The sequence below is a fragment of the Clostridium sp. Marseille-QA1073 genome (assembly GCF_054863625.1).
Map to the genome: position 1 here is coordinate 1 of NZ_JBSVQM010000001.1, position 57,671 is coordinate 57,671.

The window sequence follows — 57,671 nt, forward strand, 5'->3', positions numbered from 1 at the left end:
GAAAGTAATAGCAATTAACGGTAGTCCAAGAAAAAATGCTAATACAGCTACTCTTTTAAAAAAGGCACTTGAAGGAGCATCATCACAAGGCGCAGAAACAGAACTTATTAATCTTTATGATTTTAACTACAAAGGTTGCATCAGCTGCTTTGCCTGTAAAAGGATAGGTGGTAAAAGTTACGGAAAATGTGCAATAAATGATGATTTGACAGCAATTTTAAAAAAAATTGAGGAAGCTGATGCTCTTATTTTTGGATCTCCTATTTATTTTGGTGATACAACTGGAGCCATTAGGTCTTTTATGGAACGTTTAATGTTCCCTTATACTGTGTATGAAGAGAATTATCCCTCTCTTTTTAAGAAAAAAATATCAACCGGTTTTATATATACAATGAATATTAGTGATGATTATGTAGATAAAGCTGGATATAAACATAACTTTAAAATTACAGAAAATTTTATGAGAAACATTTTTGGCTCATCAGAATCATTACTTGTTACTGATACCTATCAATTTGATGATTACTCCAAATACGTTTCAACAGTGTGGAGTGAAGAAAAGAAAGCAAAAAGACGAGAGAAAGAATTCCCAAATGACTGCAAAAAAGCTTTTGAAATGGGGGTAAGATTTGCTCAATAAATTGTTTAAATAGATAAAATTCTAATGTTAAATATTTATATTATTATTTTTAGATATAATAAAGGACCTACTTTAATGCAGTAAGTCCTTTATTAATTGAATATTGACAATGGACAATTGACAATTAATGATGAAATTAATTTTAGACAGATTAATTTCTTAAAAATCTAATTAAAAACATAGGTTTTTAATTATCTTCTAATAGAAATCTCCTAAAATTTATTATATAAAAACAAAATAATAAATTTTAGAAAATACATCATTTAAGAAATTCTCATGCTTTGCTGAGAATTCACCGCAATTGTCCATTGTCAATTATCAATTTTATAAACTATCATATCCAAAGCATACAGGAGATCCATTTTCTTCATCAATCATAATTCTTGCTTCAATGTTAAAAACTTCTTTGAGCACAGGTTTTGTAATTATTTCTTCTGGCTTTCCTACTGCAATTATTTTTCCGCCTTTCATTGCTACAATATTATGAGAAAATCTTGATGCATGATTAATATCATGCAGAACCATAACTACAGTGCACCTTCTTTCTTTATTTAGCTCTTCTACAATTTTAAGTACTTCTAGTTGATGGGACATATCAAGATAAGTAGTAGGTTCATCAAGAAGTAATATATCTGTTTCTTGAGCTAATGCCATGGCTAACCATACTTTTTGTCTCTGCCCGCCAGATAAACAACCTATTTCACGATCTTTAAAATCAGTAACTTTTGTGATATTTATAGCCCAATCTATAATTTCTTTATCTTTAGCTGTCAATTTATTCATCTTCTTACAATGAGGAAATCTTCCATAAGAAATTAATTCTTCAACCTTTAACTCTGGAGGAGCTACAGGATTTTGTGGAAGAAGAGCTAAATCCTTTGCAATATCTTTTGTATGAATTTTAGTAATGTTCTCTCCTCTTAAATAGACAGCTCCACTGCTTGACTTTATAATACGCCCCATAGTTTTTAATAAAGTAGACTTTCCACATCCATTAGGTCCAATAATAGTAGTTACTTTTCCTTCTTCTATTTCTAAATCTATATCTTTGAACACTTTAAAGTTTTCATAGCATGTTTCTAATTTATTAACTTCTAATATACTCACTTTAATCACCTTCTATACTTTTGCTTTTAATAGTAGATACACAAAATAAGGTATGCCAACTATAGAAATAACAATTCCAACAGACAATTCTGCAGGAGCAAATACTGTTCTTCCAATAAAATCGGAAACTATAACCAATAACATCCCTATTAATCCAGCTACTGGAATGGCTCTCTTATGTTGTATTCCAACTAAACTTTTTGAAATATGAGGTGCAAGTAATCCTACAAATCCAATATTACCTGATACAGAAACACATGCACTAACAATACCTATGGCTGACAATAATAATATAGCTTTTTCTCTTTCAGTAGATATTCCTAGACTTTTAACTGTATTTTCTTCTAATTGAAAGAGATCTAAAATGAATGCTTTTTTTAAAATAACAGGAAATAAAACAACTACCCAAGGTATTATAGATAAAATATATTTCCAATTAGCATTCCATATACTTCCGTTAATCCAAACTGTAGCCATTTCAAAATCTGAAGGGTTCATTTTTAAGGATATAAATAGTGAAACTGCTCCTAAGCCTGAACTTATTGCTATCCCTACTAAAATGAGCCTTTGGGTATCTAACCTGCCATTTTTCCAAGCAAAAAGATAAATTAATATAGCTGATGTAAGTCCACCTATTAAACCAAATAAAGGCATGGTAAAAATAGAAAACCATCCTGTATTATTAATATTTCCTTGAAATAGGAACATGAATAAAACAATTGCCATTCCAGCTCCTGCATTTATACCTAAAATTCCTGGATCAGCTAAACCATTTTTCGTTATTCCTTGAATTACTGTTCCCGCAATTCCAAATCCAAATCCTACTAAAGCTCCAATTACAACTCTAGGAAGACGAAATTCAAATATAACCAGATCATTATTTGGATCAGGATTTATTCTAAATATTGTGTCTATCAAATCCTTAATAGAAATATCATAAGTACCATTACTTATACTTATATACATTACTACTAAAATTAAAATAATACTTACTACAATTACAGTACTATATCTTTTTAAGGAATCTCTACGCATTTTTCTGCCCTCCTTTAGTCCTTGCTAAATATAAAAAGAAAGGCACTCCTATAAGAGAAGTTACAACTCCTATTGGTGTTTCAAAAGGATAATTCAAAAATCTACTTACTATATCACAAACTGCTAAAAATATAGCTCCAGTAACCGCAGAACATGGAATAATCCACCTATAATCACTTCCAATTAAGAATCTAATTATATGAGGTATTATAAGTCCAATGAAAGCTATTTTCCCTGCCAAAGCTACCGATATTCCTGTTAGTATAACAACCGTAGTCATAGCAATAATTTTTATAAGTCCGGTTCTTTGTCCAAGACTAATTGAAATTTCATCTCCCAAGGATAATATTGTTATAGATTTAGATATTGCCATTGCAGCTATCATCCCCACTATAGCAAAAGGTATTATAAACTTTATTTTATCTGGGGTAATTTGATGAAGCCTAGCATTGTACCAAAAACTTATGTTTTGTGAAACTTGAAAATATGTAGACAAAGCCAAAGAAATACTACTTAAAAAAGCACCTGTAATTGTTCCAATAATGGCAAGCTTTACTGGTGACATCCCATTTGGCAAAAGGGATGCTAGTCCAAAAATTATTAATGCTCCAATGGCAGAACCTATAAAAGACCAGATAATTAAACTCAATGAAGATGCTTCTGGGAAAAATATCATACAAATTGTAACTGCAAAAACTGAGCCATCGGAAACTCCCATAATAGAAGGGGATGCAAGGTAGTTCCTTGTCACCCCCTGCATTAATGCTCCAGATACTGCTAAAAATGCTCCAATTAAAAGTGCACTTATAACTCTCGGTAAACGAGAATACATTATAATTTGATGATTTACGTTGGTTGAATCAAAATTTAAGAAAGCATCTCTTATTATGTTTATATCAATGTCCTTTGCTCCATAGAGGATTGATAAAACCACTGTTAACACTATAATTATTGGCGATATTGATAAAATTAACATTGGTTTTGAAATCTTTTTTGACATAACACTATGTTCACTCCTAATTATTTAGATAACTCTGATACAGCCGCCTTTAAGAAATTTGATTTACTCCAAGCAGTTCCCCCTTGAGCTAATGGATCAACAGTATTTACAAAAACTTTTCCTTCTTTTACTGCATTAATACTTTTCCAAATTGGATTATTGTTTAGTTCTTCTAATGCTTTAGGCTTGTCTGCATTTTCATTCTCTGAAAATTGAACAAAAATATAATCTGGATTTAATTCTGAAAACTTTTCTAGTGAAATCTCTTCTTGAGCTTTTGCAGCCTTTACTGGTTCTGGAGCTGTTAATCCTAAGTCATTATAAAGAACTGGATTAAAGAATACAGTTTCAGGATAAATAAATATATTTCCATTTCTTATTCTTATAGTAACTACTTTTTTATCTTTCATTTTATCACCAAGTTTTTCCTTAGCTTCTTTTGCATCTTCTTTATATTTCTCTATAATTTCTTTTGCTTTATCCTCTTTACCACTTAATTGACCCATAAGCATAAGGTTATCTTCCCAATCTGTAGATATGTGTGAAACTGGTATAGTATCCTTTACTTTATTTAACTTTTCTAAAGTTTCAGCTGGAAATTTAGTTGATCCTAATATTATATCTGGTTTTAATGATAAAATAGTTTCAATATTAGGTTGAATTTTCTCTCCTATAGGTTTTGTTTCAGCTGTTATTTCTTTAAACATTGCAGGAAATTCTCCACCTACAGTAATTGCACCTAAAGGTTTTACATCAAGCATTAGTGCATCTTCCATTGACTCCATAGTTCCTGTTATAACAATCTTCGCATCCTTGCTTGGCACTGTATATTCCTTTCCTAAATAGGTTATCTTCTTTTCTTTATTTTCTTGTTGTGATTCATTAGTACTTTGTTGTACCTCCTTATTAGCATTTGTGCTACCCTCTTCACTATTATTTTTACTACCACATCCAGTTACACCAGCAGCTACTAATGCTGATAAAGTTAACACTAATAATCTTTTTTTCATTAACATCTACTCCCCTTTAATACGTTATGTATTTTTATATGCATACAGTACTTAACCTACTAAAATTAAGATTTAAGTACTTATGTGCCATATATAATTAAATTTAATATTTGATATAAGATTTTATTTATATAAACTTTTAACTGATAATGAATATCATTATTGATTATACTTATTAATAGTTATATTTGTCAATAAATTATTTATTTTCCTTGTAAAAATTATTCTATTTATATTTCTTTTACGCAGAAAAATCTTTAATTAGCTTGCTTTTACAGCATCTAAACCACTTATTATAAATATCTAAAATAAGATTATTAGTAAAGAAAATATATATAAGATTTTATTTATAAACCAATTAAGCGGCACTGTACAATCATGATATTTTTTAATCTAAACTTAAAATTATTCCAAGATTTAGATGTTTGTTTACTTGCCCATTTTTTAGTTAGATGATATAATTCAGTTTGTTTATATTTTTGATAATGATTATCATTATCTTATATAAATAATATATAACAATAAATAGTCAAACTTAAAATAGGGGGATTATAAATGAAAAGAATTGCAATATATGGGAAAGGTGGAATAGGTAAATCTACAACAGTATCTAACATTTCTGCTGCACTTTCTGCTATGGGAAAAAGAGTATTACAAATTGGCTGTGATCCTAAAGCAGATTCAACTAGAAATTTAACTTACGGTAAGCCTATTCCAACTGTACTTGAAACTTTAAGAAATATCGATGATAGTGATTTAACTTTAAAAGATTTAGTATTTGAAAGTGACAGTGGAGTTCTTTGTGTAGAAGCTGGTGGTCCTATGCCAGGAGTAGGATGTGCAGGAAGAGGTATAATAACTGCCTTTGAAAAATTAGAGGAACTTGATGCTTATGAATACTATAAGCCTGATGTAGTTCTTTATGATGTTCTAGGAGATGTAGTTTGCGGCGGTTTTTCTATGCCAATAAGAGGAGGCTATGCTGATGAAGTATGCATTGTCACCTCTGGAGAAATGATGTCTCTTTACGCAGCAAGCAATATTTCCTATGCCGTAAAAAACTTTGGAAAAATGGGCTATGCTTCTCTAAAAGGTCTCATTTTTAACGCTAAAAACTTTGAAGGTGAAAAAGAATTAGTAGAAAAGACCGCAGAAGAAATTGAAACGGAAATAATTTATAGCATAGCTAGAGATCCATTAGTTCAGAAAGCAGAAGCTATGGGTATGACTGTTGTACAAGCATTTCCAGATAGTGAAATGGCAAAAAAATATCATAATCTTGCGAATATAATTTACGGAAATAAAATTAATGAATAAATTTTGTAAGATTATTTACAAGAGGTGAATTATGGAAATCAATTCTATTTTAAAAGAAAATACTGCTATTGATAATTTAAGAAAACTTTCAGATATAAAAAAAGATAAGGATATTAAGCAAGGTGCACATGCCATTTATCCTGGTCCTAGATGTCCTCTTGCATTAGTAACTAATGTTTTTTCAGGAATAAAGGGAGCTTCCACATTAATAGTTGGTACAGCTGAGTGCACTTATTATAATAAAAATATCTCCATATCTTCTAAAGATGAATTTGATGAAAATACTACTTGGTCTTATTCTTTAGATCCAAAGGAAGTTATTTTTGGCTGTAGAGATGGTATTATTGAGGCATTGCAAGAAATAGATAAAACAGGTACAGAGGTAATAATCTTAGTATCTGCTTGCGTTCCTGAAATGATTGGTGAGGATTTTCAAGGAATAACCCGTAAAGCAAATTCTATTTTAAATTCAAAGGTAATTCATATAAATGCTGCTCATTTTAAATGTTATAGTTCTGTACCATCAAAAGAGGCTTCTTTAAGTTCTCTTTGCGATATTATGGAAAAACAAAATGTTGAAAAAAATACTATTAATATTTTAGGTGAAGGGTCTAATAAGATTCATAAAAGTGAAGTTATAACTTTGTTAAAAAAGTATGATATAAAGGTCAATTGTACAATTCCACATAATCTAACAATTGATTCTTTACGTAAAGCTCCTTCTGCTGGGCTTTCTATTGTTACAGATATAGCAGCATTGCCATTAGCTGAAAAAATTTATGAGAAGTTTGGAACCCCATATGTTCTTTTTCCTCACCTTTTAGATATTGATGAAATAAAAAATGCTTACGAGGAAATAGCTAGTCATTTAGATATATCTATAGAAAGTGAAGTAGAAGAACTTTATATAAAAACTAAAGAACAAATAGAAACCTATAAACCTGTTCTTAAAGGAAAAATATTTGCCAGTGGATATATGACATTAGATCCATTTATTCATTCAGCATTTCTTTCATCTTTAGGGATGAAACCAGTATACATAGAAGCAGATTATTTTTTTGATAAAAATAAATTATGGAGTAACAAAATACTTTCATTAGATTGTAATCCTTATATAGGACATACATTTAATTTTAGTACTATAAATAGAGCTTTAAGTTCATTTCCTATAGATTATTTCTTTGGTTATACACCAATAGAAAAAAGTGAAACATCATCTATGCAATGTATAAGATATAAATCTGGTGATTTTGAACTTGGATTTGAACAACCTTTAAGCCTCCTTAAAAATATCTGCTCCGTAGATAAATCTTATAACCATGAAACTAATAAGGAGGTGAATGAATAGTGGCTCTTTATAAATACTATCCTATACCTTCTGATAGAATGGGATCACTTTGGACACTATTACCTATAAAAGATGCTTATATACTAGAATTTGGTACATCAGGAACTACCAGATTTGAATTAAACAGTTTTGCCAGAATGCAAGGTGAGCAAAATAGTAAAATCTTTACTACTCACTTAGATGAAACTGATATAGCGCTAGGAGAAATGACTCGTCTTGATAAGGCAATCGATGAAATTATTAAAGCTCATAATCCACCTGTACTTTTTGTTATGCCATCTACCCTTTCAGCAACTATGGGATCAGATATTGCTATGAATTGTAGAAAATATCAAAAGAAGCATAGTAATACACAAATAATACCTATAAAAAATGATGGCTTTCAAGGAAATTGGACTATGGGAATTCGAGATACACTCGATACCTTAGTAAAAACTCTTCCTGTAGATGTGAAGAAAACAGAAAACTTAACTTTTAATATAATAGGGTCTTGTGCAGATGATTTTAACTATCTTTCAGACATATATGAAATTAAGAGAATATTAAAGGAATGTTTTAATGCTAAACCAATTTGTATAATGACTTCTGATACTAATATTTCTGACATAAAATCTATGGGAGCATCTCATGTAAATATTGTACTGAGAAATGAAGGTATTAATGCTGCTAAAACTTTAAAAAATCGTTTTGGAACGCCTTATGTTTTGGGAAAACCTTACGGTCTTAAGGGAACTTTACAATGGATTGAAAAAATTTCAGAAATCTTAAAAGTGAAATGTAATGATGAATTTATAAAATCTGAAGTAAATGAGTTAGAAACTTCGCTAAAAGTTGCATCATCTTATACTGCTCAATTTAACAAACCTTCAATTGTTATGGGAGGTCATTTTGATGTAGTGAGTGGATTAAAAGATTTTTTAAAGGATGAAGCTGGATTTAACATATCTCATGCATGGTGTACTTCTCCTAATATGAAAACAGATATCATTCCATTTTATAAAGAAAATCAATGGGAAGAAATAATTAAAAAAGAAAATTATCAAATTCTTATGGGTAATGCTGTTACACTTAGTTTATGTAAAAATAAATGTAAAAAAATACAAATAGATATTCCAAATTATGAATTTTACTTTTTAAAATATCCTTATACACCTTATGTAGGTTTTAGAGGAGCATTGCATTTACTAAATAAATGCTTAAATCCTTAAAATAACACACAGTTTACAATGTAGAATTATAAATAAGCTAATTTTTTCTACTAATGTATTGCTACTTTCCACTTCTGGAAACAATACCTATAAACTTAACTATAATAAATATACGTATTACAATTAAAGTATTAGTTAATATATTAAATACTACAATTGTAAACTGTGCTTTATGAATTTAATAATTATAATTGCAACATTAAAAAACATCAGCTTTTTCCCATGAAGACAGCTTTGAAATATATAAGCCATCTTTTATTTTATCCAATAATATCTTTTTGCATTTTCTTACTCAAAGAATTTAATACTAATTCATATGACATATCTATCATTTGTTTTAAAATATCATCTGGAACCTCACGATCTAAATATACAGAGTTCCAGTGTTGTTTATTCATATAATATCCTGCAACAATGTCTTTATATTCTTCTCGTAAATGTTGTCCAAATAGTGGTTCACACTTTAATGTAATAATTGGTTTTTTATCTTTGTCTCCCCCCTGCATAGCAAACATTTTACCTCCTATGAGATATCTTGTTGCATCCCATTCTATCTTAAAGTCTTTTACTGCTCCACTTTTAGAAAGACAATACTCATCAAGCCATTCATATTTCATATAAAACACCTTCAATTCTAATTAATAAATTACATCTTAATATAAAACAATTATGTAACTTATTTATGCGCTAATTTTAACATTATTTTCCGTTATAATTTGCTTAGTATTTTATCTATAATTTCCTTTCCTTGCACTACATTATGTCCTGAAATGCAAGTATCAAAATCTATATTTGTATATTTTAAAAGTGTATTAGTATATACCTTTGGTTCGCAACAAAGACTTGGAATAATTTCATCCATATTATCTCCAATATTATCTCCTACATTAATTACATTTTCTTCCTCATCGATAATACTTATTGAGTCAATTGTATGTCCAGGGGTATATATAATCCTTATTTTATCTTCTGGAAAATACAATTCCTCCTCAAATACTAAATTAGGCAAATACATTTCTACTTCACCACAAACATAATCCCTATTTTTTTGCATCATTACTTCCCAGTTTGATTCTATCATTTCTCTACATAATTTATGAGATATAATTATATTATCTTTCATGGAACTGTTACCCCATATATGGTCCCAATGATAATGTGTATTAATTACCACTACTGGCTTAGGATCATTTTTTATATATTCCTTTATAGGAGCAATCCCTAAAGAACCTAGTCCGGTGTCGATAATATAATTATTTTTTTCTCCCATAATTAAATGCATATTTAAATCCCATGAAGCTGATGGATAACTAGTAAATATAACATTTCTATTTTTTATTTTTTGAATTTCCATTAATTTATCCCTCTCTCCTTATCAAATTTTATAAAATATAACAGTATATTCCCTTCGCTGTTCATAAACTCCTGCTACATTCATTATAATAAACAATGACTGACCCCATGGTGTCAGTCATTGTTTTATTCTAATATTTTATTTGCATTTAGGCATATGAAAATAAATAACAAGTCAAAGATGCGACGGATATTTTGTGAAATACGATGACTTGGAATCTACTAATAGTGGTGCTATTAGTAGATTCCAAGGAAGAAGTAGTTCGCAAAATAAACTAGTATACTGACTAGTTATTTATTTGAATGTACCTTATCTTAAATATTTAAGTTCTACTACTTCACAATTTATAATTTTATATAAAACATCCTGATTTTTTCATTATTATATCACTGTCTATTAATGTTGCTTCCTCTACTGAAATGCCTGTATTTTTTATAAATCCTTGCACTGCATGATATCCTACTGCATATCCTGCACTAACTGGTATACCTGTAGATTCACATCCCTCAACATTTACAAGTTGATCTCCAAATACATATTTACGAACTTCATTAAATCCAGTAATATCAAGTGCATCTCCTATAATTTCAAAGGATTTTTCTAAATCCTTACCTTGGACTGATGTTACCCATGGTCCTATAAATTCATCTCCATATAAGCTTGCTGCAAAACTTTCTGCTAACCCCTCTAAGGCTATATATTGACTAACAGATACATTCATAAAATTCCACTTTACATTTTTCATAAGTACATTATGATGAAATTCATGTGCTATAATTGACTTTAAACGTGGTAAATTATATTCATTAGGTGCAATTACTATTTGAATATATCCTGGGATTGATCCCATACCAGTATAGCCTTTCATATTTACAAGGAATTCAGGATTTCCTATGAAAATTCCCAGGGTAATACTTTCTGGTAAATTTATATTAATATTTTTAAACCTTTCAACGGATTCCTCAAGTGCTTCCTTAGCCATAATCCAAGCATTTCCCTCCTGAAGCATACCTAGCATATCATTTATTTCATCATCATGACCATTAGGCGGTAAATATCCCATCATTTCAGGTTCCATTTTCATATTCATTATATTATACATAAACTCAAATGGCTTAGCTAAATTGCTTTCATAAAATTCTAAACGATTTTCCTTAGGTAAATTAATCAATTCTTTATATAAATTATAAGTATCTAAAATTTTAATCTCCATACTATTTTCCCTCTATCTAAGTAGTTAGCATTAGAATACTAACTACGTTTATTTTTTATTTGAAAATATTTTCTATATTTAGTGGTGTTAACCCCATCTACAATCTTATAATAATCCTTTACGGACCGTTAAGGTCAACAGTTATTTTAAAAAATTATAATAAAAACCTTAATTACCAATATAATGGTGATTAAGGCTTGTTAGTCTACAATATAAGCTTTTAAATTTTATGGTGTTAATTCTAGTGGAATTATTAGTTATATAACATAATCAATATAGGCGTTATTCTTAATTTGCTTAAAGTTTTCTTTCTTCTCTAAAATTACTACATAACCTATATCATCTTCGCACTTTAGCCTTTTCGCTCCGTATTCCTTATCCAAAATCTGTGGTATCTCTTGAGTATTCTCTTGAATTTCTGCGGAAGAGATTTAAAACCTTTCTTTTTCATTCAAATGTCCTAACTTCTATACATCCTATTACCTCTCTTAAGGATTAAAATAACTTTACTATATTTTGAGGTAAGGGCTTTCATCATAACAATATATATTTCAAAATAGTATGTTATAATAAGTTTATTGCGTCAATTTAGAATTATAGTATATAAAAAGAAAGAGGTGAATACTTCTGAATAGTATAAAATGTGAACGTAGAATATATGATTATAAACTTAATACACATGCTCATTTATATGCTCAATTGATTTTACCCATTCATGGAATACTTTATATAGAAACTAATTATAAAAAACTAGCACTAGACAATGAGCACTTGTTCTTTCTTCCTCCAGATTGTAAACATACCTTTAGAGCTAATAAAAGTAATGAATTCTTAGTTTTAGATATATCTAATAATATGCTTAATAAATATGATATGGAAAAAATGATAGGTGGAAGGGAATTTTTATTTGATGATAAATGGAAAGCTATAAGATATTTATTGTTAAATGAAGCTGACAATAAAAAAAGTTCTAGCTCCATTAATGACTTATTCCTCTACTGTTATCATTTTATTGCAGATGGAAGTATACCTGATTCTATAAAATATATTAACGAACATTTTACAGAAGATATAGATTTAAAAAAATTAGCAGATATTGAGCATTATAATATAAGTTATTATAGTGAATGGTTTAAAAATAAAATGAATGTCTCTCCTGTTGAATATATACAAAATCTAAGAGTGAAAAAAGCAAAAGAACTTCTTTTAAATACAAACTTAACAATTTTACAAATTTCTCAAATTGTGGGTTATGAACATAATTCATCATTTACTAGAGTATTTAAGTATTTAGAAAAAATATCACCTACAGAGTTTAGAAGAAAAATCAAAAAATAAGCTAAATACTAACTAGATTTTAGAAAAGACTTATCTAGTCAAAAAGTTATAATAATATGCAGGTAACATTTTAAAGGACTATTTTAAAATAGTTCTTTATTTTTTTAAATAGTTTAGGAGGTAAAAATGAATAATAAAATAGAAATAATTATAAAGCAATTTGTAGAACACTATTCAGAAATGAGAGATGTTGAAACTAAATGGAAAGAACCTTTGGTAGCATATGCAGATGCAATGGATGAAATGTTTTATAATCTTAAAGATGCAGTAAGTCCTTCTCATGCAATACCTCAAGATTTTTTACCAGAAGCTAAAACCGTAGTAGCATATTTTATACCTTTTGATGAAGTTGTAGTTGAAAGTAATATAGAAGGAAAAGAAAGTTCGAAAGTTTGGGCAAAAGCATATGTAGAAACTAATCAACTAATATTAGATTTAAATACTTTTATTAAAAATGAATTACAAAAATTAGGGTACAAATCGAACATTATGCCAGCAACACATAATTTTGATAATGAAAAATTGATTAGTGATTGGTCTCATAGACATGTTGCCTTTATTGCTGGGTTAGGAAAATTTGGACTGAACAATATGCTAATTACTGACAAAGGATGTTGTGGAAGGGTTGGTAGTTTTATAACTGATTTAAAGATAGAGCCTACTAAAAGAAAAAATGAAGAGAATTGTTTATATAAGCATATGAATGTATGCAAAAAATGTGTGGATAGATGTGTAAATAATGCTTTAAAAGTTGATTATTTTGACATACATAAATGTTATGAAATGTGTTTGCATAACGATAAAATTCATTCAGATATTGGGCTGTCAGATGTTTGTGGCAAATGTTTAGTTAACGTTCCTTGTTCTAAAACTAATCCAGTAAAAATAAATAAATAGTTCTGTTAATATATATTATTCTTATATTGTGTAATAAAGGATCCTTTATAATAGAAATGACGGATCCTTTATTTAGGAAATTTTTTATTTCAAATTACCTTATCAAATCAAATGAAAAATTACTCTTTTACACTAAAACTATTTATTCATCTAATTTATTTTTTAATATAAACAAATTCATTAAATGATAAATAGTTATTACAACTAATACTGATAAAAGTAAATTACCAGAGCTTATTATTGTTAAGTCTTATTCTTATGTCTTTCTCAAGTATAGGAAAATCTATACTTTTTATAAATATTAAATACAGAAATTCCAAATTCTAATAAACTAGCTATAACTAAAGGAAAAATATCTTAATATTTTTATTTTTTTATAAATAGTTTTAAATTAATATAATTTGATAAAATAATAAAAATAATGAGTCTATTAAATATTCTATAAAGTTACATTATATTTTTAAATGAAATCATCATATATAATTTATATCATTAAAATTAACGAACTTAAAACTGATATTAAAGTAAGTATAATATTAACTGTTCTTAATTTATAATTTATTTTTGTGAGTTTCTTTTTTAATATCCTCACTATATCATACAATAAGAAAATAAATTAGCTATTATTATTCCTAACATAATAGGTATAGTTAACTAAGGATAACTACAATATACAATTACTGTTTTATTATGTTTTTATAAAATATGAAACTTCTATAAAACTATTAGTAAACCTTCTGATTTATTCTTCTTTTGTTCAACCACAATAATATATTGCTATGTTTAATTTGGTTTTTGATTCTGTATTTTTGATTATCTATATCAAAGTAATAACCAAACCGTTAACTCAATTTTATAATATTAAATTGAAAAATAATAAAATGCTATTCCTAACAACCCAAGAATTCATTGAAATAATTTGAGATACATTATATACATCTCCATGTAAGTAAATTAATGCTCCTATAGCTAAAATTAAATAAGTTATAATAGTACTTCGATGAAACTTATTACCTGCATCTTCCAATAAACAAGAATAAGCTCTTTTTCTTTCTTCCTTATTTATATCTTCTACATCATATTTATCACTTTTTAAATACTTATTTTCTATACTTCCTCTTAAAAGTTCATCTACACTTATTTCTAGTAATTCAGCTAATTTAGGCAATGTAGTAATTTCAGGATAACTTTCTCCTCTTTCCCATTTTGAAACCGCTCTATCTGAAACATTAAGATAATTAGCAACGTCCTTTTGAGTCATATTTTTCTTTTTACGTATTTCTGTAATTAGCCTCCCAGTCTCTAAAGTAGCCATTTTAAATCATCCCCTTTTCATACTTATGGTATTATAAAAGCTCTATAAATATCAAGGAATCTGTAATTGAATCAACTCAACCACTGATAGAATTTCTTGCAATCCTAACGATATCAATGCTTTTCATGTTGTTAATATTTACTATGATAAAGTTAAGCTGACTATGAATACAAATATTCCTTCTACCAAAATATTCAATACTATTATCAAATTTAAAATTTTTATATTGGTTATTTTGAAAAGCAAAATCAAAGAACATAAACTTAATATTTTAACCACAAAATCTTAAAGTAATTTTATCTTAACTTTTTTATTAATGAAAAAGGTATTTACAACTAGATGAATTTAGTTTACAATAAATGTATAAAATATATTAAAAGTTCTGAAAGGAGGCTGTAAAATGTTAATTTACAAAGATAGAATTAAAATCCCTAAACAATACTATATACAGTCTGCTGTCAGTAAATTATTTATGTTAAGATTTAATAATATCTTGCATTATTTATGTGTATAAAATTTTGACCGCAGACTTCATATCTGCGGTTTTATTATATTCTATAGATATTAATGTGAATTACTTTTTCAGTTTTATTCGATTGCAAACTACTGATATACTATCCTATATAAGTAAAATAATCAGTAACACTACTCTAAATAAACTTTTCTAAGTTCAATGAAAGTAATTCAAACTACAGTGAAAGTAAAGATCACCTTATATCTATTTAAATTTGTATATAATTACCGCAGAGAAAATCTGCGGTTTTTTTAATTTGTGATTTTATCCTATGTCTATTGCTGTTAATGCTGCTTCTTTTACAACAAGTAGGTAACCAGTTATATCATCATGGATAACTTCTTCTAATCTTCTATTAGAGTACAGTATTACTCTTAAGTTAACTCTATATGAAGATAAGAATCACTTTATCAATATTTTAGCCGCAGTGCAATGGAATACTCTTAGAGTTTCCATTGTTTCTGCGGCTTTTATATATTTATTCTATATCTATTATTGCTAACACTTTCTATTATCAAATTTAAGTTAAGTAATAATAGGATTATTAATAAGCTCTTTTTAGCCTTAGATGTAATAAATTATTATCGCTAAGAACGCTTATGACTTAAAAAATAGCTAACACAAATTTATCTTAGGAGGGTTTAAAAATGAGCCTAAAATAAAAACGCTGCGGTCAGTAGTACATTTAAATTTTTAAAAAGATATACTTTTATTCTAGATTTAAGGTATAGCTCAATATAACTGCATCCTTGAGTATTTCAATTCACAATTCTCAATGCACAATTCACAGTTATGGACATTTCTTAGCTGAAGCTGAGAAATTTAGAATTGACGATTGAGAATGGATAATTATTGATACTTCTCTTTTATGTGAAAAACTTGAATTAATTTATTTCTAAAGTGATGCAGTCACTTTTATTAAAATATCTATTTAAAGAAATTAATTTACAAAATTAATTTCAACCTTAATTGTGAATTGTGAACTGTGAATTGTGCATTATTTTAAGTTGCGAATTTTAATATTTAAGGACGTAACTATATTTGAATATACATTAACTTTTCAAATAGTATGTCTATAATAGGAGGCAAAAAATGAGGTTAAGATTTTTATAGATAGAAAGAAATTTTAAAATATTATTATGATAGATATTTAATTGGAGGAAATTATATGATAACAGGAAATATTAATGGAATAAAAAAAATAATACTTGAAAAGCTAGAGGGTTTATATGAACTTACAATAGATAGTCACAGGATTTTTTCTTATGAATTAGTAGAAAAAATCAATGAAATTAGTAGAACTATAAAGAAAGAAATATGCGTAGTTATTAATAGACGTGGAAAAATTACTGCAATTTCAGTTGGTAAAATTAATAATGTTGAAATACCACATATAAATGTTACAGATAAAAAGCTAAGTGGATTTAGGGTAATTCATACTCATCCTACTGGTGAAAGTAAGCTATCTTCAATGGACATTTCAGCCTTAGTAGATTTAAAATTAGATGCTATTGTTGCCATTGGAGTTAAAGAAAATATAAAAGATACCAATATAAATATAGGCTTCTGCGATGTTTATAATAATAGCCTGACCTTTAGAGAACTTGAAAATCTAAGTCTAGAAGATTCTTTACAATTAAACTTTAAAGATAATATAGATTATATTGATAAAATAATTGGTGATGTAGTGCAATGTGAAAATGATGTTGAAAGAGCTATTTTAGTGGGAACTGATAGTGAAGAAAGTCTTGAAGAACTTAGTAATCTTGCCAAAGCTTGCAATGTTGTTCCTATATACAAAATATTTCAAAAGAAGAACAAAGTGCATTCTGCTTATTATGCAGGACAAGGTAAAGTTCAAGAAATAGCGCATTTAAGACAGCTTAAAAATGCTAATGTAGTAATATTTGATGATGAGTTATCAGGTTCTCAAATTAGAAATTTAGAAGAAGCTATTAAATGTAAAGTAATAGATAGAACAACCTTAATTCTAGATATCTTTGCAAGGCGCGCTAAGAGTAAAGAAAGTATATTGCAAGTTGAGCTGACTATGCTTACTCATAAACTTTCTAGATTAAGAAATGCAAATGCAAATCTTGCAAGAATTAAAGGTGGTGTTGGAGTAAAAGGTGGTGTTGGCTCAAAAGGACCTGGAGAGAGAAAACTCGAAACTGACAAAAGACACATTGAAAGCAGAATAGAAGAAATAAAAAATGAGCTATCTAAAATAATAAATCAAAGAGCTATTCAGAAAGTAAAAAGATCTAAAAATAATATTAGTAAAGTCGCTATTGTAGGATATACTAATGCAGGTAAATCAACTTTAAGAAATAAAATATGTAAAATTGCTGCTTCTAATATTATAAATAAAGAAGGTGTTCTAGAAGCTGATATGCTTTTTGCAACATTAGATACTACTGTTAGAGCTATAACACTAAGTGATAACAGAAAAATTACTCTTTCTGATACTGTTGGTTTTATCAGTAAACTTCCTCACGAACTTGTTGAGTCATTTAAATCAACCTTAGAAGAAGTAATTGAAGCGGATTTACTCTTGCATGTGGTAGATGGATCAAATAAAGAAGCAATAAAACAAATAAAATCAGTAAATATGGTTCTTAATGAGCTTAATGCTAAAGATAAAAACACTATAGTTATTTTAAATAAAATTGATAAAGCTTCTAATAAAAATTTAGAGGAAATAAAAGACTTCTTAAAAAATGAAAAAATAGTAGAAATTAGTGCTATAAATGAAATAAACTTAAATGAATTGCTTCACATGATAGGTAAAGAGATTCCAATTAAATTGGTAGAAAAAGATTTTATTATACCTTATAGTGAACAAGAACTGGTTTCAATGCTTCATGAAAATTCCAATATCATTAATGAAGATTACATTGAAGAAGGAACTCGCATTAAAGCCTTAGTTCATGAAGAAATTTATAAAAAGTGTATGGACTTTGAAGTAAAAACCTTCATCAATTGAAAATTGACAATGGACAATTGAGAATTAAAGTGGAAATTAGTTTTAGTCAAACTAATTTCTTTAATAGATTTTAAACTAGCAATTCTATTGCTAGTTTTTTGTAGCGGCGAACATTGTTAGCCAGTTTTTTGCATATATAGTATCATCAAATGTTATTACCATAATTATATGAATATGATTTTGTGATTTCTGAAGAACACTGTTCTCCCCTACAGTTTAATGAATTGAGAATTGACGATAAATAATTAACAACTTATGAATATGATTTGATTTTCTGAAGAATACTGTTAGGCCTTACAATCAGTCAATTGAGAATAGAAATTTGACAACAATAATAAAAGTATAGTTACATATTAAATTAACTATACTTTCATTTATGTACTATAAAATTTATTTTACTATTGTTGTTCCTGTTAATCCATTAATTGCTTCTTTTGCTTTTTCAAGAGAAGTTATAATTGCTTTTCTACCTTCTTTTGATTCCACAAAATTCATAGCTGCTTTTACTTTAGGAAGCATTGAACCTGGTGCAAAATGTCCTTCTTGTATATATTTTTCTGCATCACTTAATGTTAAATTTGAAAGATTCTTTTGATCTGGCTTTCCAAAATTAATAGCTACTTGCTCTACAGCTGTTAATACAATAAATGTATCAGCATTTAATAGCTGTGCTATTTTACAAGATGCAAAGTCCTTATCAATTACTGCTGGTACCCCTTCAAGAATTCCATTTCCTTTATCTATTACTGGTATACCACCACCACCAACAGTTATAACAACATGCCCTGCATCAACTAAAGTTCTGATAATAGGTTCTTCAACTACAGATACTGGCATAGGTGAAGGAACTACTCTTCTCCATCCTCTATTAGAATCTTCTTTCATTGCATATCCTTTTTCTTGTATTAATTTTTGCGCTTGCTCTTCTGTAAAAAATGAACCTACTGGTTTGGTAGGATTTTTAAATCCTTCATCATTCTTATCGACTACAACTTGAGTTATAACTGTCGCAACTTCTTTATTTATACTTCTCTTTTTAAGTTCTTCTCTTATAGCCTGTTGAAGATGATATCCAATATATCCTTGGCTCATGGCTCCACATTCTGGGAAAGGCATTATTGGATTATTTTCATTTACATATGCTGCAATTTCATAAGTAGCTACAATTTGACCTACTTGAGGTCCATTACCATGTGCTATAATTACTTCATGCCCTTCTTGAATTAAATCTACAATAGCCTGTGAGGTTTCTTTTGCTGTTGTTAATTGAGTCTCTGCTGTAGTATCTTTTGGATTAGCTTGAAGTGCATTTCCTCCAAGTGCTATTACTATTCTTGACATTTATACTTCTCCTTTCTTTATAAATACTTTATTGTAACTGTATTCTTCCAGTTCCAATCATTACTATCATAAATATTGCTAGTAATATTATTATTGCCATTGCTCCTTTTTCTTTTGAAGTAATTTCTTTATTTTTTTCTTTTTTAGCTTTTACATAAATACCTGTTCCTAATGCATACATTATTAGCGTGGCGCCTAAATATTGTAATCCTACTGCAAAAATTACATATAAGGAATAAATTGATGCAAGTATTGATATAGTCATGTCTTTAGCCCCTAATTTATCTTCTCTTGAAACTTTAATAGCATATAAACTTGAAAATAAATAGGGAATTAATATACATGTAGTGGCAATTAAAAATATATTACTGTATGCCGATTGAAGTACTGGTAAAAGTAATGATAGTAAAAAAATCTGAGTTAATATATCTGTTAATAATAGTGAATTTGAAGGAGCTCCATTTTTATTTTGTTTTGCAAACCATTTTGGCATTGTTCCGCCTTTTGCAGCAACATAAGGAATTTCTGCTGCAAGCATTACCCAACTAATTAAACAACCTAGCAGAGAAACAATTAGTCCTAATTTAACTATTAGTGGCCCTGATCTACCTATCATAGTTCTTGCTAATACATCAGCAAGTGGAGTTTGCGAATTTAAAAGTATTTCTCCTGGAACTACCCCCATTGATACTACGGAAACAAGCATATATAAAGCTAATGTTATAACTAAGCTTAAAATTGTTGCAGCTCCAACAATTTTAGATGATTTAGCTTTTTCTGATAATACAGTAGCAGCCTCTACTCCAATAAAGCACCATAAGATAATTCCCATTGCACTATTAACTTGTTTAAATAGGCTAGTTGGCTCACCGGTAGCAACAAGTATTGATTTCCAATTTTCTACATTAAATATTTTTAAATCAAATACAGTAAATCCTAAGATAATCACTAATAATAATGGAATTACTTTTGCAATTGTTGCTATTGCATTTATTATACCTGCACTTTTAGTTCCTCTTAGCTGAATCCAATGTACTGTCCAAAGTACTAAAGATGCTATTAAAAATGATACTATAGGCCTCATTTCACCAACTAAACTATTAAAAGTTTTAAACATAAGAATAAAAAAAGCAACATTTCCAAGCCATGCACTTAGCCAATATCCCCAAGCTGAATTGAAACCTGTAAAGTCACCAAACCCTTCCTTAGCATAAGTAAAAATTCCTCCTATAAGTTTTGGCCTTTTATTTGCAAGTAATTGAAATACTAAAGCTAAAAATATAACTCCAATACCACCAATAGTCCAGGATAATAACACTGCTTGTGGATTTGTATTACTAATAAGATCAGTAGGACTGTTAAATATTCCTCCACCAATCATTGAGCCTACTCCAAGAGCAACTAATAACGATAATCCTAACTTTTTATCACCATCCATTTGTTTTGCTCCTTTTCTTTAGTCTTATTATTTTTAAAAAGCTCCAAAAGTTTTGACTATGGAGTTTTAACAATAATTCGTATTTTTCATTGTCAATTTTTGATTCTTAGAAAAAATTTTGTGTGATTAAAACTAATTCTTTATGAGCTAATTTATTTAACTGATTTTTACTACCAATTATATTGCTAGCTTTTCACCTCTGGGGAACAGCTTAATCAATTGAGAATTGAGAATGGAAAATTGATAATTATGGTTGAAATTAATTTTGTAAATTAATTTTTTTAGATAGATTTTTAATAAAACAATTTCAGGCTTCTCCATAAAGGAGAAGTATCAATAATTGTCCATTGTCGATCGTCAATTCTCAATTGTATAAGGGTTCCCCTGAGGTGCAGTATAGTTTGGAATAATACTAATAAATTTAATCAATATTATTAAGAGACTACAATTGCTAGTTTTCTGTAGGGTCGAACATTGTTCACCAGTTCTTTAAATATAGCACAATCAAATACTACCACCATAATTATATGAATATGATTTGGCTTTTCTGGAGAACACTGTTCTTCGCTACAGCTTAATCAATGGAGAATCGAGAATGGAAAATTGACGATTGTAGTTGAAATTAATTTTGCAAATTAATTTCTTAAAATAGATTTTTTAAGAAAAGTGACCGTGTCACTTCAAAAAGAATGCATGAATTCACTTGTGACAGCATTAAAAAATATTGAGAGCAGTGCGTAAATTAAAATAAGATCTCTACAAAGTAATGTAGGGGTCTTATTTTGTTTTTAAAAGAAATTTATTATTTTGATAGAATTGGTCTTAATTGAAGCGAAGTATATAGTGTAAGGTAAAAACAAGCTTGTTTAATAGAAGGAGTAAAAAATGAGAATTTCTGATAAAAATTTTATAAATCAGCTAAAAATGAAAAATGAAGAAGCCATAGAATATGTTCTAGACAACTATGGGTGGATTATTAAGGCTACAGTAAGAAAACATTTGTATAACTTAGTTGATCATCAAGAAGAGTGTATAAATGATATACTTTTAGCCATTTGGAATAACATAGATAGTTTTGATGAAAGTAGAAGTGAATTTAAGAACTGGTTAGCTGGAGTTGCAAAGTATAAAGCTATTGACTATAAGAGAAAATATTTAAAAAATTTGGAATATGACAATATAGAAGATTTAAATATCAGTGTAGAAGATTCTGCTCATAAGGAGCTTACCTCGAAGGAATTAAATGAGGATTTAGAAGAATTATTAAATTGTTTAAAGGAAGAAGATAGACAACTTTTCATTAAATTATATGTGGAAGAAAAAGATATGAATGAGGTAAGTAAGGAAACAGGACTTAAAAAAGACGTAATCTATAACAGACTGTCTAGAGGAAAAATGAAAATAAAAAATTATTCAAAATTGTAGAAAGTAGAGGATAGTATTATGGCAAAGAATATATATGATATGTTGAATGATAACTCAATAAATTTAGAGGAATTAGAAAAAGAAGGCTTTAATGATATTGAAAAGAGAAGAATAAAAAACAGATTTAAGAAAACTATTCATAAAGGTAGAAATAGGAAAAACAAAGGGGTTGCAGTAGCAGTAGCTGCAGGAGTACTAGCGGTTACATTGTTTGGAACTAATATTGGAAATGAGGCAGTAGCAAAGATAAGATTAATGGCCTTTGATATAGGCAATTACTTAGGGACTAATAAAGATTTATCAGATTATAAAACTATAGTGGGTAAGACTATAACTAAAGATGGAGTAACAATTCAATTAAATGAAGTTATCCTAAATAAGGATGAATTAATTGTTTCCACAACTTTAAAGTTAGACACTAAACTAGAAGAACCTGGCCATATAGGAACAGAAGAAACTGTTTATATAAATGGTAAGAATATATTTGGTGGCGTAGGTGGTTCATCTAAACAAATAGATGATTATACCATGGAGAGCGTAATGTCCTATAAATTAAATGAAGAGATTCCAAACGGGGATTTAAATGTAAAGATAGAATATGAAAATGCATATATTAATGAAGTAGAGAAAAGAAAAGGACCTTGGTTATTTGAATTTAAAACTAATGGAGATCAGTTAACTATAGAGACAACAGAGAGTAATATAGATTATGATTTTAAATTAGAAAATGGCAATAAAGTAATATTAGAAAAATACACTAGTAATGCAGTAGGACAAAGAATTTATTATTCAGCAGAGGGTAAAGGAGTCACATATGATATTGAATTAAGAGGAAAAGATGATTTAGGAAATGAAATTATGTTTAAGCTTACAAGCCAATCTCATGGAAAAGGAATAATGAAGGGATTTAATATTTCAGATGATGCAAAGACATTAACACTTACGCCTTATGCAGTAGCTTTCCCTAAAGAGAGTGGAAAAATGAGCAATGATTTCAAACAGGTAGGAGAGGAATTTACTATTGAAATAAATAAGTAAAATTAATTTTAGATTGATTGGGTGCTGATTAGTACCCAATTTTTTTATAGGCTTTAGTCTATGGAACTTGTAATTTTGGGAAATATAAAACCATCTTTTTATTTAATATAAGTACTTAGTTAATAAGAAATTAATTTTAGGAAAAATGCTAATATCCTTACAGTGAATTGCTTTTTATAAATTTGTAAATATTGACAATAGAATATGAGTAGATTACAATTTATTTAGATAGTATTTTAAAATGATTTTTAAAATACATCTAAATAAGTTAAGTTTGATGATAAATAATAGGGGGTTATGAAAATGCTGTGGTCAATTTTTGAGTATGAAAATAGTTTTATTACCACTACAAAGGAAGAAATTAATGGGATTTCATGTTTAAAATTTAAGCCGAAGGGATATAAAGGGTTAATGCCAACAGTGATTTTTTATCATGGATGGCACTCAAGTAAAGATTTTATAAGATTTAAAGCATTAATACTTGCTACTAATGGATATCAAGTAATTGTACCAGATGCACTACATCATGGAGATAGAGATCCAATTGATCATGATGATTCACAAAATCTTGAAAGATATTTGTGGAAAATAATACTTCAAAGTGTTGTGGAATCTAAAAAATTTATAGAGTCAATTATAAAGGATCATGAAGCTGATCCTGAAAGGATTGGAATTACTGGTAGTTCTATGGGGGCAATTACTGCTGGTGGAATTTTTATTGATAATCCTAATATAAAATGTCTTGTTGGATTTAATGGAAACTTTGCATGGCAGGACTCTATTAAAAAGGATTATTTGCCTCAAGTCAGTGAAGATAATAAGAAACTAATAGAATACTACGATCCTATGAATAATGGAGATAAATTAAAAGAAAGAGCTATCTTAATACTACATGGTACAGAGGATACTTCAGTACCAATTGAAAGCCAAAGGATATTTTTTAATAAAATCCTACCATTATATGTTGAAAATCCAGAGGAGTTTCAGTTTATAGAAGAAGATAAGGTAGATCATAAAATAACTACAGGTATGATGGAGCAGGCAGTAATGTGGTTTAAAAAATATCTTTAATTAATATAAACTTAAAAATTTATAACTTTGATAGTGAGAAATTGCCAAGGAAATAGTCAAATACGTATAGTGACTCAGCATTAATGGAGGAAAAAAGATGGAGATAATTTTTAGCCCAAAGGCAGGGGAGATTTATAGTTTATTTACTAGTCTTTATCTTGGGTGGAATGTACACATACTTGAAAAGCATATAAGCATCTTTGGAATAACATTAAAAAAAGAACTCAAAGAGGAGTATTACTATATAAATGAAATACACAATGATAAGAAAGAGCAAATGGATTTCTTTTTTGATAATGAATCAAAAATCTTTAGAGCTTTTATGATTTTTGAAAAAATATGGGAAAGCAAATCTATTGAAGAATATATTAATTTTATTGAGGATATAAGCGAACATTCATTAAAAACAATCTTGGTAAAGACGTTGATAGATGACAAACTTAAAAATGATGATTATTGTATAGAAAAGATTGCAAACAATAAAGAGAATACTTTAAATTTTATCAAAGAACTTGATATTAATAAGTCATCAAAATGGGATATTTACTGCTTTATAGATAATATTGAGAAATATAAACAGGAATTTATCATTTTAATCAAAGATTATATTCCTACATTTAATAAGTTATACAAGAAGCAAAGTAAGTTTATTGATGAAATTAATAACTATATAACGAAAGGAATTAATTCTACAGGAGTTGAATTTATCAAGGAATATACAAATAATTTTATCAGTTTAAAAGACTTCAAAAAAATATATATAGCTAATTCCTACTTTGATAGTTATTTAATCTACTTTACCTTAAGAAGCAATACAGAAAATTGCTATCTAGTAGTAGGACCTTATCATAAGGAAATTATTAATCAAAATGATTATATGGAAACATATCTTAAAATTCTTAAAAACCTCTGTGACAAAACAAGGTTTGGCATTATGAAGTATATATTAGATGATAAGAGATATGGACAAGAGATAGCTGAGAAATTTAATATTTCAAATGCCAGTGTTTCTTATCACATGAATAATTTACTTTTATTAAATTTAGTTGAAATATCTAAACAAGATAATAAGGTATTCTACAAGCTAAACAAGAAGAGAATATCAGAAACTATTAAGTTTTTAGAGGATGAATTTTGTTTATAATATTTTAAGGAAGATTACTAATTAGTAAGTTTTTATTGATCTATTAATCCTACAGTGCTTAATATAAAATTATATTATATTTATGTTAAAGTATATTAGTAAAGTGTTTTTTATTAAGGGGGGACAATATATGTATAGTACAGATCATTTAGTAATTGCATCAAGCTCCGAGCAAAAACTGTAGAGTACAGAACATATTTTGTTAGGAGCTATTTTAGAAATTAACAGTTTATCAAAATAGTTTTGTGCAGTTTTTGCATCAGTATTTACATTAATAATAGTGAATAGGAGCAAAAATATGAAATATGAAAATGCACAAAATATATTACCAAATGATATTATAGAAAAACTTCAACAGTATGCTGATGGAATATATTTATATATACCGACAAAAGATGATAATAAAAAATCTTGGGGGGAAGATAGTGGTTTTAAAGATGAGTTAGTTAAAAGAAATATAGAAATATATGATAAATTTCTTTTAGGAGTCTCAGTTAAAGAGCTGGCTAATAGCTACTATCTTTCTGAAAGTAGTATAAGAAGAATAATAAGAAAATATAGATTATTAAAAAGATAAACAATAAAAGAGATATTTGTATAAAAGCAAATATCTCTTTTATTTAGGCATCTTCAAAAAATAAATAAGTCAGAATACTCGTCTATTTTGTGTTATAATGAGTCAACAGAATTCTTAGATAGTTCTACTATCTGTGGAACCTGTTTCCTTGTCTAACTCAAAATATACTTCCCATCTTTGACTTATTATTTATTTTCAGATGCCTTATACAAGATTATAAATGAGACAGAATTGTTTATGTACTAACTTTATTAACTTGTGTTGTAGTATTATTTTTATAACATAGTTATTCATACAGAATTTAATAGGATTATTAGAAAACTATATGATATAAGTAAAGAATTGGGAGGATAAATTATGAAAGAGAATAAATATGATAATATAGATTTTTTTAATCAATACAAACAAATGCCACGTTCAGTTGGGGGATTGAAAGCAGCAGGAGAATGGCATGTATTTAAAAAGATGTTACCGAGCTTAGATAATAAACGTGTCTTAGATTTAGGTTGTGGTTTTGGTTGGCATTGTAGATATGCAGTTGAACAAGGTGCAAAGTCTGTAGTAGGTATCGATATTTCAGAAAGAATGCTCAGTGAGGCTAAAAAGAATACAAAATACACATCAATAGAATATATTAAAATGCCAATTGAAAATATTAATTATCCAGAAGATACATTTGATGTAGTCATTAGCTCATTAGCATTTCATTATATAGAATCAATTAAAGATATTTTTAATAAAGTTAATACTTGTCTTACAAGCGGTGGAAATTTTGTTTTTTCAGTTGAACATCCTATCTTTACATCTAATGAAAAACAAAATTGGTATAATGATGAGCAGGGGAATATATTGCACTGGCCAGTTGATAACTATTTCTATGAAGGAATACGTGAGACTAATTTTTTAGGCGAGGGTGTTTTAAAATATCATAGAACTATTACAACTTATGTAAATAGCCTTATTCAATCAGGCTTTGAAATAGTAGAGATTATTGAACCAAAGCCAGATCCGGAATTATTAAAAACAAACACAGAAATGAAACATGAATTACGAAGACCAATATTTCTTATAATATCTGCTAGGAAAAAATAAAGTATTATTAATTTAGGGTAGGAACTTATTTCAAATAAAAATCTGTCATTTGTCTATAGTAAATTGATTAATTAATAAAACAATTGCCCTACTACCTGTAAAAGTTAGTAGGACAGTTTTTTTGAGATTATAAAATTATGTTACTAGAGTGAGTTAAATCTAATGTCACTGCAGCTTCTTTAAAATGAATTTCATAAAGAACCAACTGATCTCCAACTTGTTCTATTGTCATTTCATAATCAGGAATTTTTTTAACAAATCCATCTTTTAAATCATATATTGTTAAATTACTTTTTTGAATTATTGCCTCAGTAACTCGAATGTGTTCATTCCCCTTAGGTGGAACAGTGGTAAATGCTATTATATTGTTTTTCGAAAATTCCTCTACCTTTTTATTATCTTTAAAAGTTGAAAAATACACGATCCCTTTCTTCTTAGTATCATAATAGAAATTTACAATCCTAACATTTGGGATATTGTCTACACAAGTTGCTAAAGCTATCTCACCTTGCTCTGTCATAATTCTATTAAATTCTTGTAAAAAATCCATTTATATTCCTCCTCTTATAAGTATATTAAAACTATAGAATACCTTCTATAGTTTTAATATAGCACGCAAAACTTGACACCATTATGTCAAGTTTTTAAAATTAGTGTATATATGATTTTAAGGAGCGATACAATTGAAAATAGATAGATTAATGTCCATAGTCGTGATATTACTAAATTGTGAAAGAATCAGTGCAACAAAACTTGCTGAAATGTTTGAGGTTACACCTAGAACCATATATAGGGATATAGAAGCAATATCTTTAGCAGGTATACCAATTGTTACTCACAGCGGTGTTAATGGTGGTATTAGCATAATACCTGAATATAAAGTAGATAAAAAATTTTTTACTACTTCGGATATTTCAACACTGTTAATGGGACTTGGAAGCATTTCGACAACGCTATCTCATAAAGAAATTATAGATACGCTAGAAAAAGTAAAAAGCTTACTTCCAAAAGAACAATTTAAGGATATTGAATTAAAAGCAAATCAAATAATCATAGATCTCACCACATGGATGGGAAATAAAAATTTTCAACCAAACCTTGAAAAAATAAAAGAAGCTCTAAATGACAGTAAATATCTATTATTTGAATATTATAGTGGGAAAAGAGAAAAAAATAATCGCTGCATTGAACCTTATAAATTGATATTAAAAGAAGGAAATTGGTATTTACAAGGTTACTGCACTTTGAGGAATGATTTTCGTGTTTTTAAACTATCTCGAATTTCAAATCTTTAAGTTTCAGATTCTACATTTGTACCACGAGAATTTCAAGAAAAACCATTGGATGGAAGTGGTTGGATAGATAAAAGACTTATCACAATTAAACTTTTGGTTGATTGGTCTCTTAGAGAGCAAATGGTTGAACGCTGTGGGGAAGAAAATATTAAGCCTTATGGCAATGATCAATTTATAGTTAATTTTCCATTTGTAGAAGATGACTTAGGATACAATATTTTGCTAGGATTTGGAGATAAATGTGAATGCTTAGGCCCTGAAAATGTACGTAGAGAGCTTATTCATCGTATTAAAAAATTATCGAAGATTTATAATAAATAATATTTATAAAAGAATATAATAGAAATTTGAATTTGAATTTGAAATATATTAATTATATAACTGACCAGTTAAAACATAATAATATTCTAATAGTTAAAAGTAATAAATTAAAGATAATTTAGAGAACATGAATTCTTTGGAGTAAATTGTCCTTATAAAGAGATGAAATACAAATTTATAGATTAAGTTATTAAAGAGTTATGAGCTAAAGAGAAATATAGCTGGAATAATAAAATTTTATAAGTATAAACTAAAAGGAGTTAAGGTATTATAGAAGTTTATATCTAAAAAATCATAGAAGCTATGATTTTTGTTTCATGTAAAAAGATTGTATAAAAATAAAAGAAGAAAAGGAGATAGCATGAAAGAAAGGGAAGTAGTAATAGAAACAGAAACAGAAACAGGTTTGAACTTGGACAATAGTTATGCTCACCTTCCAGAAATATTTTTTACTAGACAGAGCCCAAGCCAAGTACCTTCACCAAAATTAGTTGCACTGAATTATTCGTTAATAACTTCTTTAGGACTAAATGCTAAGGGACTACAAAGTACTGATGGAGTAGATATACTTGCAGGAAACAAGATTCCAGAAGGTGCTATACCTCTTGCTCAAGCATATGCAGGACATCAATTCGGGCATTTTACCATGTTAGGTGATGGAAGAGCTTTACTGATAGGAGAACACATCACTCCATTAGGTGAGCGATTTGATATTCAACTTAAGGGTTCAGGTGAAACTCCATATTCACGAAGAGGCGATGGTAAAGCAGCACTAGGTCCAATGCTAAGAGAATACATTATAAGTGAGGCAATGAATGCACTGGGTATTGCTACCACCCGTAGTCTAGCTGTAGTTACAACAGGGGAGTCAATAATAAGGGAAACGGAGTTACCTGGTGCAATACTGACTCGGGTAGCTGCCAGCCATATACGTGTTGGTACATTTCAATATGCTTCAAAATGGGGTACAATTGAAGAACTTAGAGCCTTAGCTGACTATACTTTACAAAGGCATTTTAAAGAAGCAGATGATAAAGAAAACCGTTATCTTTTCTTGCTTCAAGAGGTAATCAAAAATCAAGCTGAGCTTATTGCAAAATGGCAACTGGTTGGTTTTATTCATGGGGTAATGAACACTGATAACATGACAATTAGTGGAGAAACAATTGATTATGGTCCTTGTGCCTTTATGGATGCCTATGACCCTGCAACTGTATTTAGTTCCATTGATATTTATGGTAGATATGCTTATGGTAATCAACCTAATATTGGGGCATGGAATCTTGCAAGGTTTGCTGAAACACTGTTACCATTGTTGCATATTAATCAGGAGGAAGCTCTCAAGTTAGCACAGAATGCAATTTCAGATTTTACTACATTGTATAAGCGTAATTGGCTTTCTGGAATGAGAGCAAAACTTGGCATATTTAACGAAGAGCCTGGGGATGAGTCTCTAATTGAAGGACTTCTAGGTATAATGCAGAAGTATAGTGCAGACTATACTAATACCTTCCGTGCATTAACTTTTGATAACATAGAGGATACAGTGCTGTTTGGAAAAGCGGAATTTGATGAGTGGTATAAGTTATGGCAGGAGCGATTAACAAGACAAGAGGAATCAAAAGTCTCCTCAAAGGAGCTTATGAAAAGTAGTAATCCAGCAGTAATTCCACGTAATCACAGGGTAGAAGAAGCACTAAAAGCTGCGGTAGAGCAAGAAGATTATAGTGTGATGGAACAACTTTTAGATGCACTTTCAAAACCTTATGCTCACTCTAAAGAACAGGATTATTATTCTAAATTACCTGAACCATCAAGTTGTCCATACCGAACCTATTGTGGAACCTAATACAAAAGTAGCTAGTAAAATATATTAAGTTTTACTAGCTACTTTTATATAGAAATATAAAAAATGAGCATATATTTGCAGATAATTTTATAAACAATGCTTCGGTATTTTCCTCATATAATAACACTAAAATTAGTGAAATTGTGGATAATTTAAATTTAAATATGCTAGAAGATATAAAATATAAGGAGAATTGTCAACAGTTAAGTGGAGGAGAAAAGCAAATAGTAAATATTGTCCGTATACTTAGTGCAGATACTCCAATATGTATTATGGACGAGCCTTTTTCAGCAATGGATATGAACACAACAGAAGTTTTACAGAATACTTTAATGAGTATAAAAGATAAGACTATAGTTATGGTAACCCATAAATTATCTCAACAACAACTTGAACAATTTGATGAGATCATTCTTATGAAGTCTGGTAAAGTGGTGCAAAGGGGAGCATATAGTGATATCTTAAAAACACTAGAATTTAGAAGGTTACAAGCAATTTCTTAATAGAATGAAATTCTTATAGAACTAGTAGAGTTTTGAAATAATCTTGAGTTTTGGCTTTGTTTTAAACCATTATTGATAATTAAATATAAATCAAAGGACAAGTTCAGACTTGTCCTTCTTGGGATTTAATTCATCTGTTATGAATAATACTCTTTATTGTTGTGTACTTTACTATTTAAATCTTTATTATTTAAATAAAAAATTATCAAGAAAATTATTAAAGCAAAGGCTGTTGCTATTATATCATTTATATCAAATGGGCTATTTAGAAATAAATCGTGGATAATTTCTGAGCCTAAACTCAATAACCAAATAGTCATCGATATTGTAAGAGCGTCTTTAATTTTAAACTTTCTTTTTAATAGTGTAGAATAAGTAATTTCCATTGAAAAAGCAAAAAGCCATGCTGCCGCAATATTTGGAGCAATACCTAATATAAAATTCAATACTTGAATACTATTTAGTGTTGTCTCTCTTAAAATAATTGTTCCAGTCCATGAAATTGCACCAATAACACCTAAAGTTTTAGTTGTTAAAAAATTTTTCATATGAATTCTATCTCCTTTCGTTCAATTCTTAGCATACAATTAGGTTTAATTCCTTTATAAGAATAAGCAAAGAACACTTAGTTTGCTTCAATAACCTCATCAACATGTCCTTCACATAAAAATGTACTTATATAATCAGAAATTTTATATCTCCAAAAGAAACTTGTTGCTATATTTATTTCCACTATTTCAGCAGATTTACTTACAAAGTAGCCATTAAGCATACACTTAACATATTTAAGCCACTTATCTAATGTTTTCTTGCTTTTAAGTTAGTAAAGTCACTAAAACTCTTCCAGTAGGTTCTACAAATGTATATTTGTTTACCATTATATTTATGCCTTAATATATATTCACCATTACAATGAGGACACCTCTTACCTATAGCAAATTTAAACTCTTTAACTTCCTTTATTGTTTTAATTTTCTGTAAACATTATAATTAAAGGAAGTATATGTAATAAATGCTGTTGCAACTTAAAGTTAAAGAATTGGGGAGGACTATGGAATTTATATTTATAAATAATTGGAGGAGAATTAAATAGATAGTTTTTTAAATTTAGATACAATTATAATTTTTTTAGTTTTTATTGCATTAATATTAGTAAATTTATTTCTCATACGTTTTTCAACTAAAAGCTGCAAAATGGATAGGAACAAAAACATATTATTAACTTTGAATACATTTTTTCTAATAATAAACTTATTTATTTTAACTGGTCTAATTATATTAGCATTAATATCTGATTATTGTTTTGGGGCATAAATCTTGTGAAATGTGGCAATTAAATAAACGTGCCATAAAGCTCTATGAATCCTTTGGATATGATGAAGTAGAGAAAAATTTAATGTTCCCAGGTATAACTTTATAATTAAAGAATAGATGAAATAAAGCTTGTATAAAAAGTTTTATTTCATCTATTTTCATTTATAATATTTATTATGAAATTACTTTAAAATTAACAAATTGATTATATTTCAAAAAATGCTTTAGAATATATGGCAGTACCACTAACTCTAGATAATCCGTTAGCTATAAGCTCTAGTGCCATAAATGCATTATCTGGTACTTCGAATGGTGCCTTAATATTATAATTACTAGCTTTTTTAAAACCAAACTTAGGATAATATTTTTCATGACCTAGTACAATTACAGCTTTAAAACCAAGTTCTTTTGCTATCTTATTACCTTCATTTATTAGTTTACTTCCAATTCCTTTATTTTGATAGTCAGGAAGTACTGATAATGGAGCTAATGCTAAAGCTTCATATTCACAATCATGATTTTTAATTAACATTTTAGTAAAAAGAATGTGTCCAACAATAAGGTTTTTATCTTTAGCAACAAGAGAAAGTTCTGGAATAAACTCAGGGCTTCTTCTTAATTTTGATACTAAATTATGTTCACAATGGTCTGTGTGTTCAGCATTTTCAAAAGCTTTTTTAATCACTTCTTCTACAATAGTATAATCTTGTTGTTCTTCTTTATATATTTTAATATCCATGATATATCACCTCTCATTATTTACACTTTTAAAAATATTTTATATGAAAACTAAATTATATGCCACTTATCTTCTATAAGTAAGTTAGCATAAATATGATATGAAAGTTACAAAAAAGTATATAATTTACATTTGATTTGATATAATAGTTGTAAAATTTATACTGTATTTATAGTATAACAAACACAAGAAAAATTTTTAGAGGTTAAATGAAGTTCATTTTATTATTAATATTGATATCAATAGTATTTAATATAATAAATACAGTAGAGTAATGGAGAGGCATAAAAATGGATAAAGTGAATATTTGTGAAAAATTGAGTTTATTTAATGAATATTGGAATCCTAAAATCTTAGGAGAGGTCAATGAATCTTATGTGAAAGTTGCTAAATTTAAAGGAGAATTCCTATGGCATATTCATGAAAATGAAGATGAAATGTTTTATGTATTAAAAGGAAAACTGATTATTAAATTTAGGGATAAAGATATTACTTTAAACCAAGGAGAATTTCTCATTATTCCAAAAGGAATTGAGCATATGCCTGTGGCTGAAGAGGAAGTACATGTAATGCTAATTGAAGCAAAAACAACGTTGAATACTGGGAATGTAATAAATGAAAGAACTGTAGAAAAGCTTGAAGAGGTTTAGTAGATAAATTTATTAACTATCTAAGACTACTATAGATTAGTTGATAATTCAGATGACAATAACATTGAAATAACTAGCAACTATAAAGAAGCTTAGAATGAAATAGTACTAATTATTTTTATTAAAGGTCAATGGCTTATAAATTCAACAGAAAAACTTAAATCATTAAAAGTAATTGTTATTTTAGGAAGGAAAATATGAAGTTTAGAGTAAGAAAAACAATATTACACGGAAATAATAAATTATATATTTATGTACCTTTAGAAATACCGAAGCAGCTTACAGCTATAGACCCAATAGTTTGGGACAAGGCAATACTTGGCAATTCAACTGCCTATGAGTTCCTTAAAAAAATATTTATTCTAGCTTCAAGTTTAGAGTTTCAAAAACTTATATATATTCCAACAAATCCTATAAAATTAAATGAATATAGAGATATATGGGAATATGGAATATTTGATATGGATATTGTACTTATAAATTATCATGGAGCTCAGCTTAAGGCTAAAGAAATATTTAAAGCTATTAAAGAAGCAAATACAATTTCTGAAGAGCTTAAAGATATAACCATCGAAGAAACACATATTCAGTATCCTAATCACTGGTTAACTGATAGAAAATTAACTACAAAGCGGTTTAAAAATCTTTTAATAATTTCAACCAATAGAGATGTATTTTTAAAACTTGCTTGTGATGCTAGTGGTATGACGGGGATGGAGGATGACAAGGAATATAACTTTGATTATCACATTCATGAAGATTTTATTGGCACCTCAAAGGACAATGGATTTAACTTTTTATACTATCATAAAAAAGAAAATATGTGACATTAGCTAAAATATGTTGTTACTCAAGATTAATAGCTATATGTATGTATAAGAAAAAATATATCTATATATAGTGTGACCATTAGTAAAAAATTATATATTTATTTAACTAGAAAGAAGGTAATTTTATTGATATTGTTTAAAGAGATTACGAGGGAAAACTTCTGGGAATGCATTGAACTTAGTGTTACAGAAAATCAGAAAAGTTTTGTAACATCTAATGCAGTTTCAATTGCTCAAGCAAAAGTCCAACCAGAATGTATACCACTTGCAGTGTATGATGATGGTACCATGGTAGGATTTATAATGTATTGTATTGATGAAGATGATGGCGAATATTGGATTTATAGAATAATGATTGACAAAAACTATCAATCAAATGGATACGGTAAAAAAACTTTAGAGAAGCTTTTAGATATTATAAAGGAAGATACGTCACATAATAAGATTTTTCTCGGAGTTCATAAAGAAAGTATTCAAGCTGTAAATTTGTATAAGAGTTTAGGTTTTAATTTTAATGGACAAGTATTTGATGGTGAACACATTATGAGGTTAGACTATTAATTTTAACCATATTGTTTAATCTTAATTATTAATCCTTAATTTCTAAAGATTTAAGCTATTTCTTAATTTTTTATATAGCTTAAAACGTTAAAAATGAAAAGAAGATTTCCTTTGATTTATTTGACATAGAATACTTTATTTGGTAATATGAAACCAGAATATAATTAAGAATGAATATCAATGTCAATGCAATACCAAGGGAGGTATAATAAGATGCAACAAAAATTAAGTGGGGTTCCTGAAACATTACTTATTCCACTTTGGGCTAGAGCAATTGAAACTAAAAACTCAAATCCAATAATAAAAGATTATAAAGCAATAGAAATGATGGAAAATATTGATTATGATTTCTCAAAATTTGATAATGCTTGGATGTCTCAAACTGGAGTTGCTGTACGAACTGAAATTCTTGATAATGCTACTAAATCTTTTATTGATAAAAATCCTAATGCTATAATTATAAATATTGGTTGTGGGTTGGATACTCGCTTTTTAAGATTAGATAATAATAGAATTGTATGGTATGAATTAGATCTACCTGAGCCAATTAGAATAAAAAAACAATTTATTGAGGAAACGGAAAGATACAGAATGATAGCTAAATCTGTCTTTGATTATTCTTGGATTAATGAAATAAAGGTATCTAATGAACCAATCTTGATTATAATTGAAGGGCTATTAATGTATTTTACAGACCAAGAAGTGAAAAATTTAATAAATAAATTAGTGTTATCATTTCCAAATGCAGAAATGCTTTTTGAAACAATGACGCCTAGTATAGTGAAGAGAAGTAATAAACATGACACTGTAAATAAGGTTGGGGTTAGTTTTAAATGGGGAATAAACAGTGGAAAAGAAATGTTAAAATTCAACGAAAGAATTGATTTTATTGAGGAGTGGAATTATTTTGACTACCATAAGGATAGATGGCGTTGGTTTGGCTGGTTGGCATTAATTCCATCATTTAGAAAGCGTTTCAATAATAAAATTGTTCATTTAAGATTCTCTTAATAAGCATCAATACTTTTAAATTTATAAAATAAGGACAATTAAATATTGAATTAACTTAATATATTTAATTAATAACTATAAATGATTTTTATAATACCGTATTATTCAGAAAAGAGTTTTACGGTATTTTTGTTTTACAATTAATTTATAATATGAAGATTATAGTTTTACATCAAATTATTATAAAATAAAGTTAATTCCAGATATTATAAAAAATTTAAATTTAAGTGAAAATTAAATGAACCTTTTAGAAGATATATGCGTCTAACTAATGTAAAGCAAAAAAAGTAGAGCTGCAATTTGCAAGGAAGGGTAGGAGGTCAATTGAATAAAGATACATTTATAGATAAAGTTCTTGAGGCTAAATCTACTTTATATCACGTGTCTAAATCAATTTTGATTCATGATCAAGATTGTGAGGATGCAGTTCAAGGAGCAATTTTAAAAGCTTATAACAGATTAGATACATTAAAGGAAGAACAATATTTTAAAACATGGTTAGTTAGGATACTCATAAATGAATGTTATAGTTTAAAACGTAGTGAATGTCCAACGGTATCTTATGAAGAGTACTTTGAGTTTACTAAGGCCGATGGTAAAAAGGATTATAGCGAATTATATTTTGCAATTCAAAAATTACCAGAGCGCATTCGTATTACAATTGTACTTTATTATGTAGAGGGATACTCAATAGAAGAAATTAAAAAAATTTTAAAAATACCTGCAGGAACTGTAAAAAGTAGATTATCAAAAGGACGAAAGTTATTAAAAATAGAACTAGAAGATATGGAGGTATCGTATGAATAATCATAATTGGGATAATGCCTTTCCAGATACACCAGAAAGTTTTAAAAATAAGGTAAGGTCTACATTAAATAGCTTACCAGATCAAAAGGAGAATTGTGAAATGGAAAATAAAAAATCATATAAAAAAGCATCATTTAGAAAGAGAACTATGGTTGCATTAGTAGCTGCTATGGTAGTAGGAACAACTGTATTTGCTGCAGGAAAAATTGTATCTATAGAGTCACATGGAAGTAATATACCAAATTATACTACCATACCTACAGAAGAAAAAGTGAAGAAAGATGTAGGATTTAATCCTAAATTAGTTAAGGAATTTGATAATGGATATACCTTTAAAGGTGGACATATTTTTGAAGAGACAGGAAGGGATTCAGAAAGAAATCCTGTGTCAAAAGCAAAATCATTGAATTTTGATTATACAAAAGGAAATGATAGAGTAGCTCTTTTTATGGATGATGGAAGATTTGGAGGGGAGCTAGAAAAAGAAAAGATTGTTAATAATTATAATGGTATAGATTTATATTATAATTCATATGACAACAAATTAGTCCCAGGAAATTATGAAATGACAGAACAAGATAAGAAGGATGAATTATCTGGAAAATATGTATTTAGCTTTGGATCTGATAAAATAGAAATTTCTCATAATCAACATTTAAGTTGGGTGCAAGATGGAGTTCATTATTCTTTCTTAGCAGTAGATTCTGATCTATCACAAGATGAATTAATTAAAATGGTTCATCAAGTTATTGATGCTAAATAGGAGTAAGAATACAGATATATTTGAAATTTTGAAAATAGAATAGAAGTATTTGTTTATCACTGTTAAGGGCACAGTATTTATTAAAAATCTATCCTATATTTTTAAGAGTAGCTAGGTTTTATGTATAAATCAGCAGCCATAATGAATTTTGATGTCATTATGGCTTTTTTGTGTGCCTAGTACAGGTATCAACTTGACGGAGAAAATCCATTGTGGACTTGATGGTGGGAAGTACTATAGGGTTCCACAATGAAAATTTAACTAATGTAAGAAGAATCATGTATGATTATACGAAGATGATATAATTGCTATTTGGCAAGAGTAAATGGTGATTATAGTAAAATAGGGCGGAGCAAGTACATAAGAAAGAAATATTTGAAAATGAAGAAATCTATAAGTGTAATAATAATTACTACTTTAGTATTTATTATAGCAATTTATTCATAAAAATATATAAATATTAAATATGAAAATGTTAAGTTTAGTTGACAAATTTCCATCTTCACTTGATAGAAAACATTTTTAGTTTTTAGTATACTATATCTACAAGTTAACTTGAAATAAAAGAGAAGATGGTGATCATTATGTCATTAGGTGAAAGATTGTTGTATTTACGTAAAAAAGCAGGGTTATCACAGGAAGATGTGGCTGAAAAACTAAATGTATCTCGGCAAACAGTAAGTAAATGGGAAACTAATCAAACGGTCCCTGAATTGATTAAAGCAAAATTACTAAGCCAGCTGTACAATGTAAGCTATGACTATCTTATTAGTGAAAGCCATATTGGGGGTGATATTACTAGTATTGAAATGATAGTTGATGAAATTGATTGGACCAGTGCGTGGAGTAAAAAGTATCCTATTTTAGCTTCATATCAAGGTATAGAAGGAATAAATACCTATTGTGAGAAGGTATACGAGTTGTATGATACTTTAAAAAACGAATTCAATTTTAACGATGTGGATACTGTTTTGATTTTAAAAGATATCCTTTACCAAAAATATAAAATAGAAAAAAAGAAAAATAAGTAAAATGAATATTATTTGTGGTAAATTTATTTTACAATCTTATTGAAGTATAAATTAGTAAAAGCAAATAGATTAAAGTATCCAGTATCGCATTATTCAGAAATGAGTTTGCGATATTTTTTTGTCAAAATTCAAATATTTTATGGCTTAATGCTAGCTTTAATAAGTAATTTATGGCACTATATTTATGCACTTTTTTGCTAGAATATATTAGAAATAAATAGAGGTTTAAATTTTCATATTATTTAAAACAATTATAAACATTATACTTAATATGTTATTTAATTTATGTAGTGGTGAACAGTGTTCGTCATTATTATATATCATATACTGAAGACATTATAAATTTATATGATAATGTAATTTGATTTGATTATTATGCGAATCATAACTATTGAAATTGAGAGTACGAACAATGTTCTTTGAGAATTGAATAATACGGTGTAAAAAAGTAGAATTACTTCACATTTATTTGGAAAGGTAATTATCTTCACTAATGAAAATTATGATATAATTACCTTTAGTAAAGTCAAAATAGTAATTCAAATAAAATATATCCAAGAAGTAATAATTACCAAACTATATATTTTGAACAAAATTATGTAAGCAGTAGTAGAAAAAACACTTAGTAAGGAAGTTGTTCAAGTAAGTGAAAATAAGAATGTGGCAGAAAAGAGAGGTACTAACAATGAATACACCATCATTAATAACAGAATTTGTAGGAACAGCAATTGGAGATACCATTGGCTTAGTCATAGCTAATGTTGATTGTTTTCTTCATGAAAAAATGGGATTAGATAAGAAATATCGGTCTATAGGAATAATTAGTGCAAGAACAGGTGCAGGACCACATATTATGGCAGCAGATGAGGCTGTAAAAGCTACTAATACAGAAGTAGTAAAGATTGAAATGCCAAGAGATACAAAGGGTGGAGCAGGACATGGTTGCTTAATCATTCTGGCAGCAGAAGACGTAACAGATGCAAGAAGAGCAGTAGAAGTTGTTCTTAAAGAATTAGATAGAACTTTTGGAGATGTTTATGCATGTGATTCAGGACACTTGGAACTTTCATATACTGCAAGAGCAAGCTTGGCATCAGAAAAAGCATTCGGTGCTCCACTTGGAAAAGCTTTTGGGATAATTGCTGGTGCTCCAGCTGGTATCGGTTTAGTAATGGCAGATACAGCAATGAAAACTGCAAATATTGAGATGGTAACATATGCAAGTCCAGATGCAGGAACAGCACATACAAACGAAGTAATTATAACAGTTACTGGAGATTCAGATGCTGTTAGACAATCAGTAATAGCTGCAAGAGAAATTGGTTTGTCTTTATTGAAAGCAATGGGGCAAGAGTCTCAATCTGCTACTAAACCATATATTTAGCAGATGATTTATTAATCTATTTTTTTTCTTATTAAATAATCTAACTATAAAAAACGAATAATTTACTTGAGCACCGTATTATTCAAATCTGAATTTTACGGTGCTTTTACGTCGTAATACAAATATTTTATGAGGTTGTATTAACTTCAATAAGTGATTTTTATAACATAATATTATTTTATGCAGGGTCGAATAGTGTTCGCCTGAAAATTTAAATCGAATCATATTATTGATATTGGATATGTGGTTAATATTTCAAAACATTAACTTGGCATCAATATTTAAAAATATATTGTTATAACAAATTACATTCATATAATCATAATGTTATAATCTAAATAGATTAGATATGTGAATAAAAACTGGTGAACAATGTTCACCCCTGCGGTATCATTAATTTATATAATGGCTCAATGTATTTTCATTGTTGCTAAGGCAAAAGAGATCTTTTAGTAAGATTTTTTGACGGAAAGCATTTTTTCAAGATAAACCTATTATTCATATAATTTCTATTGAAAGGAAGTAAAGAAAGCCATGAGTATCATCAATCCACAAATTCCAGCAGATCTGATAAAGATAGACGATTTTTCATCATATGCACAGCGATATTTATATGAGGAAATACCAATCATTCAGATAAAGATTTATGAAGAGCATATTGAACATTTTGATTTTTCCAAAGGCGAAATCAATAAAAGTATTTTCGAAAATTGTACCTTCCTTGATTGCAGTTTTGAAGGTGCAAGCTTTGTTGACGTCGTATTCAAAAGCTGTAACCTATCAAACAGCAATTTTACAGATGCATATTTCGAAAGGTGTCAATTTGTTGCCTGTAAATGTGTAGGAGTGAATATGAGCGACACTATTTTCAAGCAGACATCTATACAAGGATCAAATTTTCAGTATTCCTATTTCGATAAAACTAAAATGACAGACATTGCTTTTGAGGACACGGATCTCACCGAGGTATCTATAACTGAAGCCAAATTGAAAAGATTTAAAGCAAAAAATTCGCGCTTTATTAAAAACAACTTCTTCAAGACAATGTTGGCAGGTATTGATTTTACGAAAAATGAGCTTATTGCTCCAACGGTATCTGCTCCACCAAGTGAACTCAAAGGAGCTAAAATCAGCATGGTTCAGGCGTCTGACTTAATTGGCCTTTGGGGAATCATTGTTGAGCAATAATGGGAGATAATTTTTATTGTGAAACTATACAGCATATGAGCAAACCCTTTAATCCATCTAATTGAATATACTAAATAAAATTTGCTTTATGTAGAAGCAGGGTAGATTTGTCTTGATTGGCTCAGTTATCCTGCTTTTACTTTCACCGTCTTTATGTGAGTATATGTCATATAATTTTGATCACTTAATTTGATGATAGCAGATATGAGAAGAAAAACTAGCCAATGATGTTCGCTCCTACAATATTTTAAATAATAAAACATATAGAGTTTCATATAATGGCAGAAATTAATTAAAGAATATTATATTGTACACAAAAATAATATAATAATATACCAAATATATTACAACATTACTGAAACTTAAATTTGTTGATAAGATAAACAAAAACAATGTTTCTATATGAGGGGGAAATATGGTAAATACAGAATTAACAGTAAAACAAAAGAAAGCGGATATGGATCTATATATAATTATTATTGCAACAGTTATAGTTCTAGGAAGTTTTATGATATTTGGAAATCAAATTATGAGCTTTGTAGAAAATAAAAGCATCAATATTATATTACGTACAATGGTTATAGCACTTATTCAATTTGGCATTGCAGGTCTTGGGATAACAATAGTTTCTATTTTGAGAAAGGAAAGTTTTTTAAGATATGGGTTGAAGAAGAAGGGGGCATTAAAGTCAATCATTCTTTCTACAGTTGTGTTCATACCAAATATTATATTTGGATTTGTAACGGGGCAAGCAACTAGGTATTTACCATTTCAAGGTGTGGGTATGACAGAAGAGGTATTAGCAAGTTCATTTCCTGCAAATATAATTGGTATGGTATTAATTTTAATCTCATGGGGATTTTTTGAAGGATTTAATTATGTAGTAATCAGTGAAAAGATTAATATTAGGTACCCAAGTGAAAAAAAGTGGCTGAATTGGGGTGCAATTATTTGTGCTATAATATGCCTTTTAATTCATGGAATGATAGGAGTTACGGCAGAAAATATAATTGAAGGAATTACAGTGTTTATTATTATATATGGTATGCTTATGATAAAAGAACTTACCGATAATGCATGGGGTTGTGTGTTTATTTTTGTGTTCTTATGGAATGCATTTTGATATACAACACTATAGTGCAATCATATGTTAGGAGCTTTCACCCTATTAAACGTCATAATTATTAAAAGAATAATTTCTTAAAATACCGTATTATTCAAAAATGAATTTTACGGTATTTTTATGTTGTAATTTGAAATTTTTTTAACTCAACTACTAAAATTAGAAATATGAATAATATCCTTTGAAAATTAAGCAATGAGGCATTAAAAAGATTATATTACATTATTATGAAATAATTGATATATTTGGACGGAGGTGATATGATTTTAGAAATATAATATACAATTGTTTAATAATATGAAGTAATGATAAGTGATATTATTTAAGTTATTACGCTAAGTCGTTTAATAAATAGAGTTTTGAAAGGAAGTGGCTTATATGGTGAATAAAAATAGTTATAAATCTAAAGGTGTTAGGGGGAGACACATAAAATAGTCCTCCAATAAATTTTAGGAGGAAGTAGATGAATTCAGAGTTGAGTTTATATCAGGTTAAATTGAAGGAAAAAGTTGATTTTTTTTGGGAAAAAAGAGATCAATATATGAAGGAAGATATAATTCCAAATTGCACATTAGGAAATCCACTGAATGAAGAGACTCAAAAATGGTTTTTCTCAAAAGAATATAGAGATCATATAATGAATCTTTTTAGTAGAAATCAGGATCAATTGAATATCTTATTTTTTAGAAAAAATAATGAATATGTTGGATTTTGTGTTTATGTAACTTATATTTCCGAGGACCGAAAGTGTTTCATAGTTGATTACTGTATAGACTCCAATTATAGAAATCAAGGCCTTGGTAAGCAGTTTTTTTATCTTTTAAAAGATCAGGTCATTGCAGAGGGAGCTAAATATTTTGCACTTAATTTATCCAACGAGAATAATCGAAGATTTTGGAAATTTTTAGGGTTTGAAAAAGCATATACTGATGAATATGGAGAAGATGTTTATCTTAACAGAATAAATATGAATTTTATGGAAAATTAAATAACTATTCAGAAATTCAATAGGTTTAAAATTCTTATTAGATGAAATTGGCTATTGAGATAAAGCTAACTAATTTATCAGTTAACAATATAATAGGAGAAAAAATGATGTTATGATACTAAATGAAGTTTTAGAAAATATACAACTATTACAATGTGAATTACAAAAAATAAGTTCATCAATACAGAATGAAATTGCTAGTGTAATTATTGATGGAAGTGTTGTAAGAGGCGACTTTATTGAGGATTCCAGTGATATTGATATTACAATTACAACCTTTTATAAAAATGTAGATTTACAAGTTAAAAAGTCTGTAGAAGAAGTGATAAAAAATATTCAAAGTAAATTGCCTAAAAGAGAATATCCAAGAAAACTACTAGTTTATGATATTCAATGGCAAGACATTAATACTGTAAAAGAATGTGGACAAAGAGAATTAAATGAATGGAGTGTAAATAACATTCCAAAAGGATATCCAAAGTTGTGGTTATATGCTTTTGATAGTATTAAGCATCATGTTGTAATATATGGGGAAGATATAACTCAATTCTATACTAAAATTGAACCTCAATATTTTGTTCCTATTCGCATGGAAAGAATACAAAAATCTATTATGGATTTAAGAGACAGAATTTCTGATTATGATATGAAAAATGGTTCCATAACTCAAATAAAAAATGTTTGGGAAACAATTAGATGTATATGTATTAGTAAAGGATTGTTGAGCATAAAGAAAAATGATGTTTTTCTTTTTTGTAATAAATTATTTTCAGATGAGTCGGATTTAAAAATAATTAAAGATTTATATAATCTTTATTTAAATAAAGAAAATACAAAACTTTTAGAAGGGAATTTTAGAAAGAAATTATTTGATTTTACTATTAGCATAATCGATAGATATTATTTAGAAGATAAGCAAGTGCATTAATTAGCTAAAATAATAAGCTTTTATGAACCAAAATAAAAAGGAGACTACAATGAATAATGATTATATATTAAGATTAGCAGAAGACCTTGGAAAATTTGCTGCAAAGGTACTTTTAGACAAAGATCAAGAAGAATATGGAAATATTAATTTATCTTCATTATCTTCAGAAGAAATACTTCAAATTTTGTTAAAAAAGCTTGTTCTTGAAGGTAAATATAATGAAGCAGAAAATGTATTATTTGAGGAATTGAATAAAAATCCTTCAGATGATTTGGTTAACATAGGAAAAGATTTTTATAATGATTTACTTTCAAAGAGTGATGAAGAACTTATTAAAGGAGATTTCTCAAGGGAAGAAGTACTTCAAGGATTAAAGGATATAGAAAAATTTATTGAGAATTAATATTAAAATCAATTCTTAAATAGATAGCAATTATTAAGATACCGTATTATTCAGCAATGAATTTTACAGTATTTTTATTTCATAATTTAAAGATTCCATATTAAATTTAGTAAGTATTTTATAAAAAATAAATATATTTTGTGTAGGGGCAAACAGTGTTCGTCTAAAAATTGAAGCCAGGTTTTATTATTAAACATTGGGCAGACAGGTAATGTTTAAAAATATTATCTTAATGCCAAGATTGATAAATATGTTATTATGACAAGTTACATCCATATAATCATGTTTTACAATTCAATGAAATTAGATGTGTAAATGGAAACTAGTGAATAGTGTTTACTCTTACGATATGATAAACAATGAAATATATGAAAAAATGTGGTATAAAACAAATTGTTTTTCAAGTTTGGAAGGATTATATCATAACCATGTTATCCACAAAGCTAAAATGATATCATCTATTAAAAATTAATGAGTTATATAATGATGCAATTTGATTATATTGCGAACTAAATAATGTTCTTTGAAAATTGAATAATACGGTACAAAAAATGAAAAATTTGTTATAACAATATAGAGAATGTGGTATAATTCCCTTGTCAGAAAAATCAGATTAGTAATTATTTTCATAGAAATGAGGGGTTTAGTTGAATATACATAAAGATATAACAAGTAAGTTTTGTACACTTGTTGAATACACACAGAAAATCAATGATTTAAACGGTGGTTCTGGAACATCATTGGTTGTTATTCATAAAGATAGAATTGTTACGGAATATTATAGTGGATTTCACTCTCATGATAGAAATGCAAGACCTATTCAGAAAGATTCTCAATTTAATATTGCTTCTGCACGAAAAAGTTATATTGGATTTGCAGTTGCTCTTGCGATCTATCAAGGGAAAATTTCTTCTGTTGATGATTTAGTTTAAATTATATGCCTGAAGTTGACTCAAAAGTAATTGGAAAAACTACTATACGCCACTTGCTCACTCATACTCATGGAATAGATAGGAATGAGAAGGGATATCTTTTTAGAGAATTTCCATGTGGAACAAATTGGGCATATCGTGGAGAAAATATATTAATGCTTTGTGAAATTGTAAGGAGAACAACTAAGAAAACTGTTTCACAGATTATTAATGAGTATATATGCTGTCCTTTAGGATTAAAAGAGACTGGATGGAAAACTGATTGGAATGAACAGTTAGTTTATTCAATTGAAGATAAGGACAAGCTACCTGAGCAGTATCTTGAATCGACGGCAAATGGTGACTTACCTAATATGTTTGTTTCAGCAAGAGAGTTTGCTTATTGGGGATATCTGCACTTGAAGCAGGGGATGATTGATGGAAAGCAAATAACCCCAGAGAAAGTTTTTAAAATGTCAACTTCAGTACAAAGTCCAAAAATGAGAAATAAGGACCTTCCTCAAAACGGATTTCTTTGGTTTACAAAGGATTTACCCGCAAAGTATACCGAAATAGGCGGTTCAGTGCCTATTGGGTCCTATCAAATTGTTGGGGTGAGAGGTGCTTTATTGCTTGTAATACCATCTCACGAACTCGTTATAGCACGTATGTATAACAAACAATATAATTATAGCGGAACTGAAGGATATTTGTATTATTTGAGAGAGTTTGGTAATGAAGTTATGAAATGCTTAAATTAAGATACATTTTTCTTATAAGACATAATTAACTATAAAACTGAATAATTTCTTAAAACACTGTATTATTCAAAATTGAATTTTACGGTGTTTTTATGTTTTAATTTAATTAAAATTCGATGTAACTATTGAATCAAAAGTTGGAGTTGGCACTATGGTAAGTATAAGGTATAGACGTAAGGTAAATGTAAGATAAATTTAACCTCTTTCGATTTCTTCATATGGTTATTAGTACTAAAATGAAGATGATAAGGAGGAAGAATAATGCTAAATAACATCAAGAAATTTAGTCTTAAAAAGAAAGTATTTTTTATACTTGTTATTATCTTAGGGGGACTTTTAATATTTGCCTTCAATTTTCCACTAGGCAAATATGTAAATTCTAAGGTGAATGGAAATAGTGGAATAGCTAGAGTGCCTAATGCTGTGGATTATAAAAGAGGAAAGCTTAAAGAACTTCCTAAATATGATGAAAACTCAGAAGAACTGTGGCAGGTTGATTTAAGAAGCTATGATTTATCAGAACTTAATATTAAAAATAACTTAAAGGATTTAATGTATGCAGATTTTGATAGTAAAACAAAATGGCCTTCTGATATCCCAAAAGAATTTGATAGACAAACTATTATGGAATATGGAAAAAACCCAGGATTGAATTTAAGAAAACTTCATGAAAAAGGTATTACAGGAAAAGGAGTGAGCATGGCTATTATTGATCAAACTCTTTTAGTCAACCATGAAGAATATAAAGATAGATTAAAGTTTTATGAAGAAATTCATAATTATGAAGAGGGTGGTGCATCTATGCATGGGGCAGCTGTTAGCTCTATTGCAGTGGGAAAAACTGTAGGTGTTGCACCAGAAGCAGATTTATACTACATTGCAGATACTCATGGAAAAGCTACTTTAAGTAATATGGTAACTGGTCTTCGCAATGATTTTAAGTATTTAGCAAAATCTATAGATAGAATTATAGAAATAAATCAAACTCTACCTCAAGAAAAAAAGATAAGAGTCATTTCTATGTCTATAGGATGGAATAAAAGGGAAAAAGGAGTTAATGAGGTAGAGTCAGCAGTAAAAAGAGCTAAAAATGAAGGCATATTAGTGGTTTCTTCAAACTTTGAAAAACATTATGGAGTTAAATTTGGGGGACTTGAAAGAGAAAGTATGAAAAATCCAGATGATTTTAAAAATTATGAGCCAGATTTATTTTGGAAAGATGAATTTTTTAAAAATTACGAAGCATTTAATATAGAAAAGACCTTTATGATACCAATGAGCAGTAGGTGTACTGCATCACCTACAGGAAACTCAGATTATGTATTTTATAGAGACGGTGCAATTAGTTGGGTTGTTCCTTATGTATCAGCTTTATATACTTTATGCTGTCAGGTAAATTCTAATATAACTCCAGATGAGTTTTTAAAAGCAGTATTAGATACAGGAGATGTAGTGGAAATAGAGAAAGAAGGGAAAAAATACAATTTAGGTAAAATAGTAAATCCAGAAAAGCTTATAGAAAAAATATCTTCTCAGGAATTAAAAAATCTTAATTAATTCTCAATTAGAATAGAAACCTTATGTCACATTATTTGTATTTAATGCAACAACTAAAAAACTAATAATTTACATGTACACCGCATTATTCAATTTTGAATTTTGGGGTGTTTTTACGTTAGATTTCAAATATAGAATGAACTAATTAAGAAAAAATGTTCTTTGAAAATTGAATAATACGGGATTAGAAGAATCATGAATATTATCAAGAGAACTAATTTGTAGATAATTTAAAGTTAAAGCCTTAACTACGTTTAAGTATAAGAAATAAATTATGTTAAAATCTAAATGATTCAGATTTTAATGAGTATGAAATATTGTAGTTAAAATTAAATAAATAAATTTGCAAGACTCAAGTTTGAAAGATACTTGTAGTGTACTTTATTTACTAGAATATCACTTAAGTTAATAATTTTAAACAGAAAAATAATTAATAGACAAAAAGAAGGTAGTTCAATATCTACCTCTTTTACTTTTGTTAAACTTATAAAAATTTTTTATCTCTATTAAATATATAACCTTATATTATGCATAATTAAAAAATTAATATTAAAAGGAACGTTATTAATTTAGAGCCACGCTAAAGAAAATCTCATTATACACAATACACTTCTTAAATCTTTTGAGAGATTTAATTTGCCAAGTATCATCTTTGAATATTTTAACATATTCTTCTTTTGAGCGGATAAATTTCCCCTTATCAAAAAATTTCATTGCAAAGTTACTTAATTGAGAATCTTTAAAGAAGCATGGCTCAATTATTATAATTTCACCAGTAGGTTTTAAGACTCTTCTAAATTCGTTTAAGTAATTTGTTATATCATCTTTGTTGATATGATGTAGTACTGCAATAATTACAATATAATCTATAGAATTAGAGGAAGCAGGTAAATTAACTCCATCAAAAGAATTAAACTTATATGGATAAAACATTTTTTTAGCGTAGTTAATTCTTTTTTTATCATAATCTACTCCTAAGTAATCTTTAGGGTTAAACATTATGCTATTAGATCCTATTCCGCATCCAAAGTCTAATATACTTTTGTTTGTGAAATTATAATCATCAAGTATAAATTTAAGTTTATTTTCTATGTATTTTTCAGTAAACCATTTTGGTCTAACAAAATAATGATAGAGTCTAGGTGATAACTCCAGTTTAATCACATCCTTTTTAGTTCATTTATGTAAGTAGTATTTCCATTTATAAGTTATTTTATCTAATGAAATGAAATGTAACTATGTAATAAAATGATAATTATAAAATCACAATTTTATAAATTTATTCGTCTGTAGATAGCAATTTAGAATTCCGAATTTTTACAGTCAAAACTGCGAACTCTAAAATTGTATGCTTAATCAAAAAACAAATAATTTACTTAAATACGGTATTATTCAGAAATGAATTTTGCGGTATTTTTGTTTCGCAATTCAAATATAGAATGAACTAATTAATAAAAATCTTCTTTGAAAATTGAATAATACGATATTTGAAATTATGTTATAAAATGGACATGTTTTAGTTACAATTGTATAATTATATGCAATAAATATATTAAGGGGTAGATAATTATGAGTGAGATTTTTGATATTTCTTATAGTGACATTGACATCATCAAGGACCTTTGGGAAAAGAACAGGTTCTATCATCAGAATAGTTCAGAATACTTTAAAGAATCATATCGCTCCATTAGCTTTGATGAAAGAATAAAGGCTTTTTCTATGTTTAATAAAGATACAATGAAAATAACTGTAGCTAAAAGTAATGACAAATATATAGGATATTGTATATCAACCATAGTGGATGGAACGGGAGAGCTTCAATCACTACATGTTGATGAGAGTAACCGAGGTAATGGAATCGGGAGGCAACTTGCATCCAAACACATAGAATGGATGAAGGAAATGAATGGTAAAGTGATTGGGGTAACTGTATCCCAGGAGAATGAATCAACGATATGTTTTTATAAGAAGCTTGGATTTTATCCTAATACCTTATATATGCAACAAAAATAGAAAAGTTATAAATGGATTATTTATAAAATACCCTATTATTCTGAAATTGAATTTTACGGTATTTTTATTATGTATAATTGATTCCAAATTAGAATTTGAGAGGGAAATTTCAAATAACTATTGCCATTTGGATTACAATAGTTGCTCCTCTTTTATGCGCTTTAGTTGATATCAATAAAAAAATAAATTTCCAGTTTGTTGATGAGCTTATTAGTTTGCATATCATTAAGTTAAAAACATAAATAACATATTAGAATATCGCGCTATTCAGAGATGAATTTGCGATATTTTTTACGTCACAATTTGATTATATTGCGACGTAATTAATAGAATTAAAAGTACGAACGATGCTCTTTGACAAGTGAATAATGCGGTGTTGGCGAATATTGTTATTTTACATTTATTATAAAAGCAATCCTTAATCATAATGTAAATGTGGTATAATTGCCATTAGTTAAATCAAAAGAGTAACTAATTACGTCTCAATCCTATATAAAATAACAAAAAATTACGTAGTGAAATACAGGAAGATTTTCTGTTGTTAAAAGTGTTATACTACTCGCATAAAATAAATTTGTATAAGGAGTTGTTTATAATTATGAGTAAAATTGGCATTATAAATTGTTATAATGAGAGTAGAGAATGTTCAAGTTTTGGATGTTTTAAAGCTTTTAATGATAGAGAGGCATCCTTTAAAAATTATGATTGCAATTCAGAAATAATATGTTTTGCTCACTGCAATGGGTGCAGTGAAAATTCTGTGAATCAAGTATTGGATAGAGCAAGAATAATGAAAAAAAGAGGTGTTGATGCTATTCATTTAGGTACATGCATAAAGCTTAAATGTCCTTTGTATAATAAGATTATTGAGTCTTTAGGCAATGAAATTGATATTGTAGGATATAGTCATGATGTTGAATAGAATTTTAGGGACTTTCTTTTTATTGACATTCATATTCCAATAAATGTATTATAGATTATTAAAGTAGTAAGCTTTTCAACCGAAAAAGTGAACAATTTACATGAACACCGCATTATTCAAAGTTGAATTATGTGGTGTTTTTATGTCGCATTTCAAATAATATGCGACATACAGTTGTCGTATATTCCTCTTTATAATATAACTAAGATTAATTATAAAGGGGAATTTTTATTCTATGTTAAGTGGAGGAAACTAAAGAGATTGCTGCTTATTTTGGTTTGATATACAGGTCATGTCATTTAGAAGATAAATGTGATGCCTATAAATCATATAATAATTTATTGTTTAAATAAAAATTTAATTGATACAATTTATACAAAAGAGGAATTTTATGAGTTAATAGAACTTAATAGGGGACAATAAAGTACAATAAAGTATAATAAAATGCATTAAAGTAATTGACGGGTGTAATAAAATTTATTATAATCAACTCATAAAGTAATTATGAAAGGATGTTTTTTATGGAAAGCAAATTTTATACAGTTGATCAAATTGCAGAGCTTTTAGGTATGCATCATAAGACTATAAGAAAATTTATAACAGAAGGTAAGCTTGGAGCTAATAAAGTTGGAAAGCAGTGGAGAATTTCTGGTCATGATTTAAGTATTTTTATGGAGAAAAATAATGTTAATATAAAAAGTAAAAATACAAGTGGAGAAGAAAATGTTAAATTTTCAACTTCTAGTGAAGAAGTAGGAACTGTAAAACAAAAAATAAATGTATCTACTGTTGTAGATATTAATGAAATAAATAAGGATGAGTACATGAGAATATCTAATATGCTCATAGCTATGATGAATACTAAGGATAGTAAAATGGCTAACTCAACTATTAATATGAATTATTATGAACGTGAAAATAGGTTAAGAATAATGCTGTGGGGTGGAGTAAAATTCATGGAGGAAATGATGAGCACAATTTCCATATTAGTAGAGCAAAGAGAGCTATAATTTAAGGATGAGGAGGTAGTCAAAGTGGATTATAGAATAGTGAATAAAAATGATAAAACATATATTGAATATATTCCAAAGGGAAAGAAAATTTTTTCTGAACAAGATGTATTAGATATTATTGGTTCTTGCATGGAGCATAGATGTAACTACTTAATGCTTCATGGCGAAGTATTCTCAGAAGATTTTTTTAACCTTAGAACAGGACTAGCAGGAACCATGCTTCAAAAATTAATTAATTATAATATAAGGGCTGCAGCTATTATATCAAATGAAGAAAAGATTAAGGGAAGATTTGGAGAAATGGTTTTTGAAGCCAATAAAGGTAATGATTTTAGAGTGTTTAAAGATGTAATTGAAGCAGAAAACTGGCTTTTATCTTAAATATGAACTTGCAAGCTTTAAACTTAAGATGTTCTAATTTATTGCTAATATAGGTTTAGGCAATATATGGTGGAATAAAATGTTAAAACAAAACAATGCTTTTGATAAAAGATTTGATCGTCCATTTGTTTAAGTTTATTTACAGAGGTCGTTATACTGAGATAAGTGATTTTAAAGAAAAACAATGGATATTTGCACAACAACATACATTTTATTAAAATTATGTTATTATACGGATATGATATAACTGTATTTAATGAGGTGGTATTGGGGGAGGATTAAATGATATTAGAAACTGAAAGGCTTATTATTAGAGAATTTAATCATGAAGATATTGATTTAATCTATGATATTAATAATGATCTGGAATGTATTAGATTTAATAGTTGGGATTCTATGTCCTATGAAGAGTGTCAAAAGGATATTAAAAAATGGATAGGTCAATATTCAAATCTTCCTGGAACAGGAGCATTCTGTGTTGAAAACAAAGATGAAAAAACAAAAATAGGTATGGCATTTATAGTTAAAACAAGTAAAAATGGAGAATTTGAAATTGGGTTTAGATTACGTAGAATGCATTGGTATAAGGGATATGCCAAAAAAATTACTCGTGGTTTTATAAATTATTCAACAAATAAACTAAATGCCAATGCTGTGATTGCAGAAGTCTATGTAGATAATCTAAAATCAAGAAATGTATTTGAAAAGTTAGGCTTTTTAAAATTTAAGCATCCAGATGGGGAAGATGGACTTATTTTTAGATATAATTTAAATACACTTACTAATACATAATTTCCTTAAAAAGTTACTTAGGGGTAAAGAAAAATCTCTTTCTAGATTTATGAAAAGTTTTATCATTGGATTAAAACATAGTTTAATAATAAAAATTTTTCTATTAATTATTTAGATATTTTTCATTAAGAATAGAATAACTAGCCAATACGCATATATTTTGCATCTTTAACTAGCTATTTTACATTAAAGATATATTGAGTTAAGTATTAAAATATATCTATGAATAAGCTTTTCTAAGGTTAAGGTGGAGAGAGAATTACTTCATCTTAACCTTAGAATCACTTTATAAACTATAGTTTTTTAAATTTAGTATGAAATCACTTAAGATTCAATATTATACTCATAATAATTCATTATAGATTTTTCTTCAAAACCACAAGCTTTATATAAGGTTAGAGCATTAGCATTTTTAGTTTCTACATCTAGTTCTATGTCATATATGTTTTTTTCATTTATTAAGCGTAAAGCTTCTTTTAAAGCTGCTTTTCCACAGCCTTTGCCTCTAAAATCAGGTAATATTCCAAATCCAGCTACATAGGATGAGGTATCATTACATTCGATTCTAATTTTACCTATAATATCACCATTAAGCTCAATCATATATGTGACTATATTATCATTATCTATAAAATTTTCAATATCATCTCTATCAAGATTAAAAAATATTGTATTTTGCTTTTGAATTTCTTTAGCATCTAATTTGTTTGATTTTCTTAGAGTAATAGAATTTTCCATTCCTATAGGAGTTTTATCAGAGCGTTTCATTCTATACTCTGAAAAATCGTAGTTTCCTCCTATAGATTTTATAAACTCAATTCCAGAGTTAGATTTACCATTTGATAGTAGTAATATTTTATTAAAGTTCCTATTTTGGCACTGATCTATAACAAGTTTAAAAAGCTTCTTAAATAACCCTTTTCTTCTCCAATCTGGATGAGTCATACCAATAATCTCACTTATATTGCCTCCAAAGCTTGAAATGTTAATGTATGATACTAAAGTTTTATCTACATAATAAAGAAATTCATTGACGTTTTTTAATCCTATATCAGAACTTCTAGGCATATTTAGTCTATAGTCTAATTCTAATTTTAGATTGGATTTATCATTTAAATTGCAAATTTCCTCAAGTTGACTTATTTCTTTATAATCTTTTTCAGAGATATATTCTTTTAAAATAACATATTGATTTAATATTTTTTCAGCCATTTTAAAATCTCCTTTTCCTATAATAAGATCAATAATCTCTAAAAATGGGCATAAAAATTCCGCAGTAAGCAACCTCAAAACTGGATGCTATCTGCGGGTGCAAAAAACAGGTATACTGTAGTTTTATTTATCCTCAATAGTCATTTATGTTTATGAAAGGTTATCAATAGCTACAGAAATGCAACACTAATAGAGGGTAGAACAACCCTCAAAATTACATTTTCGCTCATATTTAGTTTTAAGCAACAATCACCTTTAAATTAGCTAACATATAACATCTCTCCTTCCATAAGAACATATTGTATTTTATAATAAATCTTATATATAAGATTATATGCTTATAAGAAAAATCTGTCAATTGACAATTTTGAAAAGTCTGATAATGAAAAATATTAAAGTATATTAATGATGAACTGTATCATAGATCACTTGGATTTTAGAGAAAATTGTTACTTGCAAAACAAAAAGAGTATTTAGAGTTAATAGGTTATAGGATTAATATAATTGAGTAATAAAGGGCAAACTTGACCTACAAATGATATATTTAGATATTAGTTATTTAAGAAGTAATATCTAAAAAAATAAAGGACGATTTATAACTCAAAAGGACTAGGTTAAAAAGACCTAATCCTTTATTTATAGAAGTATTTTCAATAGTTTGTCTAGACAGGAGACTTTTTATTTAATGGAACAATTAAATCCCATCAACTGCTTAACTTTGTTGCAGTTCTCTTGAGATGTAAGCAGTTCTAAAAGCTTGAAAGCTACATCGAAAGCAGTGGATGGATTATAGGAAGTGATTATGTTTTTATCTATAACAATAGGTTCATCACAAATTACATTAGCACCAAATTCAGCTAATTGCTTTTGTCTTCTACCATTTGATAAATTATATGTTGTGGCATTTCTACCAGTTAGTACACCGCTTTTTCCAACAGGTAATGAAGCAACACAAATAGAAGCTATAATTTTCCCTGCTTTATCAAATTCTCTTATTATGTTTAAAAAATCCTCATCATAAGCATCTTCATAAAATCCAGCCTCTTCAAATCCACCTGGTATTGCAAGGGCATCAAATTCATTAATATTAACTTCACTTATATGCATTTCAGGAATTACTGTGAAATTCCAAGTGCATTTTAACTTTTCTCTCATTCCAGCGGTCACTAAATCTGTAGTACCGTCACCCTCTAACTTATTCCAACCTATAACATCTGTAAAAACACTTGCTTCTACTGCTTCAAAACCATTAGCAAGAAGTAATAATACTTTTTTCATATTCAATCATCTCCTTTTAATGAAAACTTAAACGATTTAATAATAGAGTTCTATAAATTCATAGATTAAATTTAAAAATGGAACATCTATATCTGATGTTCTTAAGTATAACGCTATTTACGTTATCAGTAAAATTGAAATAAATGAAGTAAATAATCGAAATATATGATACTATAATTTATATTATATAATTAAATTATAAAGGGATGAGAACGATGGAAATTAGACATTTACAGACATTTATAACTATAGTTGAACTTGGAGGATTTTCAAAAGCAGCAGAGCATTTAGGTTATGCTCAATCTACTATAACATCTCATATTCAAATCTTAGAAAATGAATTAAAGGAAGTTTTATTTGATCGCTTAGGTAAAAAAATTGTTTTAACTAATATAGGTAAGGAGTTAGTTCCATATGCAAAACAAATGCTTGATGTCTATAAAGAAATTAAGAATATAACATCAGAACAAAAAGGTATATCAGGTGATTTGGTTATTGGAGCAGGAGAATCGCTGTCTATATATCGACTAGGAGAAATCTTAAAGGAATATAAAAGAAACTTTCCAAATGTGAACATTATTTTAAAGAATTCAATTTGTAGTGATTTAAGAAGCAAATTGCATAGTGGAGAGATAGATATTATATTTACCATTGAACCTCAAATTATAGACAGAGATTTAGTAGTTAAAAATTTAAAAGATGAATGTATGGCAATTATTGCTTCACCAGATGCAGATTTAGAGTTTTTATCTACTAACCTGGTAAGTGAGACAGCAAGAGAAAACATCATATTAAGTGAAAATGGGTGTAGTTTTAGAATAGCCTTTGAAAATTATTTAAAGCAGAAAAAAATAAGATATAAGAATCCTTTAGAATTTTCAAGTATAGAAGCTACTAAAAAGTGTGTAATGAATGGTCTTGGCATTTCATTTTTACCTTTATACACAGTAAGAGATGAGATAAAGGAAGGAAGCCTTAAGATGATAGAACTAAAAGAATCATTAGGTAAGTTTTCAACTCAGCTTGCATACCATAAAAATAAAAGTATATCTGAACCAATGAGCAAATTAATAGAAATTGCACTAAAAAATGCAGCTAATTGGAAGTAGTATAGAAGAGATTTTATTTAGTATCAGTATTAAAAGTTTCAAGTTATATCGATAGGGTGAATTGTATCATAAACAATGTGCTTTTTACTACATTTGTAATTTAAGAAGTTTAGATGTTAAATGCATTATAGGAATTATTAAATTGACATTAGGAAATGGTAATGCTATTCTTTCTACATATTGATAATGAGATTAAATTTAAATGGAGGATGTTATTATGCGCCAGTGTATGGATTTAGATAATTTGCACAGAAGAGTTAAAAAGATTATAGGGCAATTAAATGCTATAGATAGAATGATTGATGAAGATGTACCTTGTGAAGATATTTTGATTCAGATAAATGCGGTTAAAAATGCGGTACATAAGGTTGGACAAGTGGTATTAGAAGGGCACTTAAGTCATTGTGTAAAAGATGGTATTGAACATGGAGACGCTGAAAAGACAATTAAAGAATTTGCAAAAGCAATAGAACATTTTTCAAGAATGTCATAATTTATCAAAAAGTAGTCATGTTATTGACTACTTTTTTTATTGACAAATATTATATTTAAAGTTTAGTATATACATATACCCCTATAGGTATATAGAAAGGGTGATATTTATGTCTATAGTAAAATTATTAATG

General features: G+C 28.0%; 56 protein-coding genes and 2 pseudogenes (1 of these 58 running past the window's edge). 40 read left to right on the forward strand and 18 right to left on the reverse strand.

What is annotated here, in order from left to right:
• Positions 1-640: flavodoxin family protein (locus ACY1IQ_RS00005; protein ID WP_461612017.1), on the forward strand; the 640-nt coding region annotated here is incomplete at its 5' end.
• 324 nt (positions 641-964) lie between these two features.
• Here the strand turns inward: ACY1IQ_RS00005 and ACY1IQ_RS00010 are convergent.
• Genes ACY1IQ_RS00010 through ACY1IQ_RS00025 form a run of 4 tightly spaced genes read right to left on the reverse strand, consistent with a single transcriptional unit; the run spans position 965 to position 4,792 of the window.
• Positions 965-1,747, reverse strand: a complete 783-nt coding sequence (locus ACY1IQ_RS00010) for an ABC transporter ATP-binding protein (RefSeq protein WP_461612018.1) — start codon at positions 1,745-1,747, stop codon at positions 965-967.
• Positions 1,748-1,759: 12 nt separating this feature from the next.
• Positions 1,760-2,782, reverse strand: a complete 1,023-nt coding sequence (locus ACY1IQ_RS00015) for a FecCD family ABC transporter permease (RefSeq protein WP_461612019.1) — start codon at positions 2,780-2,782, stop codon at positions 1,760-1,762.
• On the reverse strand, positions 2,775-3,782 hold the full coding sequence (locus ACY1IQ_RS00020) for a FecCD family ABC transporter permease (protein ID WP_461612020.1): 1,008 nt from the start codon (positions 3,780-3,782) through the stop codon (positions 2,775-2,777). Before ACY1IQ_RS00020 ends, ACY1IQ_RS00015 begins: the two co-directional genes overlap by 8 nt.
• A gap of 20 nt (positions 3,783-3,802) precedes the next feature.
• Complete coding sequence (locus tag ACY1IQ_RS00025) at positions 3,803-4,792, reverse strand: iron-hydroxamate ABC transporter substrate-binding protein (RefSeq protein WP_461612021.1); 990 nt, start codon at positions 4,790-4,792, stop codon at positions 3,803-3,805.
• 555 nt (positions 4,793-5,347) lie between these two features.
• Between ACY1IQ_RS00025 and ACY1IQ_RS00030 the strand changes: the two genes are divergently transcribed.
• From ACY1IQ_RS00030 to ACY1IQ_RS00040, 3 genes are read left to right on the forward strand one after another with little or no spacing between them, the layout of a single operon-like run.
• Entirely contained in the window at positions 5,348-6,109 is a 762-nt protein-coding gene (locus ACY1IQ_RS00030) for a nucleotide-binding protein (protein WP_461612022.1), read from the forward strand.
• A 31-nt stretch (positions 6,110-6,140) separates the two neighbouring features.
• Complete coding sequence (locus tag ACY1IQ_RS00035) at positions 6,141-7,457, forward strand: nitrogenase component 1 (RefSeq protein ID WP_461612023.1); 1,317 nt, start codon at positions 6,141-6,143, stop codon at positions 7,455-7,457.
• The gene (locus ACY1IQ_RS00040; protein ID WP_461612024.1) at positions 7,457-8,665 is read left to right on the forward strand and encodes a nitrogenase component 1; all 1,209 of its coding nucleotides are present in this window, start codon (positions 7,457-7,459) and stop codon (positions 8,663-8,665) included. Before ACY1IQ_RS00035 ends, ACY1IQ_RS00040 begins: the two co-directional genes overlap by 1 nt.
• A gap of 260 nt (positions 8,666-8,925) precedes the next feature.
• On the opposite strand, the gene ACY1IQ_RS00045 is transcribed toward ACY1IQ_RS00040, so the two are convergent.
• From ACY1IQ_RS00045 to ACY1IQ_RS00060, 4 genes are all read right to left on the reverse strand, one after another.
• Positions 8,926-9,282 (reverse strand): MmcQ/YjbR family DNA-binding protein, encoded by a 357-nt coding sequence (locus ACY1IQ_RS00045; RefSeq protein ID WP_461612025.1) that lies wholly within the window; start codon positions 9,280-9,282, stop codon positions 8,926-8,928.
• A 92-nt stretch (positions 9,283-9,374) separates the two neighbouring features.
• Positions 9,375-10,019 (reverse strand): MBL fold metallo-hydrolase, encoded by a 645-nt coding sequence (locus ACY1IQ_RS00050; protein WP_461612026.1) that lies wholly within the window; start codon positions 10,017-10,019, stop codon positions 9,375-9,377.
• Positions 10,020-10,371: 352 nt separating this feature from the next.
• Complete coding sequence (locus ACY1IQ_RS00055) at positions 10,372-11,232, reverse strand: DUF2268 domain-containing putative Zn-dependent protease (RefSeq protein ID WP_461612027.1); 861 nt, start codon at positions 11,230-11,232, stop codon at positions 10,372-10,374.
• A 257-nt stretch (positions 11,233-11,489) separates the two neighbouring features.
• Positions 11,490-11,615, reverse strand: a complete 126-nt coding sequence (locus tag ACY1IQ_RS00060; protein WP_461612028.1) for a hypothetical protein — start codon at positions 11,613-11,615, stop codon at positions 11,490-11,492.
• A gap of 244 nt (positions 11,616-11,859) precedes the next feature.
• Here ACY1IQ_RS00060 and ACY1IQ_RS00065 point away from each other — a divergent pair, with 244 nt between their 5' ends.
• Together ACY1IQ_RS00065 and ACY1IQ_RS00070 are read left to right on the forward strand one after the other, a co-directional pair.
• A complete protein-coding gene (locus ACY1IQ_RS00065) occupies positions 11,860-12,570 on the forward strand; it encodes an AraC family transcriptional regulator (protein ID WP_461612342.1) in 711 nt (236 codons plus the stop codon).
• A 126-nt stretch (positions 12,571-12,696) separates the two neighbouring features.
• Complete coding sequence (locus tag ACY1IQ_RS00070) at positions 12,697-13,467, forward strand: epoxyqueuosine reductase (protein ID WP_461612029.1); 771 nt, start codon at positions 12,697-12,699, stop codon at positions 13,465-13,467.
• 853 nt (positions 13,468-14,320) lie between these two features.
• Here the strand turns inward: ACY1IQ_RS00070 and ACY1IQ_RS00075 are convergent.
• Positions 14,321-14,782, reverse strand: a complete 462-nt coding sequence (locus ACY1IQ_RS00075) for a helix-turn-helix domain-containing protein (RefSeq protein ID WP_461612030.1) — start codon at positions 14,780-14,782, stop codon at positions 14,321-14,323.
• Between the two features lie 1,682 nt (positions 14,783-16,464).
• Between ACY1IQ_RS00075 and hflX the strand changes: the two genes are divergently transcribed.
• Entirely contained in the window at positions 16,465-18,282 is a 1,818-nt protein-coding gene (gene hflX, locus ACY1IQ_RS00080) for a GTPase HflX (RefSeq protein WP_461612031.1), read from the forward strand.
• Between the two features lie 390 nt (positions 18,283-18,672).
• Here the strand turns inward: hflX and arcC are convergent, their stop codons facing one another.
• Both arcC and ACY1IQ_RS00090 read right to left on the reverse strand, forming a co-directional pair.
• Positions 18,673-19,623, reverse strand: a complete 951-nt coding sequence (gene arcC, locus ACY1IQ_RS00085; protein ID WP_461612032.1) for a carbamate kinase — start codon at positions 19,621-19,623, stop codon at positions 18,673-18,675.
• A 28-nt stretch (positions 19,624-19,651) separates the two neighbouring features.
• Positions 19,652-21,061: a basic amino acid/polyamine antiporter gene (locus tag ACY1IQ_RS00090; protein WP_461612033.1), complete on the reverse strand. Its 1,410-nt coding sequence runs from the start codon at positions 21,059-21,061 to the stop codon at positions 19,652-19,654.
• Positions 21,062-21,946: 885 nt separating this feature from the next.
• Between ACY1IQ_RS00090 and ACY1IQ_RS00095 the strand changes: the two genes are divergently transcribed.
• From ACY1IQ_RS00095 to ACY1IQ_RS00120, 6 genes are all read left to right on the forward strand, one after another.
• Entirely contained in the window at positions 21,947-22,486 is a 540-nt protein-coding gene (locus ACY1IQ_RS00095) for a sigma-70 family RNA polymerase sigma factor (protein WP_461612034.1), read from the forward strand.
• An 18-nt stretch (positions 22,487-22,504) separates the two neighbouring features.
• Positions 22,505-23,524, forward strand: a complete 1,020-nt coding sequence (locus tag ACY1IQ_RS00100) for a DUF4179 domain-containing protein (protein ID WP_461612035.1) — start codon at positions 22,505-22,507, stop codon at positions 23,522-23,524.
• Positions 23,525-23,827: 303 nt separating this feature from the next.
• Positions 23,828-24,595 (forward strand): prolyl oligopeptidase family serine peptidase, encoded by a 768-nt coding sequence (locus tag ACY1IQ_RS00105; RefSeq protein ID WP_461612036.1) that lies wholly within the window; start codon positions 23,828-23,830, stop codon positions 24,593-24,595.
• A 97-nt stretch (positions 24,596-24,692) separates the two neighbouring features.
• A complete protein-coding gene (locus ACY1IQ_RS00110) occupies positions 24,693-25,739 on the forward strand; it encodes an ArsR/SmtB family transcription factor (RefSeq protein WP_461612037.1) in 1,047 nt (348 codons plus the stop codon).
• Between the two features lie 298 nt (positions 25,740-26,037).
• Positions 26,038-26,316 (forward strand): CD3324 family protein, encoded by a 279-nt coding sequence (locus tag ACY1IQ_RS00115; RefSeq protein ID WP_461612038.1) that lies wholly within the window; start codon positions 26,038-26,040, stop codon positions 26,314-26,316.
• A 357-nt stretch (positions 26,317-26,673) separates the two neighbouring features.
• Entirely contained in the window at positions 26,674-27,408 is a 735-nt protein-coding gene (locus ACY1IQ_RS00120; protein ID WP_461612039.1) for a methyltransferase domain-containing protein, read from the forward strand.
• Positions 27,409-27,535: 127 nt separating this feature from the next.
• On the opposite strand, the gene ACY1IQ_RS00125 is transcribed toward ACY1IQ_RS00120, so the two are convergent.
• Positions 27,536-27,958 carry a pyridoxamine 5'-phosphate oxidase family protein gene (locus tag ACY1IQ_RS00125; protein ID WP_461612040.1) on the reverse strand — a complete coding sequence of 141 codons (423 nt, stop codon included), beginning with the start codon at positions 27,956-27,958 and terminating at the stop codon, positions 27,536-27,538.
• Positions 27,959-28,091: 133 nt separating this feature from the next.
• Here ACY1IQ_RS00125 and ACY1IQ_RS00130 point away from each other — a divergent pair.
• From ACY1IQ_RS00130 to ACY1IQ_RS00140, 3 genes and pseudogenes are all read left to right on the forward strand, one after another.
• A pseudogene (locus ACY1IQ_RS00130) lies at positions 28,092-29,024 on the forward strand (helix-turn-helix transcriptional regulator).
• Between the two features lie 361 nt (positions 29,025-29,385).
• Positions 29,386-30,873 (forward strand): protein adenylyltransferase SelO, encoded by a 1,488-nt coding sequence (locus ACY1IQ_RS00135; RefSeq protein ID WP_461612041.1) that lies wholly within the window; start codon positions 29,386-29,388, stop codon positions 30,871-30,873.
• A gap of 89 nt (positions 30,874-30,962) precedes the next feature.
• Positions 30,963-31,376, forward strand: a complete 414-nt coding sequence (locus tag ACY1IQ_RS00140) for an ATP-binding cassette domain-containing protein (protein WP_461612343.1) — start codon at positions 30,963-30,965, stop codon at positions 31,374-31,376.
• Between the two features lie 137 nt (positions 31,377-31,513).
• On the opposite strand, the gene ACY1IQ_RS00145 is transcribed toward ACY1IQ_RS00140, so the two are convergent.
• From ACY1IQ_RS00145 to ACY1IQ_RS00155, 3 genes and pseudogenes are all read right to left on the reverse strand, one after another.
• Entirely contained in the window at positions 31,514-31,924 is a 411-nt protein-coding gene (locus ACY1IQ_RS00145) for a hypothetical protein (RefSeq protein WP_461612042.1), read from the reverse strand.
• A 14-nt stretch (positions 31,925-31,938) separates the two neighbouring features.
• Positions 31,939-32,336, reverse strand: a pseudogene (locus tag ACY1IQ_RS00150) (transposase); the annotation flags it as partial.
• A gap of 559 nt (positions 32,337-32,895) precedes the next feature.
• Complete coding sequence (locus ACY1IQ_RS00155; protein WP_461612043.1) at positions 32,896-33,429, reverse strand: GNAT family N-acetyltransferase; 534 nt, start codon at positions 33,427-33,429, stop codon at positions 32,896-32,898.
• Positions 33,430-33,719: 290 nt separating this feature from the next.
• Here ACY1IQ_RS00155 and ACY1IQ_RS00160 point away from each other — a divergent pair, with 290 nt between their 5' ends.
• From ACY1IQ_RS00160 to ACY1IQ_RS00235, 16 genes are all read left to right on the forward strand, one after another.
• Positions 33,720-34,079: a cupin domain-containing protein gene (locus tag ACY1IQ_RS00160; protein WP_461612044.1), complete on the forward strand. Its 360-nt coding sequence runs from the start codon at positions 33,720-33,722 to the stop codon at positions 34,077-34,079.
• 197 nt (positions 34,080-34,276) lie between these two features.
• On the forward strand, positions 34,277-34,906 hold the full coding sequence (locus ACY1IQ_RS00165) for a hypothetical protein (RefSeq protein WP_461612045.1): 630 nt from the start codon (positions 34,277-34,279) through the stop codon (positions 34,904-34,906).
• A 129-nt stretch (positions 34,907-35,035) separates the two neighbouring features.
• Positions 35,036-35,470, forward strand: coding sequence for a GNAT family N-acetyltransferase (locus tag ACY1IQ_RS00170; RefSeq protein ID WP_461612046.1), 435 nt, complete (start codon positions 35,036-35,038; stop codon positions 35,468-35,470).
• Positions 35,471-35,683: 213 nt separating this feature from the next.
• A complete protein-coding gene (locus ACY1IQ_RS00175) occupies positions 35,684-36,481 on the forward strand; it encodes a class I SAM-dependent methyltransferase (protein ID WP_461612047.1) in 798 nt (265 codons plus the stop codon).
• Between the two features lie 324 nt (positions 36,482-36,805).
• Positions 36,806-37,288 carry an RNA polymerase sigma factor gene (locus ACY1IQ_RS00180; RefSeq protein WP_461612048.1) on the forward strand — a complete coding sequence of 161 codons (483 nt, stop codon included), beginning with the start codon at positions 36,806-36,808 and terminating at the stop codon, positions 37,286-37,288.
• Complete coding sequence (locus ACY1IQ_RS00185; protein ID WP_461612049.1) at positions 37,281-38,051, forward strand: hypothetical protein; 771 nt, start codon at positions 37,281-37,283, stop codon at positions 38,049-38,051. Before ACY1IQ_RS00180 ends, ACY1IQ_RS00185 begins: the two co-directional genes overlap by 8 nt.
• Positions 38,052-38,635: 584 nt before the next feature.
• Positions 38,636-39,082, forward strand: coding sequence for a helix-turn-helix domain-containing protein (locus ACY1IQ_RS00190; protein ID WP_461612050.1), 447 nt, complete (start codon positions 38,636-38,638; stop codon positions 39,080-39,082).
• 685 nt (positions 39,083-39,767) lie between these two features.
• Positions 39,768-40,466, forward strand: a complete 699-nt coding sequence (gene pduB / locus ACY1IQ_RS00195; protein WP_461612051.1) for a propanediol utilization microcompartment protein PduB — start codon at positions 39,768-39,770, stop codon at positions 40,464-40,466.
• Positions 40,467-41,000: 534 nt separating this feature from the next.
• Positions 41,001-41,654: a pentapeptide repeat-containing protein gene (locus tag ACY1IQ_RS00200; protein WP_461612052.1), complete on the forward strand. Its 654-nt coding sequence runs from the start codon at positions 41,001-41,003 to the stop codon at positions 41,652-41,654.
• Positions 41,655-42,069: 415 nt separating this feature from the next.
• The gene (locus tag ACY1IQ_RS00205; RefSeq protein WP_461612053.1) at positions 42,070-42,777 is read left to right on the forward strand and encodes a hypothetical protein; all 708 of its coding nucleotides are present in this window, start codon (positions 42,070-42,072) and stop codon (positions 42,775-42,777) included.
• Positions 42,778-43,240: 463 nt separating this feature from the next.
• Positions 43,241-43,765, forward strand: a complete 525-nt coding sequence (locus ACY1IQ_RS00210; protein ID WP_461612054.1) for a GNAT family N-acetyltransferase — start codon at positions 43,241-43,243, stop codon at positions 43,763-43,765.
• A 112-nt stretch (positions 43,766-43,877) separates the two neighbouring features.
• Complete coding sequence (locus tag ACY1IQ_RS00215; RefSeq protein ID WP_461612055.1) at positions 43,878-44,693, forward strand: nucleotidyltransferase domain-containing protein; 816 nt, start codon at positions 43,878-43,880, stop codon at positions 44,691-44,693.
• Positions 44,694-44,742: 49 nt separating this feature from the next.
• A complete protein-coding gene (locus tag ACY1IQ_RS00220; RefSeq protein WP_461612056.1) occupies positions 44,743-45,096 on the forward strand; it encodes a DUF6483 family protein in 354 nt (117 codons plus the stop codon).
• 647 nt (positions 45,097-45,743) lie between these two features.
• Entirely contained in the window at positions 45,744-46,028 is a 285-nt protein-coding gene (locus tag ACY1IQ_RS00225) for a serine hydrolase (protein WP_461612057.1), read from the forward strand.
• 5 nt (positions 46,029-46,033) lie between these two features.
• Positions 46,034-46,768, forward strand: coding sequence for a serine hydrolase domain-containing protein (locus tag ACY1IQ_RS00230; RefSeq protein ID WP_461612058.1), 735 nt, complete (start codon positions 46,034-46,036; stop codon positions 46,766-46,768).
• Between the two features lie 261 nt (positions 46,769-47,029).
• Positions 47,030-48,325, forward strand: a complete 1,296-nt coding sequence (locus ACY1IQ_RS00235; RefSeq protein ID WP_461612059.1) for a S8 family serine peptidase — start codon at positions 47,030-47,032, stop codon at positions 48,323-48,325.
• A gap of 564 nt (positions 48,326-48,889) precedes the next feature.
• Here the strand turns inward: ACY1IQ_RS00235 and ACY1IQ_RS00240 are convergent.
• Positions 48,890-49,489, reverse strand: a complete 600-nt coding sequence (locus tag ACY1IQ_RS00240; RefSeq protein ID WP_461612060.1) for a class I SAM-dependent methyltransferase — start codon at positions 49,487-49,489, stop codon at positions 48,890-48,892.
• A gap of 405 nt (positions 49,490-49,894) precedes the next feature.
• On the opposite strand from ACY1IQ_RS00240, the gene ACY1IQ_RS00245 reads away from it, so the two are divergent.
• From ACY1IQ_RS00245 to ACY1IQ_RS00265, 5 genes are all read left to right on the forward strand, one after another.
• Entirely contained in the window at positions 49,895-50,338 is a 444-nt protein-coding gene (locus tag ACY1IQ_RS00245) for a GNAT family N-acetyltransferase (RefSeq protein WP_461612061.1), read from the forward strand.
• A gap of 598 nt (positions 50,339-50,936) precedes the next feature.
• Positions 50,937-51,260, forward strand: a complete 324-nt coding sequence (locus ACY1IQ_RS00250) for a CGGC domain-containing protein (protein ID WP_461612062.1) — start codon at positions 50,937-50,939, stop codon at positions 51,258-51,260.
• A gap of 521 nt (positions 51,261-51,781) precedes the next feature.
• Complete coding sequence (locus ACY1IQ_RS00255) at positions 51,782-52,270, forward strand: helix-turn-helix domain-containing protein (protein ID WP_461612063.1); 489 nt, start codon at positions 51,782-51,784, stop codon at positions 52,268-52,270.
• Between the two features lie 24 nt (positions 52,271-52,294).
• Positions 52,295-52,654 carry a DUF4180 domain-containing protein gene (locus tag ACY1IQ_RS00260; RefSeq protein WP_461612064.1) on the forward strand — a complete coding sequence of 120 codons (360 nt, stop codon included), beginning with the start codon at positions 52,295-52,297 and terminating at the stop codon, positions 52,652-52,654.
• A gap of 282 nt (positions 52,655-52,936) precedes the next feature.
• The gene (locus tag ACY1IQ_RS00265; protein WP_461612065.1) at positions 52,937-53,446 is read left to right on the forward strand and encodes a GNAT family N-acetyltransferase; all 510 of its coding nucleotides are present in this window, start codon (positions 52,937-52,939) and stop codon (positions 53,444-53,446) included.
• Positions 53,447-53,770: 324 nt separating this feature from the next.
• Here the strand turns inward: ACY1IQ_RS00265 and ACY1IQ_RS00270 are convergent, their stop codons facing one another.
• Together ACY1IQ_RS00270 and ACY1IQ_RS00275 are read right to left on the reverse strand one after the other, a co-directional pair.
• Positions 53,771-54,658, reverse strand: coding sequence for a GNAT family N-acetyltransferase (locus ACY1IQ_RS00270; protein ID WP_461612066.1), 888 nt, complete (start codon positions 54,656-54,658; stop codon positions 53,771-53,773).
• Positions 54,659-55,336: 678 nt separating this feature from the next.
• Complete coding sequence (locus ACY1IQ_RS00275; protein ID WP_461612067.1) at positions 55,337-55,936, reverse strand: DJ-1/PfpI family protein; 600 nt, start codon at positions 55,934-55,936, stop codon at positions 55,337-55,339.
• A gap of 215 nt (positions 55,937-56,151) precedes the next feature.
• Here ACY1IQ_RS00275 and ACY1IQ_RS00280 point away from each other — a divergent pair, with 215 nt between their 5' ends.
• The 3 genes from ACY1IQ_RS00280 to ACY1IQ_RS00290 all read left to right on the forward strand — a co-directional run.
• Complete coding sequence (locus ACY1IQ_RS00280) at positions 56,152-57,045, forward strand: LysR family transcriptional regulator (protein ID WP_461612068.1); 894 nt, start codon at positions 56,152-56,154, stop codon at positions 57,043-57,045.
• A 217-nt stretch (positions 57,046-57,262) separates the two neighbouring features.
• Entirely contained in the window at positions 57,263-57,538 is a 276-nt protein-coding gene (locus ACY1IQ_RS00285) for a metal-sensing transcriptional repressor (RefSeq protein WP_291566611.1), read from the forward strand.
• A 109-nt stretch (positions 57,539-57,647) separates the two neighbouring features.
• Positions 57,648-57,671, forward strand: partial view of a heavy metal translocating P-type ATPase gene (locus ACY1IQ_RS00290; RefSeq protein WP_461612069.1) — the start only. It continues 1,842 nt past the right edge of the window; the window shows 24 of its 1,866 coding nt (coding positions 1-24); it begins with the start codon at positions 57,648-57,650; the stop codon falls past the right edge of the window.

Excerpts from the sequence above, each read along its gene's own strand:
- ACY1IQ_RS00015 (WP_461612019.1), bottom strand. The coding sequence starts at position 2,782 with ATGCGTAGAGATTCCTTAAAAAGATATAGTACTGTAATTGTAGTAAGT.
- ACY1IQ_RS00020 (WP_461612020.1), bottom strand. The coding sequence starts at position 3,782 with ATGTCAAAAAAGATTTCAAAACCAATGTTAATTTTATCAATATCGCCA.
- ACY1IQ_RS00025 (WP_461612021.1), bottom strand. The coding sequence starts at position 4,792 with ATGAAAAAAAGATTATTAGTGTTAACTTTATCAGCATTAGTAGCTGCT.
- ACY1IQ_RS00030 (WP_461612022.1), top strand. The coding sequence starts at position 5,348 with ATGAAAAGAATTGCAATATATGGGAAAGGTGGAATAGGTAAATCTACA.
- ACY1IQ_RS00035 (WP_461612023.1), top strand. The coding sequence starts at position 6,141 with ATGGAAATCAATTCTATTTTAAAAGAAAATACTGCTATTGATAATTTA.
- ACY1IQ_RS00045 (WP_461612025.1), bottom strand. The coding sequence starts at position 9,282 with ATGAAATATGAATGGCTTGATGAGTATTGTCTTTCTAAAAGTGGAGCA.
- ACY1IQ_RS00050 (WP_461612026.1), bottom strand. The coding sequence starts at position 10,019 with ATGGAAATTCAAAAAATAAAAAATAGAAATGTTATATTTACTAGTTAT.
- ACY1IQ_RS00055 (WP_461612027.1), bottom strand. The coding sequence starts at position 11,232 with ATGGAGATTAAAATTTTAGATACTTATAATTTATATAAAGAATTGATT.
- ACY1IQ_RS00070 (WP_461612029.1), top strand. The coding sequence starts at position 12,697 with ATGAATAATAAAATAGAAATAATTATAAAGCAATTTGTAGAACACTAT.
- ACY1IQ_RS00075 (WP_461612030.1), bottom strand. The coding sequence starts at position 14,782 with ATGGCTACTTTAGAGACTGGGAGGCTAATTACAGAAATACGTAAAAAG.
- hflX (WP_461612031.1), top strand. The coding sequence starts at position 16,465 with ATGATAACAGGAAATATTAATGGAATAAAAAAAATAATACTTGAAAAG.
- arcC (WP_461612032.1), bottom strand. The coding sequence starts at position 19,623 with ATGTCAAGAATAGTAATAGCACTTGGAGGAAATGCACTTCAAGCTAAT.
- ACY1IQ_RS00090 (WP_461612033.1), bottom strand. The coding sequence starts at position 21,061 with ATGGATGGTGATAAAAAGTTAGGATTATCGTTATTAGTTGCTCTTGGA.
- ACY1IQ_RS00095 (WP_461612034.1), top strand. The coding sequence starts at position 21,947 with ATGAGAATTTCTGATAAAAATTTTATAAATCAGCTAAAAATGAAAAAT.
- ACY1IQ_RS00100 (WP_461612035.1), top strand. The coding sequence starts at position 22,505 with ATGGCAAAGAATATATATGATATGTTGAATGATAACTCAATAAATTTA.
- ACY1IQ_RS00105 (WP_461612036.1), top strand. The coding sequence starts at position 23,828 with ATGCTGTGGTCAATTTTTGAGTATGAAAATAGTTTTATTACCACTACA.
- ACY1IQ_RS00110 (WP_461612037.1), top strand. The coding sequence starts at position 24,693 with ATGGAGATAATTTTTAGCCCAAAGGCAGGGGAGATTTATAGTTTATTT.
- ACY1IQ_RS00115 (WP_461612038.1), top strand. The coding sequence starts at position 26,038 with ATGAAATATGAAAATGCACAAAATATATTACCAAATGATATTATAGAA.
- ACY1IQ_RS00120 (WP_461612039.1), top strand. The coding sequence starts at position 26,674 with ATGAAAGAGAATAAATATGATAATATAGATTTTTTTAATCAATACAAA.
- ACY1IQ_RS00125 (WP_461612040.1), bottom strand. The coding sequence starts at position 27,958 with ATGGATTTTTTACAAGAATTTAATAGAATTATGACAGAGCAAGGTGAG.
- ACY1IQ_RS00135 (WP_461612041.1), top strand. The coding sequence starts at position 29,386 with ATGAAAGAAAGGGAAGTAGTAATAGAAACAGAAACAGAAACAGGTTTG.
- ACY1IQ_RS00145 (WP_461612042.1), bottom strand. The coding sequence starts at position 31,924 with ATGAAAAATTTTTTAACAACTAAAACTTTAGGTGTTATTGGTGCAATT.
- ACY1IQ_RS00155 (WP_461612043.1), bottom strand. The coding sequence starts at position 33,429 with ATGGATATTAAAATATATAAAGAAGAACAACAAGATTATACTATTGTA.
- ACY1IQ_RS00160 (WP_461612044.1), top strand. The coding sequence starts at position 33,720 with ATGGATAAAGTGAATATTTGTGAAAAATTGAGTTTATTTAATGAATAT.
- ACY1IQ_RS00165 (WP_461612045.1), top strand. The coding sequence starts at position 34,277 with ATGAAGTTTAGAGTAAGAAAAACAATATTACACGGAAATAATAAATTA.
- ACY1IQ_RS00175 (WP_461612047.1), top strand. The coding sequence starts at position 35,684 with ATGCAACAAAAATTAAGTGGGGTTCCTGAAACATTACTTATTCCACTT.
- ACY1IQ_RS00185 (WP_461612049.1), top strand. The coding sequence starts at position 37,281 with ATGAATAATCATAATTGGGATAATGCCTTTCCAGATACACCAGAAAGT.
- ACY1IQ_RS00190 (WP_461612050.1), top strand. The coding sequence starts at position 38,636 with ATGTCATTAGGTGAAAGATTGTTGTATTTACGTAAAAAAGCAGGGTTA.
- pduB (WP_461612051.1), top strand. The coding sequence starts at position 39,768 with ATGAATACACCATCATTAATAACAGAATTTGTAGGAACAGCAATTGGA.
- ACY1IQ_RS00200 (WP_461612052.1), top strand. The coding sequence starts at position 41,001 with ATGAGTATCATCAATCCACAAATTCCAGCAGATCTGATAAAGATAGAC.
- ACY1IQ_RS00205 (WP_461612053.1), top strand. The coding sequence starts at position 42,070 with ATGGTAAATACAGAATTAACAGTAAAACAAAAGAAAGCGGATATGGAT.
- ACY1IQ_RS00210 (WP_461612054.1), top strand. The coding sequence starts at position 43,241 with ATGAATTCAGAGTTGAGTTTATATCAGGTTAAATTGAAGGAAAAAGTT.
- ACY1IQ_RS00215 (WP_461612055.1), top strand. The coding sequence starts at position 43,878 with ATGATACTAAATGAAGTTTTAGAAAATATACAACTATTACAATGTGAA.
- ACY1IQ_RS00220 (WP_461612056.1), top strand. The coding sequence starts at position 44,743 with ATGAATAATGATTATATATTAAGATTAGCAGAAGACCTTGGAAAATTT.
- ACY1IQ_RS00230 (WP_461612058.1), top strand. The coding sequence starts at position 46,034 with ATGCCTGAAGTTGACTCAAAAGTAATTGGAAAAACTACTATACGCCAC.
- ACY1IQ_RS00235 (WP_461612059.1), top strand. The coding sequence starts at position 47,030 with ATGCTAAATAACATCAAGAAATTTAGTCTTAAAAAGAAAGTATTTTTT.
- ACY1IQ_RS00245 (WP_461612061.1), top strand. The coding sequence starts at position 49,895 with ATGAGTGAGATTTTTGATATTTCTTATAGTGACATTGACATCATCAAG.
- ACY1IQ_RS00250 (WP_461612062.1), top strand. The coding sequence starts at position 50,937 with ATGAGTAAAATTGGCATTATAAATTGTTATAATGAGAGTAGAGAATGT.
- ACY1IQ_RS00255 (WP_461612063.1), top strand. The coding sequence starts at position 51,782 with ATGGAAAGCAAATTTTATACAGTTGATCAAATTGCAGAGCTTTTAGGT.
- ACY1IQ_RS00265 (WP_461612065.1), top strand. The coding sequence starts at position 52,937 with ATGATATTAGAAACTGAAAGGCTTATTATTAGAGAATTTAATCATGAA.
- ACY1IQ_RS00270 (WP_461612066.1), bottom strand. The coding sequence starts at position 54,658 with ATGGCTGAAAAAATATTAAATCAATATGTTATTTTAAAAGAATATATC.
- ACY1IQ_RS00275 (WP_461612067.1), bottom strand. The coding sequence starts at position 55,936 with ATGAAAAAAGTATTATTACTTCTTGCTAATGGTTTTGAAGCAGTAGAA.
- ACY1IQ_RS00280 (WP_461612068.1), top strand. The coding sequence starts at position 56,152 with ATGGAAATTAGACATTTACAGACATTTATAACTATAGTTGAACTTGGA.
- ACY1IQ_RS00285 (WP_291566611.1), top strand. The coding sequence starts at position 57,263 with ATGCGCCAGTGTATGGATTTAGATAATTTGCACAGAAGAGTTAAAAAG.